General features: G+C 69.7%; 57 protein-coding genes (1 of these 57 cut by a window edge). 20 read left to right on the top strand and 37 right to left on the bottom strand.

Features of this window, described 5'->3' with window-relative positions:
- A protein-coding gene (gene pepN, locus ACGFIO_RS23540; RefSeq protein WP_392828622.1) for an aminopeptidase N crosses the window boundary here: on the top strand, positions 1–91 show its end. 2,306 nt of this gene lie to the left of the window's left edge; only the last 91 of its 2,397 coding nucleotides appear in the window; its start codon lies beyond the left edge, outside the window; its stop codon occupies positions 89–91.
- Positions 92–220: 129 nt separating this feature from the next.
- On the opposite strand, the gene pheA is transcribed toward pepN, so the two are convergent.
- The 5 genes from pheA to ACGFIO_RS23515 all read right to left on the bottom strand — a co-directional run bounded on the left by pheA (position 221) and on the right by ACGFIO_RS23515 (position 3,545).
- Positions 221–1,174, bottom strand: a complete 954-nt coding sequence (pheA, locus tag ACGFIO_RS23535) for a prephenate dehydratase (RefSeq protein ID WP_392828620.1) — start codon at positions 1,172–1,174, stop codon at positions 221–223.
- Positions 1,175–1,183: 9 nt separating this feature from the next.
- On the bottom strand, positions 1,184–1,765 hold the full coding sequence (locus ACGFIO_RS23530) for a hypothetical protein (RefSeq protein WP_392828618.1): 582 nt from the start codon (positions 1,763–1,765) through the stop codon (positions 1,184–1,186).
- Positions 1,766–1,801: 36 nt separating this feature from the next.
- The gene (locus ACGFIO_RS23525) at positions 1,802–2,191 is read right to left on the bottom strand and encodes an ACT domain-containing protein (RefSeq protein ID WP_392828616.1); all 390 of its coding nucleotides are present in this window, start codon (positions 2,189–2,191) and stop codon (positions 1,802–1,804) included.
- Between the two features lie 47 nt (positions 2,192–2,238).
- A complete protein-coding gene (locus ACGFIO_RS23520; protein ID WP_392828614.1) occupies positions 2,239–2,703 on the bottom strand; it encodes a hypothetical protein in 465 nt (154 codons plus the stop codon).
- A 98-nt stretch (positions 2,704–2,801) separates the two neighbouring features.
- Positions 2,802–3,545, bottom strand: coding sequence for a hypothetical protein (locus ACGFIO_RS23515; RefSeq protein WP_392828612.1), 744 nt, complete (start codon positions 3,543–3,545; stop codon positions 2,802–2,804).
- A 266-nt stretch (positions 3,546–3,811) separates the two neighbouring features.
- On the opposite strand from ACGFIO_RS23515, the gene ACGFIO_RS23510 reads away from it, so the two are divergent.
- On the top strand, positions 3,812–5,008 hold the full coding sequence (locus tag ACGFIO_RS23510; RefSeq protein ID WP_392828610.1) for an arginine deiminase: 1,197 nt from the start codon (positions 3,812–3,814) through the stop codon (positions 5,006–5,008).
- Here the strand turns inward: ACGFIO_RS23510 and ACGFIO_RS23505 are convergent.
- The 21 genes from ACGFIO_RS23505 to ACGFIO_RS23405 all read right to left on the bottom strand — a co-directional run bounded on the left by ACGFIO_RS23505 (position 5,001) and on the right by ACGFIO_RS23405 (position 26,470).
- The gene (locus ACGFIO_RS23505; RefSeq protein ID WP_392828609.1) at positions 5,001–5,729 is read right to left on the bottom strand and encodes a glycoside hydrolase family 16 protein; all 729 of its coding nucleotides are present in this window, start codon (positions 5,727–5,729) and stop codon (positions 5,001–5,003) included. The genes ACGFIO_RS23510 and ACGFIO_RS23505 overlap by 8 nt on opposite strands.
- Positions 5,726–6,601 (bottom strand): DUF5926 family protein, encoded by an 876-nt coding sequence (locus ACGFIO_RS23500; protein WP_392828607.1) that lies wholly within the window; start codon positions 6,599–6,601, stop codon positions 5,726–5,728. The genes ACGFIO_RS23505 and ACGFIO_RS23500 overlap by 4 nt, the downstream gene beginning before the upstream one ends.
- A gap of 211 nt (positions 6,602–6,812) precedes the next feature.
- Positions 6,813–7,994, bottom strand: a complete 1,182-nt coding sequence (locus ACGFIO_RS23495; RefSeq protein ID WP_392828605.1) for a sensor histidine kinase — start codon at positions 7,992–7,994, stop codon at positions 6,813–6,815.
- A 121-nt stretch (positions 7,995–8,115) separates the two neighbouring features.
- On the bottom strand, positions 8,116–8,442 hold the full coding sequence (locus tag ACGFIO_RS23490; protein ID WP_392828603.1) for a rhodanese-like domain-containing protein: 327 nt from the start codon (positions 8,440–8,442) through the stop codon (positions 8,116–8,118).
- A 21-nt stretch (positions 8,443–8,463) separates the two neighbouring features.
- Positions 8,464–9,555: an LCP family protein gene (locus ACGFIO_RS23485; RefSeq protein WP_392828601.1), complete on the bottom strand. Its 1,092-nt coding sequence runs from the start codon at positions 9,553–9,555 to the stop codon at positions 8,464–8,466.
- An 83-nt stretch (positions 9,556–9,638) separates the two neighbouring features.
- Positions 9,639–10,889, bottom strand: coding sequence for an LCP family protein (locus ACGFIO_RS23480; protein ID WP_392828599.1), 1,251 nt, complete (start codon positions 10,887–10,889; stop codon positions 9,639–9,641).
- Between the two features lie 92 nt (positions 10,890–10,981).
- Positions 10,982–11,956 carry a UDP-glucuronic acid decarboxylase family protein gene (locus ACGFIO_RS23475; protein WP_392828597.1) on the bottom strand — a complete coding sequence of 325 codons (975 nt, stop codon included), beginning with the start codon at positions 11,954–11,956 and terminating at the stop codon, positions 10,982–10,984.
- A 127-nt stretch (positions 11,957–12,083) separates the two neighbouring features.
- Positions 12,084–13,769 (bottom strand): cation acetate symporter, encoded by a 1,686-nt coding sequence (locus tag ACGFIO_RS23470; RefSeq protein ID WP_392828595.1) that lies wholly within the window; start codon positions 13,767–13,769, stop codon positions 12,084–12,086.
- Positions 13,770–14,132, bottom strand: a complete 363-nt coding sequence (locus ACGFIO_RS23465) for a DUF485 domain-containing protein (protein ID WP_392828594.1) — start codon at positions 14,130–14,132, stop codon at positions 13,770–13,772. It lies immediately after the preceding gene.
- A 123-nt stretch (positions 14,133–14,255) separates the two neighbouring features.
- Positions 14,256–14,777, bottom strand: coding sequence for a flavin reductase family protein (locus ACGFIO_RS23460; RefSeq protein WP_392828592.1), 522 nt, complete (start codon positions 14,775–14,777; stop codon positions 14,256–14,258).
- A 7-nt stretch (positions 14,778–14,784) separates the two neighbouring features.
- Positions 14,785–16,368 (bottom strand): ABC transporter permease, encoded by a 1,584-nt coding sequence (locus tag ACGFIO_RS23455; protein WP_392828590.1) that lies wholly within the window; start codon positions 16,366–16,368, stop codon positions 14,785–14,787.
- Positions 16,359–17,138 (bottom strand): ABC transporter ATP-binding protein, encoded by a 780-nt coding sequence (locus ACGFIO_RS23450; RefSeq protein ID WP_392828589.1) that lies wholly within the window; start codon positions 17,136–17,138, stop codon positions 16,359–16,361. The genes ACGFIO_RS23455 and ACGFIO_RS23450 overlap by 10 nt, the downstream gene beginning before the upstream one ends.
- A gap of 140 nt (positions 17,139–17,278) precedes the next feature.
- Positions 17,279–17,926, bottom strand: a complete 648-nt coding sequence (locus tag ACGFIO_RS23445) for a hypothetical protein (RefSeq protein WP_392828587.1) — start codon at positions 17,924–17,926, stop codon at positions 17,279–17,281.
- An 83-nt stretch (positions 17,927–18,009) separates the two neighbouring features.
- Positions 18,010–19,647, bottom strand: coding sequence for a cation acetate symporter (locus ACGFIO_RS23440; protein WP_392828586.1), 1,638 nt, complete (start codon positions 19,645–19,647; stop codon positions 18,010–18,012).
- Positions 19,644–20,024 (bottom strand): DUF485 domain-containing protein, encoded by a 381-nt coding sequence (locus tag ACGFIO_RS23435; protein WP_392828585.1) that lies wholly within the window; start codon positions 20,022–20,024, stop codon positions 19,644–19,646. The genes ACGFIO_RS23440 and ACGFIO_RS23435 overlap by 4 nt, the downstream gene beginning before the upstream one ends.
- 40 nt (positions 20,025–20,064) lie before the next feature.
- Positions 20,065–21,738 (bottom strand): DUF4153 domain-containing protein, encoded by a 1,674-nt coding sequence (locus ACGFIO_RS23430; RefSeq protein ID WP_392828584.1) that lies wholly within the window; start codon positions 21,736–21,738, stop codon positions 20,065–20,067.
- Between the two features lie 169 nt (positions 21,739–21,907).
- On the bottom strand, positions 21,908–22,927 hold the full coding sequence (locus tag ACGFIO_RS23425; RefSeq protein WP_392828582.1) for an ATP-binding protein: 1,020 nt from the start codon (positions 22,925–22,927) through the stop codon (positions 21,908–21,910).
- Positions 22,924–23,610: a response regulator transcription factor gene (locus tag ACGFIO_RS23420; RefSeq protein ID WP_392828580.1), complete on the bottom strand. Its 687-nt coding sequence runs from the start codon at positions 23,608–23,610 to the stop codon at positions 22,924–22,926. Before ACGFIO_RS23420 ends, ACGFIO_RS23425 begins: the two co-directional genes overlap by 4 nt.
- Before the next feature lie 169 nt (positions 23,611–23,779).
- Positions 23,780–24,526, bottom strand: a complete 747-nt coding sequence (locus ACGFIO_RS23415; RefSeq protein WP_392828578.1) for a LytR/AlgR family response regulator transcription factor — start codon at positions 24,524–24,526, stop codon at positions 23,780–23,782.
- The gene (locus ACGFIO_RS23410; protein WP_392828577.1) at positions 24,523–25,725 is read right to left on the bottom strand and encodes a sensor histidine kinase; all 1,203 of its coding nucleotides are present in this window, start codon (positions 25,723–25,725) and stop codon (positions 24,523–24,525) included. Before ACGFIO_RS23410 ends, ACGFIO_RS23415 begins: the two co-directional genes overlap by 4 nt.
- A 16-nt stretch (positions 25,726–25,741) precedes the next feature.
- On the bottom strand, positions 25,742–26,470 hold the full coding sequence (locus tag ACGFIO_RS23405; RefSeq protein ID WP_392828575.1) for an SDR family oxidoreductase: 729 nt from the start codon (positions 26,468–26,470) through the stop codon (positions 25,742–25,744).
- Positions 26,471–26,570: 100 nt separating this feature from the next.
- Between ACGFIO_RS23405 and ACGFIO_RS23400 the strand changes: the two genes are divergently transcribed.
- A complete protein-coding gene (locus tag ACGFIO_RS23400) occupies positions 26,571–27,395 on the top strand; it encodes a helix-turn-helix transcriptional regulator (protein ID WP_392828573.1) in 825 nt (274 codons plus the stop codon).
- On the opposite strand, the gene ACGFIO_RS23395 is transcribed toward ACGFIO_RS23400, so the two are convergent.
- Together ACGFIO_RS23395 and ACGFIO_RS23390 are read right to left on the bottom strand one after the other, a co-directional pair.
- A complete protein-coding gene (locus ACGFIO_RS23395; protein ID WP_392829009.1) occupies positions 27,392–28,885 on the bottom strand; it encodes a sugar transferase in 1,494 nt (497 codons plus the stop codon). The two genes, ACGFIO_RS23400 and ACGFIO_RS23395, sit on opposite strands and share 4 nt — an antisense overlap.
- A 233-nt stretch (positions 28,886–29,118) precedes the next feature.
- The gene (locus ACGFIO_RS23390; RefSeq protein ID WP_392828571.1) at positions 29,119–29,994 is read right to left on the bottom strand and encodes an Fpg/Nei family DNA glycosylase; all 876 of its coding nucleotides are present in this window, start codon (positions 29,992–29,994) and stop codon (positions 29,119–29,121) included.
- Positions 29,995–30,019: 25 nt separating this feature from the next.
- On the opposite strand from ACGFIO_RS23390, the gene ACGFIO_RS23385 reads away from it, so the two are divergent.
- The 5 genes from ACGFIO_RS23385 to ACGFIO_RS23365 all read left to right on the top strand — a co-directional run bounded on the left by ACGFIO_RS23385 (position 30,020) and on the right by ACGFIO_RS23365 (position 35,324).
- Positions 30,020–31,195, top strand: coding sequence for a glycosyltransferase family 4 protein (locus ACGFIO_RS23385; protein WP_392828569.1), 1,176 nt, complete (start codon positions 30,020–30,022; stop codon positions 31,193–31,195).
- Between the two features lie 31 nt (positions 31,196–31,226).
- Positions 31,227–32,753, top strand: a complete 1,527-nt coding sequence (locus tag ACGFIO_RS23380) for an arylsulfotransferase family protein (RefSeq protein WP_392828567.1) — start codon at positions 31,227–31,229, stop codon at positions 32,751–32,753.
- Between the two features lie 182 nt (positions 32,754–32,935).
- Complete coding sequence (locus tag ACGFIO_RS23375) at positions 32,936–33,487, top strand: hypothetical protein (RefSeq protein WP_392828565.1); 552 nt, start codon at positions 32,936–32,938, stop codon at positions 33,485–33,487.
- A gap of 5 nt (positions 33,488–33,492) precedes the next feature.
- Positions 33,493–34,704 carry a sensor histidine kinase gene (locus ACGFIO_RS23370; protein WP_392828563.1) on the top strand — a complete coding sequence of 404 codons (1,212 nt, stop codon included), beginning with the start codon at positions 33,493–33,495 and terminating at the stop codon, positions 34,702–34,704.
- The gene (locus tag ACGFIO_RS23365) at positions 34,701–35,324 is read left to right on the top strand and encodes a response regulator (protein ID WP_392828561.1); all 624 of its coding nucleotides are present in this window, start codon (positions 34,701–34,703) and stop codon (positions 35,322–35,324) included. Before ACGFIO_RS23370 ends, ACGFIO_RS23365 begins: the two co-directional genes overlap by 4 nt.
- A 46-nt stretch (positions 35,325–35,370) precedes the next feature.
- Here ACGFIO_RS23365 and ACGFIO_RS23360 read toward each other — a convergent pair whose 3' ends face one another.
- Genes ACGFIO_RS23360 through ACGFIO_RS23345 form a run of 4 tightly spaced genes read right to left on the bottom strand, consistent with a single transcriptional unit; the run spans position 35,371 to position 38,327 of the window.
- On the bottom strand, positions 35,371–35,856 hold the full coding sequence (locus tag ACGFIO_RS23360; protein ID WP_392828559.1) for a GyrI-like domain-containing protein: 486 nt from the start codon (positions 35,854–35,856) through the stop codon (positions 35,371–35,373).
- The gene (locus tag ACGFIO_RS23355; protein WP_392828557.1) at positions 35,853–36,572 is read right to left on the bottom strand and encodes a CDP-alcohol phosphatidyltransferase family protein; all 720 of its coding nucleotides are present in this window, start codon (positions 36,570–36,572) and stop codon (positions 35,853–35,855) included. Before ACGFIO_RS23355 ends, ACGFIO_RS23360 begins: the two co-directional genes overlap by 4 nt.
- Positions 36,547–37,608, bottom strand: a complete 1,062-nt coding sequence (locus ACGFIO_RS23350) for an iron-containing alcohol dehydrogenase family protein (RefSeq protein WP_392828555.1) — start codon at positions 37,606–37,608, stop codon at positions 36,547–36,549. Before ACGFIO_RS23350 ends, ACGFIO_RS23355 begins: the two co-directional genes overlap by 26 nt.
- Positions 37,596–38,327: a sugar phosphate nucleotidyltransferase gene (locus ACGFIO_RS23345; RefSeq protein WP_392828553.1), complete on the bottom strand. Its 732-nt coding sequence runs from the start codon at positions 38,325–38,327 to the stop codon at positions 37,596–37,598. Before ACGFIO_RS23345 ends, ACGFIO_RS23350 begins: the two co-directional genes overlap by 13 nt.
- Positions 38,328–38,390: 63 nt before the next feature.
- Between ACGFIO_RS23345 and ACGFIO_RS23340 the strand changes: the two genes are divergently transcribed.
- The 3 genes from ACGFIO_RS23340 to eccB all read left to right on the top strand — a co-directional run bounded on the left by ACGFIO_RS23340 (position 38,391) and on the right by eccB (position 42,229).
- Positions 38,391–39,485: a PLP-dependent aminotransferase family protein gene (locus ACGFIO_RS23340; protein WP_392828551.1), complete on the top strand. Its 1,095-nt coding sequence runs from the start codon at positions 38,391–38,393 to the stop codon at positions 39,483–39,485.
- A 174-nt stretch (positions 39,486–39,659) separates the two neighbouring features.
- Positions 39,660–40,781, top strand: coding sequence for a magnesium and cobalt transport protein CorA (locus tag ACGFIO_RS23335; RefSeq protein WP_392828549.1), 1,122 nt, complete (start codon positions 39,660–39,662; stop codon positions 40,779–40,781).
- Positions 40,782–40,834: 53 nt separating this feature from the next.
- Entirely contained in the window at positions 40,835–42,229 is a 1,395-nt protein-coding gene (gene eccB / locus ACGFIO_RS23330; protein ID WP_392828548.1) for a type VII secretion protein EccB, read from the top strand.
- A gap of 507 nt (positions 42,230–42,736) precedes the next feature.
- Here the strand turns inward: eccB and ACGFIO_RS23325 are convergent.
- On the bottom strand, positions 42,737–43,339 hold the full coding sequence (locus ACGFIO_RS23325; protein WP_392828546.1) for a hypothetical protein: 603 nt from the start codon (positions 43,337–43,339) through the stop codon (positions 42,737–42,739).
- A gap of 129 nt (positions 43,340–43,468) precedes the next feature.
- Here ACGFIO_RS23325 and ACGFIO_RS23320 point away from each other — a divergent pair, with 129 nt between their 5' ends.
- The gene (locus tag ACGFIO_RS23320; protein WP_392828544.1) at positions 43,469–43,993 is read left to right on the top strand and encodes a peptidylprolyl isomerase; all 525 of its coding nucleotides are present in this window, start codon (positions 43,469–43,471) and stop codon (positions 43,991–43,993) included.
- Between the two features lie 33 nt (positions 43,994–44,026).
- Positions 44,027–44,923, top strand: coding sequence for a rhomboid family intramembrane serine protease (locus ACGFIO_RS23315; protein ID WP_392828543.1), 897 nt, complete (start codon positions 44,027–44,029; stop codon positions 44,921–44,923).
- Here ACGFIO_RS23315 and ACGFIO_RS23310 read toward each other — a convergent pair.
- Entirely contained in the window at positions 44,917–45,354 is a 438-nt protein-coding gene (locus ACGFIO_RS23310) for a PH domain-containing protein (protein WP_392828541.1), read from the bottom strand. The genes ACGFIO_RS23315 and ACGFIO_RS23310 overlap by 7 nt on opposite strands.
- Positions 45,355–45,390: 36 nt before the next feature.
- Here ACGFIO_RS23310 and ACGFIO_RS23305 point away from each other — a divergent pair, with 36 nt between their 5' ends.
- Genes ACGFIO_RS23305 through ACGFIO_RS23295 form a run of 3 tightly spaced genes read left to right on the top strand, consistent with a single transcriptional unit; the run spans position 45,391 to position 48,454 of the window.
- Positions 45,391–46,518: a thiolase family protein gene (locus ACGFIO_RS23305; RefSeq protein WP_392828539.1), complete on the top strand. Its 1,128-nt coding sequence runs from the start codon at positions 45,391–45,393 to the stop codon at positions 46,516–46,518.
- Between the two features lie 58 nt (positions 46,519–46,576).
- Positions 46,577–47,020, top strand: a complete 444-nt coding sequence (locus ACGFIO_RS23300; RefSeq protein WP_392828537.1) for a hypothetical protein — start codon at positions 46,577–46,579, stop codon at positions 47,018–47,020.
- 9 nt (positions 47,021–47,029) lie between these two features.
- Positions 47,030–48,454: a hypothetical protein gene (locus ACGFIO_RS23295; RefSeq protein ID WP_392828535.1), complete on the top strand. Its 1,425-nt coding sequence runs from the start codon at positions 47,030–47,032 to the stop codon at positions 48,452–48,454.
- 94 nt (positions 48,455–48,548) lie between these two features.
- Here the strand turns inward: ACGFIO_RS23295 and ACGFIO_RS23290 are convergent, their stop codons facing one another.
- Positions 48,549–48,725, bottom strand: coding sequence for a hypothetical protein (locus tag ACGFIO_RS23290; protein ID WP_392828533.1), 177 nt, complete (start codon positions 48,723–48,725; stop codon positions 48,549–48,551).
- Positions 48,726–48,850: 125 nt separating this feature from the next.
- On the opposite strand from ACGFIO_RS23290, the gene ACGFIO_RS23285 reads away from it, so the two are divergent.
- Complete coding sequence (locus tag ACGFIO_RS23285) at positions 48,851–49,750, top strand: hypothetical protein (protein ID WP_392828531.1); 900 nt, start codon at positions 48,851–48,853, stop codon at positions 49,748–49,750.
- Between the two features lie 73 nt (positions 49,751–49,823).
- Here ACGFIO_RS23285 and ACGFIO_RS23280 read toward each other — a convergent pair whose 3' ends face one another.
- Positions 49,824–50,003: a hypothetical protein gene (locus tag ACGFIO_RS23280; RefSeq protein WP_392827446.1), complete on the bottom strand. Its 180-nt coding sequence runs from the start codon at positions 50,001–50,003 to the stop codon at positions 49,824–49,826.
- Positions 50,004–50,861: 858 nt separating this feature from the next.
- On the opposite strand from ACGFIO_RS23280, the gene ACGFIO_RS23275 reads away from it, so the two are divergent.
- Complete coding sequence (locus ACGFIO_RS23275; RefSeq protein WP_392828529.1) at positions 50,862–51,506, top strand: hypothetical protein; 645 nt, start codon at positions 50,862–50,864, stop codon at positions 51,504–51,506.
- On the top strand, positions 51,427–52,638 hold the full coding sequence (locus ACGFIO_RS23270) for a helix-turn-helix domain-containing protein (RefSeq protein ID WP_392828527.1): 1,212 nt from the start codon (positions 51,427–51,429) through the stop codon (positions 52,636–52,638). The genes ACGFIO_RS23275 and ACGFIO_RS23270 overlap by 80 nt, the downstream gene beginning before the upstream one ends.
- Before the next feature lie 30 nt (positions 52,639–52,668).
- Here the strand turns inward: ACGFIO_RS23270 and ACGFIO_RS23265 are convergent, their stop codons facing one another.
- Complete coding sequence (locus tag ACGFIO_RS23265) at positions 52,669–53,460, bottom strand: hypothetical protein (RefSeq protein ID WP_392828525.1); 792 nt, start codon at positions 53,458–53,460, stop codon at positions 52,669–52,671.
- 1,203 nt (positions 53,461–54,663) lie between these two features.
- Between ACGFIO_RS23265 and ACGFIO_RS23260 the strand changes: the two genes are divergently transcribed.
- Complete coding sequence (locus tag ACGFIO_RS23260; RefSeq protein WP_392828524.1) at positions 54,664–55,539, top strand: hypothetical protein; 876 nt, start codon at positions 54,664–54,666, stop codon at positions 55,537–55,539.
- Positions 55,540–55,984 lie beyond the last annotated feature (445 nt).

Genomic DNA, 55,984 nt, shown 5'->3' with positions numbered 1-55,984 from the left:
ACTGAAGCTGGTCCGGGCGGCCCTCACCGCCGACGTGCCGGCCGTGCTGCGCCGATATTGGGACGACGAGCTGGACGACCGAGAGGTGTGACCCCGAGGAGGGTGGTGGGCGGGGTGGGTTTGCCACGGACTTGCGCCGGATGCGGGCGTTACGGCCTGGACCACCGAGCAGGTCGCCGCGGCATTGGGGACTCTGGTCGGGCGTACCCGGAAAGGGGTTTCAGGATCCTGAAGCGCGGAGTTGGCTGAGCCAGGCGGCGCTGTCGGCGAAGTCGGTGTCGGTGAGGCCGGCCGTGGTCGGTAGGGGCTCCGCGGCCGCCGCCGACGACCAGCGGTGGCGTGGATAGCTGCCCAGGAAACGCACCTCGGCGCAGATGCGGCGCAGGCCCTGCAGGGCCTCGCCCATTCGCGGCTCGGACAGGTGGCCGGTGCAGTCGAGGAAGAAGACGTAGGTGCCGAGTTGCTCGCCGGTCGGGCGGGACTCGATGCGGCTCAGGTTGATGCCGCGGACGGCCAGCTCGGTGAGCACCGCGAGCAGCGCGCCGACCTGGTCGTGGCGGATCGACACAGCCAGCGAGGTGATGTCGTCGCCGGTCGGTGCGGCGGGGGCGGCCGGGCGGGTGAGCAGCGCGAAGCGGGTCACGGCGTCGGCGCGGTCGGAGATCTTGTCGGCCAGGACGGTCAGCTTGTTGCGGGGCACGCCGATCGGCGCGCAGATGGCCGCGTCGTATTCGCCGGCGGCCGTCGCGATGGCCGCCGCCGCATTGGAGAGCACGTCGACGACGGTGGCGTCGGGCAGGTTGGCCAGCAGCCAGTTGCGGCACTGGGTCGAGGCCTGCGGGTGCGCGGCCACCGAGCGGATCGACGCCAGCGGCACGAGACGGGGCGCGGCCAGCTGGAACTCGACGGGGATGACCACCTCACGGGTGATCATCAGTGGCGTGCCGACGCCCAGCTCGTCGAGGGTGACCGTGACCGCGCCGCCCACCGAGTTCTCCAGCGGGACCAGGGCCGCGTCGGCCGCGCCGGACCGGACCGCCTCGAGCGCCTCGGGCACGCTGCGCGCGGGGGTACGCAGCCCGTGCTCGGCCGCGCTGATCGTCCGCAGGGCCTGCTCGGTGAACGTGCCTTCCGGCCCGAGGTAGACGAAGCGAGTCGGAGGTGTGCCGGGCATGCGGACAGCTTACGAGCTGCCGCAGGCGCGGGCCTTGATGCCCGCCGGTGCGTTCGTCTCGCTGCCGTCGCACACGTCCGCGCCGGCCGCGACGACCCGCAGCGACGTGGCCCGGCCCTTGGTCAGCAGCAGCAGCGGGTCGACCTTGTCCTCGTCCTGGCCGGCGAGGCCGAGGATGGCGAACTGCCACCCGTGGTCGCAGTACGGCCCGAACCGGACTTCGAGCGGCTCGGACGGTATGCCGGACCTGCCCTTCACCGCCTTGAGCATCTGCTGTTTGGTCGGCGACCCGCCACACAGCGGCGCCGGCGTCGGGGGCGGGGTGGTGGTCGGCACGACCGGCAGGGTGGGTATGACCGGCTGGGTCGGGAAGGTCGTGCCGGGCAGCGGGTTGGTGGTGGCGGGGAAGGAGCTGCCGGGCAGCGGGGGTAGTCCGGACGGGTCCGTGGAGGCGCCGGCGGGCACGCCGCCGCTACGCAGGGGTGTGGGCGGTCCGGAGGGCAACGGCTCGGGCGGTGCGCCGCAGGCACCCAGCAGCAGCACCGTGCCGGCCATGCCCACCAGGAGCATGGGGGCAGCGGGGCGCAACACGTCGACCATCGTAGGCCGCGATGGCCGTCGATTGAATCATTCGGTGATGCGGTGGCCGGCCCGGGTCAGCGCGTCCCGCGCGTCGGCGAGGCGGACGGTGGGTACGAGCACGTAGTCGGTGTCGTAGGTCGAGAAGGTGACCACACTCACCCGGGCCTCGGCGAGCGGGCCGACCAGTGACGCCAGGACGCCGACGAGCGCGAAGTCGAGCGGTCCGACCACGCGCAGGCAGCGCCAGTTGGTCTCGGCCGAGGCGTCCGGTGGCACCAGCCCGGCCGGGCAGATGATCGAGGTCTCGTCCGGTGCCCAGGTCACCGAGACGACGCTCTTGTCGTCCGGTCCACGGCTCAGCGTGGCGGGCAGGGCGGATCCGGCGGGCAGCCGGCACACCGCGTACTCCCCGGGCAGCAGGTCAAGGTCGAGCATTACCCGAGAGTACGGGCCGGTTGGAACGAACGCGAACGTACTTCGGATCAATACTTGACCGGCGAGAAAAACGTGAGTGAGGCAACCACCTGGTCGCCCTCGGCCAGCGGCGTCGCGATCGCGTCCACGGTCAGGTGGCCGTCGGTGCCGCTGGACTGCACGCGCATCAGGCCGCGGGCCAGCCGGCCGCTCTTGATCGCCAGCAGGGGCGGGATCTTTTCCAGCTCGGGGTCGTCGAGCTGCCCGCCACCGGCCGTGAAGTCGATCAGCCGCAGTGTGTCGCCGAGCAGGGCTCGATCGACGGCGTCGGCCGGGCGGCCCAGGCCGAGCAGCTCGGAGCATTTCGGCGAGATCGCCCGGATGGTCTGTGCCACATCGATGACCATGCACGGTTCGACCGCGCCGGCGACCGTTGCGATCCAACGGTCGACATTGGCCGTGAACTCGGACTCGGCCGGCGTACGCGCCTGCGGCACGAACGCCCCCGACAACGAGAGCTCGACGTGCGCCACCCGCACCTCCCTCACTCACCGCCGTGGCGGCGGCCGGAATGACCCGGCCGCGCCGCGGCTCGCAGCCCTGCGGCTACGAACGGTACTCGGGAGGAACGTTACCGGCGGGTCGCGCGCTTGTCAGCGGCCGTTTGTCCGTCGGGGTACCACCGGTACTCGCCGGCTGGACGGTACGGTGCGTTCGACCACGTGCCCGGGTTCTCGGCGACCGCGCTCAGCTTGGCCGCGGTGGCCGGGGAGATCCGGGATCCGCCGGCGATGAGCAGCCGGTCGAGCTCGCGGTGGGTCGCCACCAGGCAGTCCTTGGGCAGGCCGTGGACGCTGATCACGCCCGAGCCGACGAACGCCAGCACCGGGGTGACCGGGACGGTCAGCCCGACGGCGGCGGACATCGCCCGGCCGGCGCGCTTGGCGTCGCGGCGGGCTTCGGCAAAGTACGCGGGCCGCTTGCCGTTGATCTGCACCACATCACCGGCGATGAGTACGCGGGCCCGCCCATGATCGGCGACGGTCACCGCGTAGACGCCGCCGGGACCGATGGCCAGGAATCCGGCTCGGTCGTCGGCGGGGTCGGGTTCGTGGTAGCTCTGTGCGTAGTCGGTCCGCGGCCAGTCCACGATGTGCCAGGTCGGACCGAGGCGGTCGAGGCGGGTGAGGGCACGCGCACCGGCTGCTTCGATGCGACGGGCCTCCTTTACCGCGCGACGGCGACGGGCCCACTCGGCGGGGCTGGTGCGGTGGGGGTCGAGGGATACGGGGGGTGCTGACGTGGGTCTCTCCACCCGGGCCAACGCCTTGGACGGTGTCTCAGGCAACGCGGGACGTGCGGGGAAGACAGTCATCGGGACCTCCGGCAAAAGGTCTTCGGCTCTGTGTCCACTACCGTAGGTGAACAACCCTGTACGGAAGAAGACGTGGAGTCGTGAGAAAAGCGGAGTGAAGGGGGATGAATGCCGCATTCATGCGCGGCCTCTTTGTGCGTATGGTGCATGCGCCCCTTGATCCCCCAAGGCCGTCGGACAGGCCTTCCCCAAGTTAGCCTGACCTTATCGACAATGCACGACGCGTAGCTGATCTCTGCGCTAAGTCACAGCGCTAGGCTCGGTGCGTGACGCACTTCGTCGACAGTGAGGTCGGTCGGCTCGCCACGGTCATGCTGCACCGACCCGGTCCTGAGCTGGCTCGTCTCACCCCGCGAAACAACGACAGCCTGCTCTTCGACGGCATCCCATGGGTGGGCCGGGCCCAGGAGGAGCACGACGCCTTCGCCGCGGCGTTGACCGTGCGGGGCGTCGAGGTGCTCTATCTCGGACAGCTGCTGGTCGAGACCCTGGCCGTGGCCCAGGCCCGCGACGAGCTGATCACCAGCGTGTTGCGCGACCGCCGGCTCGGCGACTCGCTGCGCGCCCGGGTGGCCGGCTACCTGGCCGATCAGGACGACGTGCGGCTGGCCGGCGTACTCATGTCGGGCCTGGCCCACGAGGAGATGAAGCCCGGACCAGGCGGCCTGGTCTATCGGATGATGGACCCGCACGACTTCGTCATCGACCCACTGCCCAACCTGCTGTTCACCCGCGACTCCTCGGTCTGGGTGCGCGACCAGGTGGCGGTGACCAGCCTGGCCATGCCCGCCCGCAACCGGGAGACCACGCTCACCCAGGCGATCTACCGCTACCACCCGCGCTTCGCCGAGACCCAGCTGCTCTTCACACCCGAGCTGGAGCACCTCGAGGGCGGGGACGTGCTGCTGATGGCCCCGGGCGTGCTGGCCGTCGGGGTGGGCGAACGGACCACCCCGGCCGGCGCCGAGCGGCTGGCCCGGCGGGTCTTCGCGGCCGGCCTGGCGCACACCATCCTGGCCGTGCCGATCGCCCAGGAACGCGCCACCATGCACCTGGACACCGTCTGCACGATGGTCGACGTGGACGCCGTGGTGATGTACCCGGCCGTCGCCGACGCGCTCCAGGCCTGGACCGTGACGGTCAGCCCGGACGGCGAACCCGACGTGACCGCGCCGCGCCCGTTCCTCACCGCGGCGGCCGAGGCGATGGGCATCGACCGGCTGCGGATCATCGACACCGGCCTCGACCCGGTCACGGCCGAACGCGAGCAGTGGGACGACGGCAACAACACCCTGGCGATCGCGCCCCGGGTCTGCGTCGCCTACGAGCGCAACGTCGAGACGAACGCCCAGCTGGAACGGGCCGGCATCGAGGTGATCGCGATCAGCGGTTCCGAGCTGGGCTCCGGTCGCGGCGGCCCGAGGTGCATGAGCTGCCCGATCGAACGCGCTCCGCTCAGGTGATCGGGTGGCCGAGGACGTGGCTGACCACCAACAAAGGGGTGTGGTCGGCCGGGCCGGGTTTGTCAGGAAAGTCGAAAACCCCTAATTCCAGCTGTACGGGGTAATCGGGCGCCTGGTCGATCCGGCGCACCTCGGCGCCGTCGACCGTGAAGACCAGGGAGCCGGGGCGCCAGTCGACCGCGTACGTGTGAAACTCGGCGACGTCGATCCCGAGCTCCAGCGCTGACCACTCCTCGGTCAGGGCCGGGTCACCAAACTTGTGCAGCCCGATGCCGATGGCCGTGGCGTCGCCGAAGGCCTCCATCACGCAGATCTCGCCCGATTTGCGGGGCTCGTCGGCGATGCCGGACATCCAGAACGCCACCATCGAGCGGGGCGACACCTCGCCGCGCATCCGGATCTCGACGTGCCCGTAGTGCGGGGTGTAGCCCCAGAATGTCTCCTGCTCCTCGCGTACCCGCTGATTCTCGAGGAACGGCTGACCGCCGATCGTGCTGCCGACCGGGCCGGAGAAGTTGGCCGACTGGATGCAGGAGACGCGCAGCGGGGTCTCGTGGACGCCCTCGGCCCAGAGACCCTGCGTCGGCGGGATGCTCAGCCGCAGCTCGCCGTCGCGTACCTCGTACGTCGCCGCGGACGCCGCCCGCGAACTCCAGTGCGGCAGGTAGAAGGGGAGCCAGACCGATCTGTCCAGCTCCGCGCGGGCGAACCGCTCGTTCACCGCAGGGTGAGCTGACGCCCGATCAGGCCCTGCTTGGCCCGGCGGGCGGCGCTGTCCAGTGGACCGGTTTCGGCCAGGATGTCGGCGTAGCGCTTGGCGAAGTCGGCCAGCGGCGCCTCCCAGTCGGCCGCCTCGGGCTCGCGCGGCAGGTCCCAGACCGGCACCAGGACGCCGTGGGCCCGGAACATCCCGGCGAACTTGGTGCCGTCGCCGAGCAGCAGGTCGCCGCTCGCGGAGAGCCGGGCCAGGGCGTCCAGCGCGGCGTCCTCGGGCTCGGCCAGCACCCAGCGGACATGCGACTTTTCCGGCACCCGGCACCAGTACGCGGCCCGCGCCGACGTCAGCCGCACGGTCGGGTAGATCGAGGCGTTGGCCCGCTCCAGCGACGCCTTCACGTTTACGTCCTCGGCCTGGTCGGCGTCCAGCCAGTACTCGAAGCCGTCGTGCATTGTCACGTCGAGCGGGCCGTCGACGAGGATGTCCTGCAGCCGCGGGCCGGGGCCGGGCAGCGCCGGGACGGCCACGGTGTCGCCCGGCTCGGTGCGCAGCGCGCTGAGGATGGCCACGGCCAGGTCGCGGGAGACGTCACCGGACTGGACGTGCCGCTGCAGGCCGATGAACACCCGGCCGTCCTGGCGGGTCATGGCCGGCCAGGCCATCGGGAGCACGGTGGAGAGCGTGACCGAGCGGTCGCCGTACTCCTCGATGATCTCGGGTTTGATCGTCAGCGGCGCGGAAGCGGCCGGGACCAGCTCACGCAGGGCGATCCACTCGGGCTCGTCGACGAGTCCCTCGAACGGCCGCGCGACGAAGATGTCGCGGACCTTCTCGCGCTTCGGGGTGGTCTGGGCTGACTTCCGACGCTTGCTCATGGCGAATCAGCGTAACGACCCGGCCGTTGCGGCGGGTCCCGGGGCGGCGCGACCGGTCGGCGGGTCGCGGTGACGTCTCAGCCCGGCGGGCGATGCGATCGAGCGGCGGGTCGCGGTGACGTCTCAGCCCCGCGGGCGATGCGATCGGGCGGCGGTTCGCGGGGACGTTTCAGCCCCGGGGCGCGATCGGGCGGCAGGCGGTGGTCATGGTTCAGCCTCGGGGTAGGCGGACCTCGGCCACCGTGCCGCCGCCGCGGCGCGGGCGCAACGAGACCCAGCCGTGCTGGCGCTCGACGATGCGGCGGACCAGGTAGAGGCCGAGGCCGGCGCCCGGGTGCCGGTTGCCCTGCTCGCTCGCGCCGGCCTGCCAGTAGCGTTCGAACGCCTTCTCGACGTGCTCGGGCCGGATGCCGATGCCGCGGTCGGCCACCCGGAAGGTGACCGTCTCCTCGTCGGCGGAGGCCCGCAACTCGATCGCCGAGTCGGCCGGTGCGTGCTTGTCGGCGTTGGTGGCCAGCTCGGTCAGGATGGTGGCCAGCGAATCGCGGTCGCCGAACGCCTTGGGCAGCTCGGCCGGCAGCTCGCCCAGCGCGACCCGGTCCCGTAGCGAGGCGGGCAGCTCGTCGACCGCCGAGCGCAACGCCTCGACCAGGTCGAACGGGCCGGCCGGGTTGTCACTGCCGGTGCCGTCCTCGCTGGTGGCGGAGAGCAACCGGTCGACCAGCCGGGCGAGCTCGCCGGCCCGGGCGCCGATGATCCGCACCGCTTCCTGGCGTTCGGGCTCGCCCATCGAACCCCAGTGGTTGGTCAGCGTGTCGGCGTAACCCTTGATCACGGTCACCGGGGTACGGAGCTCGTGGCTGGTCACCGCCACCCAGAGGTCGCGGTCTTCCTGGCGGCCGTCACCGCGCGCCGGCAACCCGGCCCGCATGTTGTAGAGCCGCCCGACGTAGGTGGTCAGCAGCTCGAGCACCGCGTGGTGCTCGGAGGTGGGCTCGTGGTCGGCGCCGAAGTAGACGTGCAGTGACCCGATCACGCTGCCGGCCACCTCGCACCGGGCGCCGAGCATGTGGTGCAGGTCGCCGCCCTCGACCTGCCGGGCGAACTCGTCGTTCACGTCGGCCAGGGGAATCAGCAGGGTCCGGTCGCCGGTCGCGCGTTCTTCCCGCTGCACGCGCCGGCCCAGGGCGTGTGCGCAGACCCCGGTGGCGGCGATCACCCGGCCGTGGTCGGCGGCGTACTCGGCGAAGCCGGCGCCACGCCCGCCCAGGGCCTCCTCGGCCAGCCGGACCACCTGGTGCAGCACCGGTAGGCCCGCCTCGCCGGCATCGATCCGGTCGAGAACCGCGATCTGACCCTGGGTCAGTGCGAGGTAATCGGGTCGTTCCGGCATGTCTGCGAGTCTGCCTCGCTTCCGCCATTTTGGGCAGGGCGCTTCGGGTGGATCCCAGCGGGATTGCCCCGTCAGTGGCGGAGGTCACATGTTGATGCCGGTGAGATCGCCCGAAATGCGGTCACAAGACCCGGGCCGGCTGGCCACTGTCACTTACCACCGGCTTACCGACCGCCGCCCACATCTGCATGCCGCCGTCCAGGTTGCGGACGTTGTCCCGGCCGTTCTGGACCAGATAGGCGACCACCTGGGCCGACCGGCCGCCGGCGCGGCAGACAACGACGACGTCGCCGTCCAGGGGAATCTCGTCCAGCCGGGCCGGCACGTCCATCATCGGCAGGTGGTGGGCGCCGGGCGCGTGGCCGGCGGCCCACTCGTCGTCCTCCCGGACGTCGAGCAGGTACGCGTCGTCGGAAACATCTGCGGGGGATACCTCAGGGATCTGCACGCATGAAGCGTAGGCCGGGGATCACATGCCCTTGGCGACCACACCCGGGTGCTCGAGGACGAAGGCGGCCAGCCGGTCCTGGCGTACGGCCGCGAACATCTCCTTGCTCAGCGGCGTGATCGTCTCGCGGCCGGCGGCGTTCCCGGCGAACGTCCCGTTGTTGGTACGCAGCAGCACCAGGTCGTTGGCGGTCACACCCTTGAGCGTGAAGACGAAGTCGGCGATCGGCACCCCGCCGGTGTCCAGTACGAACGCCTTGCCGGCGGCCTTGATCAGTCGGTTGATCTTGAGGGGGTTGGTCAGCACGCCGCTGCTGCCGGCCTTCCTGGCCATGGCCTTGATCAGCTGCTGCTGGTGGCGCTGGCGGTCGTAGTCGCCGTTTCTCAGCCCGTACCGCTGCCGGGCGTAGTCGAGCGCCTGCCAACCGGCCATGGCGCGGCAGCCGACCGGATAGACCACCGGCCGGGTGGCCCTGCCGGTGCGGCGGGCCTCGGCCAGATACATCGGCTTGCTGCCGACCCAGACCATGTGGTGGCTGGTCACCCGCTGGTCGACACACATGCGTACGCCGCCGAGCGCCTCGATCACGCCCTTGAACCCGTTGAAGTCGATGATCGCGGCGCCGTCGAAGCTGACCCCGGTGGCCGCCTTCAACGTCTGGGCCATCAGCTGCGCGCCGCCGGCCCACCCGGCGCCGTTCTGCGCACCGTGGAAGAACGCTTCGGTCGCCTTGGCCCGCCCGCCCGGGTATCGGCTCTTCGCGAACGGCGGCACCTGTACGTCGGTGTCGCGCGGGATCGACACCAGGTAGGCGTGGTCGTGGGTGGCCGGGATGTGCAGGATGATGATCGTGTCGGCGTGCAGGTCGTCGACGGCCCAGCGTTTGCGCGCGTCCACGCCCATCAGCAGCAGGTCGATCGGGCCCTTGAGCTCGTCGCCGCCGCCCTCGGCCACGGTCTTCTTGGTCGTACCGAGCAGGTTGGTCTGGGTCACCGCGCTGGCCGCGTTGCTGATCAGGGCCCGGCTCCCGGCCAGGCCGGCCCCACTGGCCAGGACCAGGAGGACGCCGAGAGCCAGCGTCAGTTTGGGCCAGAGCGGCGCACGGACCTTCATGCGGACTTCTCCTGGTGTACGACAGCGAACGGGCCGGTGAGTGAGTACTCACCGGCCCGCCGCGCTGCTGTCGTCCGTGGAGGTCAGCCGCCCGCCGAGTTCGATGACTTCGCCGGCTGGTTGGCCGACAACCACTCAGTCATCTTGTCGGCAGAAACCGCCTTGTACAAAGCGGCCTGCTTCTCCTTGTCCTGAACCACCACCGATTGTCCGCCGATGGTCTGGCTGCCCTTGTTGGGGCTGGTGATGAAGGTGAGGTTCTCGCTGCGGACGTTGCGGAACTGGACCGCCATGTCGGTGAGCGAGAACGAGTCGTCCACGGTGACCGCGGCGGTGACCGCCTTGAGGAAGTCGTTCAGCCGGCCCGGGTTGCTGAGCGTGCCGGTGCTGGCCGCCTTGTCCATCAGCGCCTTGAGGAACTCCTGCTGGTGGCGCATCCGGTCGAAGTCGCCGCGGGGGAACTGCTTGCGCTGCCGGATCCAGTCCAGGGCCTCGGCACCGTTCATGTGCATGGTGCCCTTCTTGAACTTCCGGTGCGGCTTGTGGATCGAGGTGATCGAGTAGTCGACCTTCAGGTCCACGCCGCCGAGCGCGTCGGTGACCTCCTTGAAGCCGCCGAAGTCGATCGCCATCACGTTGTCGACGTGCACGTCGGTCAGGCATTCGACGGTACGGACGGCGCGGGGCAGGCCGCCGAAGGCGAACGCGGCGTTGATCTTGTTTCGGGTGCCCGACTCGCAGGCCGCGTTGTTGGCCGACGGGATCTGCACGTACAGGTCACGCGGGACGGAGATGAGCTGGGCGGATTTGTGGTCCTCGGGGATGTGCATGAGGATCAGCGTGTCCGCTCGCCACGAGCTGCCCTTGCCGTCGTCGGTGTCCGGGTCGCGCGAGTCGCTGCCCACGAGCAGGATGTTCAGCGCGCCGTCGACCTCCTTGGCCGGGCGGCCGTTGGTGATGTCGTCGAAGGCGTTGGTCCGCTTCAGGTCCTTGTCCAGGCCCGAGGCGTACCCGTAGAGCGAGATACCGGCGATCACCCCGGCGATCACGATGATGACGCCGGCGACCAGCGCGATCCGCCCCCAGCGGGGCTTGCGCTTGCCGCCTCGGTAAGCGGGGCCGCCCGGGCGTTGCGGGGGCGGGCCACCGGGACCACCGGGGCCACCCGGGCCGGCCGGTGCGGTGCGAGGCGGCCAATCGTCATTGCGCGCCTGCCCCCGGCGATAGTCGCTGGGCACTCCGGCGCGTCCGGCGGAACCGGCGGGACCACCCGCGCCGGGCACCGAGGCCCGGCCGGAAGAGGACCGGCCGTAGTTAGAAGTGGGGGCAGACATGACCCCAGATTACGTACCCCACTCCAGACATCGCTCGCTTCGACACCGCCGCGGCACGAAGGAAGGAGACATTACTCTCCGTGCATCGTTCACTACTGCGATGCATTGCTCAGCGTGCGGAAGTAATCGATCGTGCGGCTCAGGCCCTCCTCCGGGCCGACCTGAGGTTCGTAGCCGAGCTTCTGTCGGGCGAGCGTGAGGTCGGGGCGGCGCTTCTCCGGATCGTCCGGCGCCCGCTCGACCAACTCGATCGGCGAGTCGCTGCCGGCCAGCCGCACGATCAACGAGGCCAGGTCGAGCATCGTGATCTCGTGCTCGGTGCCGCAGTTGATCGGGCCCGGCTCCCGGGAGTCGAGCAGCAGCAGGATGCCACGGACCAGATCGTCCACGTACGTGATCGACCGGGTCTGCGCGCCGGTGCCCTGCACGGTCAGCGGGGTCCCGCGCAGGGCCTGGTCGATGAAGGTGGGGATGGCCCGGCCGTCGTCCGGGCGCATCCGTGGACCGTACGTGTTGAAGATCCGCACGATGGCCGTGTCGAGCCCGTGGAAGCGGTGGTAGGCCATGGTGGCCGCCTCGGAGAAGCGCTTGGACTCGTCGTAGACGCTGCGGATGCCGTTCGGGTTGACGTTGCCCCAGTACGACTCCGGCTGCGGGTGGACCAGCGGGTCGCCGTACGCCTCCGAGGTCGACGCCATCAGGAAGCGGGCCGCGTCTTCGACCGCCCGCTCGAGCAGGGCCATCGTGCCGATCGAGCCGACCTTGAGGATCTCCATCGGCAGCTTGGTGAAGTCGGTCGGGCTGGCCGGCGAGGCCATGTGCAGGATCGCGTCGAAGCGGCCGGGCAGCGGCGGCAGGCCCTCGGTCAGGTCGGCCTCGATCAGCGTGAAGCGGGGCTCACCGGCCAGATGGGCGACGTTGTCACGCGAGCCGGTGATGAAGTTATCGATGGCCACGACCTCGCAGCCGCGGGCGAGCAGCGCGTCGACCGTGTGTGACGGTACGAAACCGGCGCCGCCGCTGACCAGAATCCGATGTCCCTCGCCGAAACGCTGCGTGACAGGCATAGAAGTAACTCTAGGCTAGTCCGAGATTCTTTCCCGAGGCGTCCACATGCGGGGCGAATCTCGGACTGGCCTCGAAGAGGGACCGGGCAGCTGCCCGGTCCCTCTCCTTCGTGCGGCCGAGCTGGCGTCAGTGCGCCCCGTGACCGGTCAGTGACCGGACCTCGAGCTCGGCGTACTTCTTGTCGTCGGTCTCCTTCGACACGATCGTGCCGATGAAGCCGCACAGGAAGCCGATCGGGATCGAGATGATGCCCGGGTTCGACAGCGGGAAGAAGTGCCAGTCGCTGTCCGGGAACATCGCCGTCGCCGAACCGGACACCACCGGCGAGAAGAACACCAGGAACACCGAGGCGATCAGGCCGCCGTAGATGGACCAGAGCGCGCCCGAGGTGTTGAACCGGCGCCAGAAGAGGCTGTAGAGAACCGCCGGCAGGTTGGCCGACGCCGCCACCGCGAACGCCAGCGCCACCAGGAACGCCACGTTCAGACTCTGCGCGAAGATCGACAGAGCGATCGAGACGGCCCCGATGACCAGCGCGGCGATCCGGGCGACCCGGACCTCGTCCCGCTCGGAGGCGGCGCCACGACGGATCACGCTGGCATAGAAGTCGTGCGCCACCGAGGACGACGACGCCAGGGTGAGGCCGGCCACCACGGCGAGGATCGTCGCGAAGGCCACCGCCGCGATCACCGCCAGCAGGATCGAGCCGCCGGTATCACCGCCGAGGTAGTCGAAGCCCAGCTTCTGCGCCAGCTGCGGCGCCGCCGTGTTGCCGGCCTTGTCCTGCGCCGCGATCGCCTTACCGCCGACCAGGGCCGCCGCGCCGAAGCCGAGCGCCAGCGTGAACAGGTAGAACACGCCGATGATGCCGATCGCCCAGAGCACGCTCTTGCGCGCGATCCGGCTCGTCGGCACGGTGTAGAACCGGGTCAGGATGTGCGGCAGACCGGCCGTGCCGAGCACCAGCGCGATGCCCAGCGAGAGCAGGTCCATCTTGCTGTAGAACGTCTTGGCCGCGTCGCCCGCGGTCTCCACGCCGTACCGCAGACCGGGGTTGAGGAACGCGTCGCCCTTGCCGGACTGCGCGGCGGCGTCACCGAGCAGCGACGACAGGTTGAACTTGTAGTGCGCCAGAACCAGCACGGTCATCAGCAGGGCGCCGAGCATCAGCAGGAACGCCTTGACGATCTGGACGTACGTGGTGCCCTTCATGCCTCCGACGGTCACGTAGACGATCATCAGCGCGCCGACCAGGATGATCGTGGCGACCTTGGCGGTGGCCGCGTCCATGCCCAGGAACTTCTGGCCCGCCCCGATGCCGAGCAGCAGGCTGACCAGGGCGCCGGCGCCGACCATCTGGGCGATCAGGTAGAAGATCGAGACCACGACGGTGGAGACGCTGGCCGCGGTACGCACCGGGCGCTGACGCATCCGGAAGGCCAGCACGTCGGCCATCGTGTACCGGCCCGAGTTACGCAGGAACTCGGCCACCAGCAGCAGCGCCACCAGCCACGCGACCAGGAATCCGATCGAGTAGAGGAAGCCGTCGTAGCCGTTCAGCGCGATGATGCCGGCGATGCCCAGGAAGGACGCCGCCGACATGTAGTCGCCGCCGATCGCCATGCCGTTCTGGAAGCCGGAGAACTGACGGCCACCGGCGTAGAAGTCGGCCGCGGTCTTGGTCTGCCGGCTGGCCCAGATCGTGATGCCCAGCGTGATCGCCACGAAGATCACGAACAGGGTGATGGTCAGCGTGCGCGAGGTCGAGGTGGTGGCCTCGGCCGCCAGGTACTTCAACGTGTGCGGTTCCATCTACTTCGACCCCCCGTCGCCCTCGAGCTGAGAGCGGATCCGGTCGGCGGTCGGGTCCACCTTGCGGGCCGCGAACCGCGAGTAGTACCAGGCGATCAGGAACGTCGAGACGAACTGCAACAGTCCGAAGAGGAGCGCGACGTTGATGTTGCCGATCAGCTTCACGCTCATGAAGCCACGGGCATATGCGGAGAGCAGGACGTACAGCGCGTACCAGAGGAAGAACGCGACGGTCATCGGGAAGATGAAGCCACGCAGCGTCTTCCGCAGTCCCGCGAACTCCTCGGAGTTCTGCACGGCGAGATATCGCTCAGCGGCAGCCGAATCTTCGGACGCCGCCGAGTCGGGCGCGTCTGTGGTCACTGATTTTCACCACCTTCATGGGGCAGGCAAGTCGAGCCCGCCAGCAGGCAGGCTTCCCGGCAACCTACGAAGGAGTGAACCGAGTCAGCGTTCGCCGGTCGGCGGGTGCGCCGAGCGGCCCGGTCAGTGCGCCAAGCGGTGGTAGCGGCCGCGGTGGTGCAGCAGCGGGGCGGCCGGGTCGCCCAGGTGCACGGTGGCGATGGTGGCCTCGATCAGCAGGGCCCAGCCGTACGGGCGGTGGGCGTCGAGGGTGCACCCGGCCCAGGTCGTCGCGCCCGCCGGGACCGGGCCGTACCCGGTCTCGGCCCACTCGCCCGAGGCGAAGAGGCCACCCGGCGCCGGCATCAGACCGGCGAACCGGTCGGCCAGCTGCTGGTCGGCGTCGGTCAGCGCGGTCACGGCGAACCGGCCCGAGGTGTCCAGGGCGTCCCAGAAGTCACTTTCCTCGTCGACGAGCCCCAGGACACGACCCGGCGAGCCGTCGGCCACCAGCATCGAACTCACGGTCAGGCCGGCCGGCCCGGAGGTGGTCCACAGGCTGACCGCGGCCGAGAACCGCCCCCTCAGGCGCCTGACCTCCGATTTGTCGCGATCCGCGAACGGGTCGTCGGAGTGGATCTCGGCACCCGGCTGGAAGGGGTTCACCTTGCCATTATCGCTGCGTGACCGCCGACAGCAGTTCGGGCATGCGCCGGTCGAGCAGGTTGCCGGCGATGCGCGAGCCGATCAGGTACGCCGCCGCGCCGTAGACCAGGCCGACCGGCAGCCCGATCCAGTGCCAGGTGTCACCGACCAGATAGCCGGTGATCAGCACCGGGAGGGTCCCGACGATCGCGCCGGCCAGCACCGCCATCGCCAGCAGACCTTTGGCCGGGCCGGCGCCGGACGACATCGCGAACGGGTTCGAGGTGCTGGGCAGGGCGTACGCGGCGCGGACCGAGACCGGGAGCACCACGGCCAGGCCGACGCCGTACGCGGCCACCAGTGTGCCCAGCCGGGACGCGATCTCCTCCGGCCGCCCCGCCGCCAGCGACACCACCGTCGCGATCACGATCAGCACCGGCACCACGAACAGCGAGAACGCCGCCGCCCGGGACTGGATCTCCGTCCGCCCGGGCACGCCGGCGACGACGTTGGCGGCGTACGCGTTGCCCTCGAAACCGAACTGGTTGGCTAGGCTGATCGAGGCCAGCGCGCCGATGAACAGCACCGTGAACCCGCTGCCGCCGCCGTTCGCGGACATCGTGACCGGCAGGAAGACACCGACCACGCCCAGCGTGATCAGGCTGGCCCGGCGCCGCGTCTCGCGCCACCAGTAGCGCATCTCCCGGGACATCAGCGCGCCGAACCGGGTCTGCGGCAGCCCGCGAACCATCAGCCGGGCCACCGCCGACCGCGAACCGGAGGCCTTGGCCGCGCGCTGGCCGCTGGACGCCGTACCCAGCATCGCCCGCTCGACCGTCGACGCCCACCAGGCCAGCAGTCCCAGGATCGAGGCCAGGACAATCAAGATCTTGATGGGTACGGCCCAGGCCCGCCCGGCCGCGACATCGATGCCGAGCGAGTACGCGGCCCCGAGCGGCGTCCAGCCGATCACGGTCGCGACCTGCGCCACCCGGTCCCAGTCGGCCCGTTCGGCCCCGGCCAGCACCCCGAGCTGCAGCGGCCCGAGCAGCGCGGCGGTGACCGTGAGCAGCACGGTGGCCAGGTCACGGGCCCGCCGGGAGCGCAGCGCGGTGGCGAAGGCGCTGGTCACCGCCCGGCTGACGGCCACGCACAGGGCCAGCCCGAGAACCACCCCGACCAGCTGGGCCAGTGCGGCGCCGGGGCCGCCGAGCAGACCGGCCGACAGCACCATGCCGCCGGTGGCCAGCAGCGTGGCGACGGCCGGGATGCCGGTCGCGGCGGCCGCGTACAGGCCGGTGATCAGGGTCCGCCGGCGCAGCGGCAGCAGCGCGAAGCGGGCCGGGTCGAGCGACTCGTCGACCCCGAAGAAGATCAGTGGCAGGAACAGCCAGCCGACCAGGAGCAGGGCGCCGGCCAGGGGCAGCATGATCTCGCCGACCCGCCGGTCGTCGACGAAACCGGGCAGGGCCAGCAGCAGGAAGCCGCCGACGGCGCCGCCCGCCCCGAACAGCAGGCCGAAGACGAACAGCACGACCCGGCTGGTGCTGCCGCGCAGGCCGTTGCCCAGGATCCGGAGTTTGAGCCGGATGAACAGACCGGTCACAGCCACGCCAGCTCCGAGCCGGTCGAGGTACGCCCGCCGACCACCCGCACGAACACGTCCTCGAGGGAGGAGCCGCCCCGCACCTCGGCGATCGTTCCGCCGACCCGGATCCGCCCGTCGGCCAGGATCGCGACGTGGCTGCAGAGTTTCTCGACGACCTCCATCACGTGGCTGGAGAAGACCACCGTCCCGCCGCCGGCGACGTAGCGCTGCAGGATGTCGCGGATCAGCGCGGCCGAGACCGGGTCGACCGCCTCGAACGGCTCGTCCAGCACCAGCAGCCGTGGGCCGTGCAGCAGGGCGCAGGCCAGGCCGATCTTCTTTTTCATGCCGGCCGAGTAGTCGACGACCAGGGTGCGGTTGTCGACGCCGAGTTCGAGCACGTCGAGCAACTCGCGGGCGCGCTGGTCGACCACGTCCGGGGCCATGCCGCGGAGCAGGCCGTTGTAGGCGAGCAGCTCGGCCCCGTTGAGCCGGTCGAACAGCCGGGTGCCGTCGGGCAGCACGCCGAGGCGGGCCTTGGCCGCCGCCGGGTCGGCCCACACGTCGTACCCGAGGATCGTGGCCCGGCCCTGGTCGGGCCGCAGCAGGCCGACGGCCATGGACAGCGTCGTGGTCTTGCCGGCGCCGTTGGGGCCGAGCAGGCCGAAGAACGAGCCGGCGGGGACGTCCAGGTCGACGCCGGCCACCGCGACCTTGGTGTCGAAGCGTTTGACCAGCCCGTGCAGCGACATCGCGACGTCGTCATCGGGGTCTCGCTGCAGGGGCACTGTCATGGGCCCGAACCTACCCATAGAGAACGGCCCGGAACCAGGGCAGGCTGGTCCGGGCCGTCCACCGAACAGTGGTAGCCCAGTGCGCTATCCGGCCACCGAATGGCGCGCTGAGCTACCACAGTCCCCCGTACGACGAGCCGTCAGCCGACGCGCTCGATCACGGCGCGCCGGATGAGGAACTTGCCCGGCTCGCGGACCTGCTCGAAGGCGGCGTTGTTGAGCAGCACGCAGCTGCCCGAGGTGGTTTCGACCTTGACCGTGGTGCTCTTGTTGTTGTCGAGGTTGGTGACCTTCAGCGTGGTGCCGATCGGGAAGGTGCCGCTGGACGCGAACGGCGCGCCGGCCTCGCCGGACAGCGTCACGGTCGAGCCCTTGCACACGACCTCGCCGGTTTGCCCGTTCTGCGCTGGGGCTTCCTCGGCCGGCGGGGCTTCCTCGGCCGGCGGGGCTTCCTCGGCCGGCGGGGCCTCCTGCGCCGGCGGCTTGGCGGCGGGCGGCTGGGCCGCCGGGGGCTGGGCCTGGACGTCTCCGGTGCAGCCGGCGACGGCGCGACGCTGGTTGATCAGGTCGACCACGGCCTGCCGGTTGGCGATCCGCGCGTCCGACTGCGCGTCCGGGTTGGCCTTTTGGCCGGCGATGAAGTTCAGGTTGTTCTGCAGAGCCTGGTTCAGACCGCCACAGTCTTCCTTGGGAGCCTCGGCCGCGCTGCTCAAGCCCGTGCCTACGGCAATACCGCCACCGGTCACGGCCAGAGCGACGAGACCGATGATGATCTTGCGCGCCTTCATGTAGTGCTCCTCTTCGTCAGGCTTCCACCGCCGATAGCTACGGGTAGCGCAGGCCGAAGAGTTCACCGCTCAAGAAAGAAAGTTTAGAGACGGAGTGACTCCGGAGCGTGCAGGCGGAGCATCGTCGCGCCGACGTCCCGGGGCACCCGGCGGCTGGTCGCGAGCGAGCCGATCACCATCACGGCGAACGCCAGCGGCACCGTCCAGGCAGCCGGCTGCCCGAAGATCTGCGCAGGCCAGCCCGTCATCGGCGGCCCGAGCACGGTGATCAGCACGGCCGCCATGGCCGCGCCGCCGCCGGCCAGCACGCCCGCCGCCGCGCCGACGTCGGTCAGTCCGCGCCACCAGATGCCCAACACGAGGAGTGGGCAGAAACTCGACGCGGCCACCGCGAAGGCCAGCCCGACGACCTTGGACACGTCCATGGTGGCGACCGAGAGGGCCAGCACGATCGGCAGCACGGCGGCCAGCACCGTGGCGACCCGGAAGTCGCGAACTGATCCGCCCCGCTCGGCCTTGAGCACGTCGGTGAAGACCACGCCGGCCACGCTGGTCAGGATGCCGGACGAGGTGGACAGGAAGGCGGCCAGCGCGCCCGCGGTGACCAGCGCGCCGAGCAGCCGGCCGAGGTGACCGCCACCCAGGGCCGCCTCGGGCAGCACCAGCACGACGGCGTCGGTCCGCCCGGTCATCAGCAGATGCGGGGCCCAGACCCGGCCGAGCACGCCGTACAGGGTCGGGAACAGATAGAAGAGCCCCACCAGGCCGAGCACGACCAGCGTGGTGCGGCGGGCGCTGGCGCCATCCGGGTTGGTGTAGAAGCGGACCAGCACGTGCGGCAGGCCCATGGTGCCCAGGAACGTGGCCAGGATCAGCGAATACGTCGCGAACAGGCTGCCGTCGCCGCCGGGCAGCAGCCAGCCCGGCCCGCGGCGGTCGTCGACCGTGCTCACCCGGGGCACCGGTGACCCGGCCGGATAGGTGCGCTCGGAGCCCGGCTCGACCTGGTCGACCGAGCCGTCGGGCAGGGTGATCCGGGCCGCGTCGTCGAAGGTCACGGTGGTGGTGGCCGGGAAGACCGGGCCGCTGGGCGGGTCGACCGACGGCCGCCCGGCCGCCTGCCATTGCAGGACCAGGAAGATGACGGGTACGGCCAGAGCCGTCAACTTCAGCCAATACTGGAACGCCTGCACGAACGTGATCGCGCGCATCCCGCCCAGCGCCACGTTGGCCGTGACCACCAGGCCCACGAGCAGGGCGCCCCAGGCGTACGAGCCGCCGGTGACCGTGGTGAACGTCAGGCCCGCGCCCTGCAACTGCGGCACCAGGTAGAGGCAGCCGATGAAGATCACGAAGACGGTGGCCAGCCGGCGCAGCAGCGGCGACCGCAGCCGCACCTCGGCGAAGTCGGGCAGCGTGAAGGCGCCCGAGCGGCGCAGCGGAGCGGCCACGAACAGCAGCAGCGCCAGGTAGCCAGCGGCGAACCCGACCGGGTACCAGAGGACGTCCACGCCGTACCGCAGGATCAGGCCGGCCACCCCGAGGAAGCTGGCCGCCGACAGGTACTCCCCGCTGATCGCGGCCGCGTTCCAGGCCGGGCTGACCGACCGCGAGGCGACCAGGAAGTCCGAGGTGGTCCGGGCGAAGCGCAGGCCGTAGGCGCCGATGGCCACGGTGGCCAGGACGACCACGACCAGCCCGGGTACGACGTAAGGGTTCACTCCGGCCGCCGGATGACCGCCGTGAAGTCCTGCTCGTTGCGTTCCGCCCAGCGCACGTAGACCCAACCGACGGCGAACAGGAACGGGAACGACAACACGCCGAGCAGCAGCCACGGCAGGTTGACGCCGAGGACCCGGACGCCGCCGACCGCCGGGGCGACCGCGAACAGCAGGGGCAGCGCCCCCAGCCCGGTCACCACCACCAGGGCCATCCGCAGCGCCAGGGCCAGCTGAGCCCGGACCAGGCCGCGGACCAGCGCCTCGCCGACCGGCGTCTGCTCGGCCAGGTCGGCGTGGGCCGGGTCGGCCGGGGCACGGCGCGCGGCGACCTCGCCGAGCACCACCCGGACCCGCTGACCCCGTACGCCGCTGCTCATGACCGGGAGTCTCGTTGTCTCCCGGGCAATGTCAAGCGTTCTACCCGTACGAACGCGTTCCCGGGCAGTCGGCCGGGTAACCCGCCGGGTTGGTGGCCAACAGCCGTCGCGCCTCGGCCTTGCCGTAACTCCAGCCCGACCACTCGGTCCCGTCGGCCCGCAGCTCCTGCTGGATGTAGAAGAGCGTGCAGTCGCGCACCTGCGGCGGCTGGAGGCTGGTCAGGGCCGGCACGGCGTCGGGGGAGAGGTCGCTGAGGTACCCGCTGTCGATCCGGCCGGTGCGCTCGTACCGCGCCACGCCGCTCTCGGCGATCATCCGGTCCGGGTTGGCCACGGCCAGGCCGAGCAGCGTCAGCACGCCGATGGCCAGGGCCACCCGGGGCAGCCAGGCTGCCCGCAGCCGGACGCCGGCCACCAGCACCAGCAGGAACACCACGCCCAGCCAAGCCTCGCACGCCAAGACCAGGATCCGCAGCCGGGTCAGGCCGTACGTGTCGGCGTAGACGGTCATCCGGTGCAGCGCCGACGCCACGATCACCAGGGTCAGCACGGCCAGCGCGCCCATGATGACGCGGATCAGCAGCCGGTCGGCCGGGGTGTCGCGCGGGGCCCAGCGGGCGGCGACGCCGAGCACGGCCAGGGTCAGCCCGGTGACGATCAGCAGCTGCCAGAACCCGCCCCGGGCGTACTCGGCGTAGGTCAGCCCGTCGGTGTCGAGCACGTGCTTGCTCCCTCCGAAGAGGACGGCCAGCTGCACCCCGACGAAGGCGAGGAACAACAGGGCGAGCAGACCCAGGGGTACGGCCCACTCCCACCGGTTCACCTTGGTGGCCGGCCGACCGTCCACAGCGGACATCGCGGGCGGCGTCGCGCGCAGGAACGCGGCCCCGCCGAGCACCCCGCCGGCCAGCACGAAGACGAAGACGCCCCGGACCGTGGACGGCCCGTCGGCCTCGGGCACCAGCGACTCGAGCAGCCGGGCGAAGGTGGCGTCGGCCGAGGCGAGCAGCGCACCGAACAGCAGCAGCAGGAAGACGCTGGTCACCACCGTGGCGGCGACCCTTATGCCGGGCGTGCCGGGCGCCCGGCGGCGGATCAGGGCCAGGCCCCGGACCACCCAGGGCAGCGCCCGGAACGGTGCCGCGAGGAACATCATCAAGGCCATCGCCATCGTGCGGAAGGAGCGGCCGCCGGCCACGGCCAGCGCGCCGGTCCCCACCGCGGTGAGCACGGCCAGGGCGAACAGCCACGGCGCGGCGCGCAGCGTACCCACGGCGAGCAGGGCGACGGTGGCGGCGGCCCAGCCGTAGCCGGCCCGGTCGGTAGCGCCGCCGCGCCGGTAGGCGGCCAGGTCGGGCCAGGGGACCGTGCCGCGCGGCGCCGGCAGGCGCCGGATGCCGGCCAGGGCGCCCGCGCCGGCCAGCCCGGCGGCCAGCCAGCCGAGCCCGCTGCCGGTGACGCTGACCGCGGCGATCAGCGCGGCCACGATCAGCAACCCGGCCGCGGCCGGGCTGACCGGGCGCCCCGGGCCGGGCCAGGCCGAGCCGAACATCCCCGAGCGCTGCCACGGGCCGGACACCATCGCGATCACCGGCGGCACCGGGGTGGCCGGCTTGGACACGCCGGCCGGGCGATCGGGCTGGGCCTTTCCGGCGGGCGGATTCCAGGGTTGTGGCGGCGTGCTCGTCCCGGCGTTCTTCGGTCCCTCGGACACGGTGCATCCCTTCGTGGATCGATCGGCTGTCGGGCGGGCGACCCGGTGGTTCGTCAGTGGTGGCCAAGATCAGTGGTAGCCAGGGGCGATATTCCTTTGTGGAATACCGCGCTGGGCTACCACTCGAGGACGTGGCTTGGCGTGTTGCGGGTACTTCGGAGTGTGACGGTCAGACTGCGGGCGGTGTCAACGGCAGCGTCACCTGCACGTGGCAACCGGGCGCCCGGGCCGGCGCCGGGTCGGTGATGGCGATCGTGCCGCGGTGCAGCTGGACCACCCAGCGGGCGATGGCCAGACCCAGCCCGGTCCCGCCGCCGGTGGCCCGCTCGCCCCGGGTGAAGCGCTCGAACACCCGCTCGCGGTCGGCCGCCGGGATGCCCTCGCCCTCGTCGGCCACCACCACCAGCAGCCGGTCGCCGTCGGAGGCGGCCGTGACCCGGACGATGCCGCCGCTCGGGCTGTGCCGGGCCGCGTTGTCGAGCAGGTTGGCGAAGACCTGGTGCAGCCGGGCGCGGTCGCCGGGCACGGTCAGGTCGGGCGCGCGGACCGTGAACGTGACGTCGTGGCCGGCGCCCTCGGCGTTGACCCGGGCCTCGTCGATCACGTCGTCGAGGAACGGGCGGACCCGGATCGGCTCTTGCCCGAGGGTCAGCACGCCGGCGTCGACCCGGGACAGGTCGAGCAGCTCGGCGACCAGCCGGCCCAGGCGCTCGGTCTGGGCCAGGGCGGTCTTCATCATCTGCGGTTCGGCCTCGGCCACACCGTCCACAATGTTTTCCAGCACACCCTGCAGGGCGGTGATCGGGGTACGCAGCTCGTGCGACACGTTGGCGATCAGTTCGCGCCGCTGCCGGTCGGCCGCGGCCAGATCCGCCGCCATCATGTTGAACGCCACGGCCAGCTCGCCCACCTCGTCGCGGGAGGTGGCCCGGACCCGGCGGGTGTAGTCGCCCTGGGCCATCGCCTTGGCCGCCGCGGTCATTTCGCGCAGCGGCGAGGTGAGCCCGCGGGCCAGCAGCTGCAGGGCGCCGAGGGCGACGACGAAGGCGGTGACCGTGGTCCAGGGCGGCAGCCAGCCGATCCCGATCCGGAAGTAGGTCATGGCGGCGACCAGGGCGCCGAGCAGAACCAGCCCAATCTTGATCTTGATGGACCGGACCGGGTCGAGGGGACGCGGTAGGGAGATCATCGCGGTGCCTCCAGCGCGTACCCGACGCCGTGGACCGTGCGGATCAGATCTGCGCCGAGCTTGCGTCGCAGGCCCTTGATGTGGCTGTCGACGGTGCGGGTGCCGGAGGCGTCGGCCCAGCCCCACACCTCGGCCAGCAGCCGTTCCCGGGGCAGCACCGCCCGCGGCCGCTCGGCCAGGTGCAGCAGCAGGTCGAACTCGGTCGGGGTGAGCTGCGCCTCGACCCCGGACCGCAGCACTCGCCGCTCGGTCCGGTTGATCTGCAGGTCGCCCACGGTGAGAAGGTCGGGCTCGGCCACCACGGCGGTCTTGGTCGCCCGCCGGACCAGGGCGTGCACCCGGGCGGCGAGCTCGCGCATCGAGAACGGCTTGGTCAGGTAGTCGTCGGCGCCGACGGCCAGCCCGACCAGCATGTCGTTCTCGTCGTCGCGGGCGGTCAGCATCAGGATCGGCGTCGGGCGCTCGGCCTGCAGCCGCCGGCACACCTCGAGGCCGTCGAAGCCGGGCAGCATGACGTCGAGCACCACCGCGTCCGGTGGCGTCCGTCGCGCGGCGTCCACCGCGGCCGGCCCGTCCGCGGCCAGCTCGACGACGAAACCCTCGGCGCGCAGCCGGGCGGCCACCGACTCGGCGATGGTCGGTTCGTCCTCGACCACGAGAACGCGTCGCTCGACATCGCTCACGACTGACTCCCATCTGGCCCGGCGCTCCCCCGTGAAGCGCCTGCATTCGGGACCATAGTGACCGCCCGTGCAAGAAGGGAGCCCGCTTTGTGAAGGACCTGTGGAGATCGTCCGACCCTGTGGATAACTGTGTGGAAAAGCCTGTGGGGCTGTGGACAACGCTGTGGATTCAGCGGGTCCAGTCGTGTTTCGCCGCCCGGATCAGCTTGTCCTTGAGCTCGCGGGTGTGCCGCCGGCTGACCGGAAGCTCGGCGCCGTCCACCGCCACCACGTAGCCCGACTGGGTCAGCCGCAGCTCCGAAACCAGGCGCAACTGCACCAGATAGCTGCGGTGGATCCGGACGAACCCGGCATCGGCCCAGCGCTCGGCCAGCGTGGCCAGCGACACCCGGACCAGATGCGAGGCGTCGGCGGTGTGCAGCCGGGCATAGTCGCCCTGCGCCTCGACCCAGCGCACCGACGAGCGGGGCAGCATCCGGGTGGTGCCGGCCAGCTCGACCGGGATGGCCGGTTCGTCCTCGCGCTTGACCGCCGGGACCGGTGCCGCGCGCAGGCCGGCCACCCGGCGCAGCGACTCGGCCAGCCGCTCGGCCCGCACCGGCTTGCGGACGTAGTCGGTCACGCCCAGGTCGAAGGCGTCCACCGCGCCGTCGTCGTACGCGGTCACGAACACGATGGCCGGCGGGTGCGCGAACCGCCGCAGGATCCGGGCCAGCTCCATGCCGTCCAGGCCGGGCATCCGGATGTCCAGGAAGACCGCGTCGACCTCGGTGTCCCGGAGCACGCGGAGCGCCTCGGTGGCGTCGCCGGCCCGGTGCACGTGAGCCACGCGATCGTCCGCGGTGAGGAGATACGCGAGTTCGTCCAGGGCCGGCGGTTCGTCGTCGACGGCCAGAACGACCAACGGCGTGCTCACGGGCGTACCCCCGGATGGAACTTGGGAACGCGCATGCTGACCTTGGTCCCCTCACCGGGCGCCGTCTCCACCACCAGCCCGAAGTGGTCGCCGAAGACGTTGCGCAGCCGCTCGTCCACGTTCGTCAGGCCGACGTGCTGGCCGTCGTCGGTCTCCGGCCGCCCGGGCGCGAACACCTCGGGATCCATGCCGACGCCGTCGTCCTCCACCGTGATGTGACACTCGGCGCCCGCGTCGCGCGCCTCGATGCTCACCATACCGACGCCGGGCTTACGCGACAGACCGTGTCGTACGGCGTTCTCGACCAGCGGCTGCAGGCACAGGAAGGGCAGGCTGACCGGCAGCACCTCGGGTGCGATCTGCAGCCGGACCTGCAGCCGGTCGCCGAACCGGGCCCGCTCGATGGTGAGGTAGCGGTCGATCGAGCGCAGCTCCTCGGCCAGGGTGGTGAAGTCGCCGTGCGCCCGGAACGAGTAGCGGGTGAACTCGGCGAACTCCAGGATCAGCTCGCGCGCGCGTTCCGGGTCGGTGCGGACGAACGAGGCGATAGCGGTCAGCGCGTTGTAGATGAAGTGCGGACTGATCTGGGCCCGCAGCGCGCGCACCTCGGCCCGGGCCAGCCGCTCCCGCGACGAGTCGAGCTCGGCCAGCGCCAGCTGTGACCCGGCCCAGCGCGCGGCCTCCTGGGTGGCCTGCACCAGCCCCGGCGCCGGCTGATCGTCGGAAATGGCCACCAGGGCCGCCGTGGCCAGCCCGTCGGCCCCGGTCAGCGGCACCACGACGGCCCCGCGCACGACACAGTCGACGCGATCACAGGGCAGATCGGATCCGTCGAGTACGACCGGCCGGCGCCCCTGCACGGCCCGCTGCGCCGCCGCCGTGAACTGGTCGCCGTGGTGACTGCCGCGCCCGTCGAAGGCCAGGCACTCCTCGGCGTCGGCGATGGTCAGCCCGACCGCACCGACCAGGGTGCGCAGGTGGCGGACGGACTTGCCGGCCGAGCTGGGCGTGAGCCCGCCGCGCAGCGGTTCGGCGGCCTGCGCGGCGGTGTGCAGCACGTCGTAGGTGGCCCGCTGCATCGCCGTGGCGATCCGCCGCCGCTTACGCAGCCGCAACACCGCCACGACCGCCCCCGCCAGTGCGGCGAGGGCGGCCAGCACGGCCAGCACGGTCGGAAGGTCGGGCCTCACTCGCGGCATCCTGCCATGCCGGGAATCAGCCCTGGGTGGTCGGCACGATGATCATCTCGGCGACGTTCATCCGGGCCGGTGCGGCGGCGGCCCAGGCGATCCCGGCCGCGATGTCCTCGCTCCGCAGCGTCTCCAGGCCGGCCCGCCACTGGTTGAGCGAATCCCGGACCGAGGTGTCGCGCATCCCGTCGCCGAGCTCGGTGCTGACCATGCCCGGTTCGACGTTCTTCACGCGTACGCCGCGCGGCCCGAGCTCGGCCCGCAGGTTCCGGGTCAGGTGCGCGACGGCGGCCTTGGTGGCGCAGTAGACGCCGTAGTTGACGAAGGTCTGGTGCCCGCCGACCGAGCCGACCAGCACCAGGTCGGCCGGTCGCCCCTCGGCCGCCGCGGCCAGCAGGTCGTCGACGAAGGCGCGGGCGGTGTGCAGCAGGCCGGTCACGTTGGTGCCGATCATGGCGTCCCACTCGGCCGGGTCGGCCTCCTCGAACGGCGCCCCGAGCATGACGCCGGCGTTGGCCACGACCAGGTCGGGGCGGCCGAGCTCGGCGCGGACCCGGTCGGCGGCGGCGTGTACGGCGTCCCGGTCCTGAACGTCAACGGCGATCGGGAGCGCGTCCAGGTCCTTGAGCCGGTCCTCTCGGCGGCCGAACGCGGCCACCCGGGCCCCCTCGGCGGTCAGGGCCCCGGCCGTGGCGGCGCCGATCCCGCTGGTGGCTCCGGTGACGACAGCGATGCGGTTGGTCAATGAGGTCATGCCACCACGCTGGCCCGGCGCCGGGCCCGGGAGAAGGCCGCGCCGACCCTGGTAGTCGCACGGCCACCCAACGGCTCGCCGGGTCTTCTACCGTCGGGGGATGGCGGAGAACAGGCTGGGCGAGTTCCTCCGGGCGCGGCGCGAGCTGACCCGGCCGGAGCAGGTCGGGCTGCCGCCGGGCGCCGGCCGCCGGCGGGTGTCCGGGCTGCGTCGCGAGGAGGTCGCGATGCTGTCCGGGGTCAGCGCCGACTACTACGTGCGGCTCGAGCAGGGCCGCGACAAGCACCCGTCCGATCAGGTGCTGGAGGCGCTGTCCCGGGTCCTCGACCTCGGCCCGGACGGTCTGGAGCACGCGCGGCGCCTGGCCGGTGCGGCGCGGCCGGGGCGGCGGCGCTCCGGGCGTACCCCTCGGGTCGATCCTGCCCTGCGCCGCCTGCTCGACGCGCTGACCGGCACCCCGGCCCTGCTGACCAGCCGCTATCTGGACGTGCTGGCCACCAATCGGCTCGGTGCCGCCCTGCATCCGATCTTCGGCCCGGGCAGCAACCTGATCCGCGCGGTGTTCCTCGACCCGGCGTCGCGCGACTGCTATCCGGACTGGGACAAGGTCGCCCAGGAGACCGTGGCCAGCCTGCGGTCGTCGGCCGGCGCCGACCCGGACCACCCGCGGCTGGCCGAGCTGGTCGGTGAGCTGTCGGTGAAGAGCCCGGACTTCCGCGCATGGTGGGCGAAACACGAGGTCAAGGCCAAGACGAGGGGTACGAAGCAGATAGTCAACGCCGAGGTCGGCCTCCTGCACCTGGAGTACGAGACGCTGATCCCGCCCAGCGCCGACGGCCAGATGCTGGTGATCTACCACGCCGAGCCGCACAGCCCGGCCGCCCAGGCCCTGGCCCTGCTCGGCAGCGTCGCCGTGACGGCTTAGTAGGCGCCCTTGCGCTTGAGCACGACCCAGATCGTGCGCCAGAGGATGCCCAGGTCGTAGGTGAGCGACCAGTTGTCCACGTAGTACAGGTCGAGCCGGACCGCCTCGTCCCAGGACAGATCCGAGCGGCCGCTGACCTGCCACAGCCCGGTGATGCCGGGCCGGACCAGCAGCCGGCGCCGGACGTCGCCCAGGTAGTCGCCGTCGTCGGCGGGCAGCGGGCGTGGCCCGACCAGCGACATCTCGCCCTTCAGCACGTTGATCAGCTGCGGTAGCTCGTCCAGTGAACTGGCCCGCAGTGTCTTGCCGAAGCGGAAGATCCGCGGGTCGTCCTTCATCTTGAAGAGCATGCCGTCGGAGTCGTTCAGCTCCTCCAGGGTGGCCTTGCGCTCCTCGGCGTCCACGTACATGGTCCGGAACTTCCACACCCGGAAGGTGCGGCCCTCGTGACCGACCCGGGGCTGCCGGAAGAACACCGGGCCGGGGTCGGAGAGCCGGATGCCGATGGCGATGGCCAGCAGCACCGGGCTGAGCGCGAGCAGGCCCAGGAACGCGGCGATCCGGTCGAGCAGGTTCTTCACCAGCCAGGCCGGCCCCGAGAGGGTGGGCTCCTCGACGTGCAGCAGCGGCAGGCCCTCGATCGGGCGGATGTGCACGCGCGGGCCGGCGATGTCGGTCAGCTGGGGCGCCACCACCAGGTCGACGCCGGTGCCCTCGAGCTGCCAGGCCAGCCGGCGCAGCTCGCCCGGTTCGGCGCTGGCCGAGCCGCAGACCGCGATGGTGTCGGCCCCGACCTCGCGGACCAGGGACAGCACGTCGCGGCCGGCGTACACCGGGACCGGCGTCTCTATGCCCCGCACCGAGGCCAGGCCGTCGGTGATGTGGATGGCCACCGGGATCAGGCCGGCGGCCGGGCTGCGGGTGACCGCGGTGTAGACCTCGAGCGCCTCGGGCAGCGTGCCGACCAGGACCATCCGGTGCGCGCCGTGCCCGGTGCGGCGGCGGGCGAAGTGCAGGACCTGCCGGGCGAAATAGCGGCAGATCAGGATGAAGAACAGGGCGCCGCCGGAGACCAGGGCGACAGTGCCGCGCGACAGGGACGTCTTGGTGGCGAACGCGGCCAGCGACACGGTGGCCACCACGACCACGAACGAGCGGGCGACCCGCTTGAACTCCTCGCTGCCCAGGCCCAGGTAGCGGCGGTCGTAGCTGCCCACGCTCCAGAGCACGATCACCCAGGTCACGGGCAGGACGACGTACGCCATCGCGGCGAAGATCTCGGGCTGGTTCTGGAAACCGGCGTTGGCCTGCTCCAGCGTGGCGGTGGCGATCCAGCTGGCCAGCACGGCGGAGACGAAGTCGAGGACGATCAGGACCGCGGTGTACGGCCGGTGCCAGCGCGACAGCCGACGGTGGCTACGGGTCCAGGCGCTTCGGGGTACACCGTTGCTCGGCGGCGGTTCCTGCCACTCGAAGCTGTCGTACGGCATGTTGCTCCGGCTGTTCCTGGTCGCCGGCCGCGGGAGGCTCGTGGTCACCTCGCCTACGTCCTCCCGCATCACGACCGCCCGACGTCATTACGCACTGCCACGGCCCAAGGTCACCGAACATCACCGCCGGTCTGCTTCGCGCCGTGGGCGAAGCGTGGGACCGGGCCACTATACCGATGGATCCGGGCCGGAGAAGCGGACGTTACGCCCGCAATCCCGGTATGGACCGTCAGTTACCTAATCAATTTGGAAAGACGCCGGTCAGCCAGGGGTTTGCCGCCGGTCTGACAGGTCGGGCAGTACTGCAGGCTCTTGTCCGCGAACGACACCTCACGCACCGTGTCGCCACAGACCGGACAGGGTAGTCCGGTCCTTGCGTGCACCCGCATGCCGGCCCGCTTCTCGCCCTTGAGCTCGGCCGCCTTCATCCCCACCGATCGGGCCACCGCATCGGTCTCCACCTGGCGTGTCGCCTCGTACAACGTGGTGATCTGCTCGTCGGTCAGCTTGCCGGTCAGCGCGAAGGGGGAGATCTTGGCGGTGTGCAGGATCTCGTCGGAGTACGCGTTGCCGATGCCGGCCAGCACCTCCTGGTCGGTGATCACGCCCTTGATCTGCCCGTTGCGACCCTTGATGCGCTCGGCGAACTCGTCACGCGACACGGCCAGCGCGTCGGGACCCAGCCGCGCCACCCCCGGCACCTCGGCCGGGTCGCGAACCAGGTAGACGGCCAGGGATTTCTGCGTGCCGGCCTCGGTCAGGTCAAAACCAGACCCGTCATCCAGCCGTACGCGCACAGCGATCGGCCCGCTGCCCGGTTTGAGTGGCGTGGCCGACTTGAACGCGTCCCGGTAGTGCAGCCAGCCCGCCCGGGCCAGATGCACCACCATGTGTACTGAGCCTTCTTTTTGGCGAGGACCGAGCCCGACGTCGAGGAACTTGCCGTGCCGCCCGGCGCTGGTGAGCTCCAGCCCGGCGATGGCGGTGGGTGGCGGGTCGAAGGTCTTCAGCGCGCTGAACGACGACACCTCGAACCGCTGGACGGTGTGGCCGACCGCGCGCTCGCGCAGGTACGCGCTGAGCGCCTCGACCTCGGGAAGTTCGGGCACAGCCTCCACGGTAGCGTTCCTGGGCGTGAAGGTCGTGGTTGCGCACAACCGGTACCGCGAGGCGATCCCCTCCGGTGAGAACGTCATCGTGGACACCGAGATCACCCAGCTGCGGGCGGCCGGTGTCGAGGTCGTGCCGTTCCAGCGCAGCTCGGACGACATCGGCGGGCTGCCGCCGGCCCAGAAGGCGCTGCTGCCGATCTCACCGATCTACGGTGTTCCGGCCCAGCGGGAGCTGTCCGAGCTGCTGAAACGGGAGCGGCCGGAGGTCGTGCACCTGCACAACCCGTACCCGCTGATCTCGCCCTGGATCGTCCGGACCGCGCACAAGCACGGTGTGCCGGTGGTGCAGACCGTGCACAACTATCGGCAGGTCTGCTCGTCCGGGCTGTACTTCCGGGACGGGCACAACTGTTACGAATGCCGCGACAAGCTGATCGGCTATCCGGCCGTCGTGCACAAGTGCTACCGCGGGTCGAGCGCGCAGAGTGCGCTGATGGCGACCACGCTCGCGGTGCACCGGCCGACGTGGCGCTCGGTCGACCGGTTCATCGCCCTGACCGACAAGATCGCTTCGCACCTGCACGATTACGGCATTCCCGACTCGCGCATCGTGATCAAGCCGAACGGCCTGCCGGACCCGGGTGCGCCGGCGCCGCTGGGCGACGGATTCCTCTACGCCGGGCGGCTGTCCCCCGAGAAGGGCCTGGCGCTGCTGCTGGACGCGTGGCAAAGGCATCCCGACGGCTCGCTCGGCGTATTGCGGATCGCCGGCGACGGGGAACTGCGTCAGCTCGCCGTCGACGCGGCGGCCGCGCGCCAGGACGTCGAATACCTCGGCGTGCTCGACCGGGCCCAGATAATGGCGGCATGGGCGGCGGCGTCGGTGGCCGTGGTCGTGCCGACGTGGGAGGACGTGCTGCCGACGGTGGTGCTGGAGGCGCTGTCGACCGGGCGGCCGGTGCTGGGCACGGCGGTGGGCGGGATTCCGTACATGGTGGGTGCGGATGGCGGGTGGCTCTCGAAGCCCGATCCGGCGTCGCTGGCCGCCGTGCTACCGGTGGCCCGGGCCTCGGCCGCGGCTCTGTCCGAATCGGCCAGAAAGCGATGGGTGGACCACTTTCACCCGGATGTTCTTACAGCTCGTTTGATCGATGTGTACAACGACTTCACAGGAAAATCACACTCCCTGCCTAGGTAACTATCGATCCAGTTGGGGAATGCTGGATCGAGTGACGGACACCCCCAAAACCTCACGCCGCAACCTGCTCCTCGGCGTCGGCGGCGGAGTCGCGCTGGCCGCGGTCGCCGGCGGCGCCGGTTATGCCATCGGACACTCCGGCGACTCGACGACCGCCACCCCGCCGGTCGAGCCGGTCGCCGGGCCGCCCAAGTATCGGTCGCGACCCGACCTGCGGACGCTGCCGGACGTGACGATCACCGTGCCGGCCAACGCGACCGCGCCCGGCTACATCTTCCTCACCCCCGCATCCGGTGCCGGTCTGTGGGGACCGCTGATCATCGACGACAAGGGTTCGCCCGTCTGGTTCCGCAAGGTGCCCGACCCGGCCACCGTCGCCATCGACTTCAAGGTCCAGCAGTACCGCAACAAGCCGGTCCTGACCTGGTGGGAAGGCACCATCGGGGGCACCGGCGGGCAGGGTGTCGGCCAGGGCGAGTTCGTCATCGCCGACGAGAACTACCGCGAGATCACCCGGGTCCGGGCGGCCGGCACCGAACAGGCCGACCAGCACGACTTCGTGATCACGCCGCGCGACACGGCGCTGTTCTGGATCTACGACCCGGTGCCGATGGACCTCAGCGCCAAGGGCGGGCCCGCCGACGGGGTGCTGCACGACGGCGTGATCCAGGAGATCGACATCGCCACCGGCAAGCGGGTCTTCGAGTGGCGGGCCCGCGACCACGTGACGCTGGACGAGTCCAACGCGCCTCTGCCCCAGGGCGACTCGGCCCACCTGCCGTACGACTACTTCCACCCCAACTCGGTCGGCCTCGACGCCGACGGTCACCTGATCATCTCGTCCCGCCACACCTGGACCTGCTACAAGATCAATAAGAAGACGGGCGAGGTGATCTGGCGCCTGGGCGGCCGCAAGAGCGACTTCGCCCTGGCCGACCAGGCGAAGTTCTCCTGGCAACACGACTTCCGCCGCCGCCGCGACGGCTCCTACAGCATGTTCGACAACGGCGCCGGCGTGACCAAGGAACGCGACTACTCCCGCGGCCTGGTCCTCAAGCTCGACGAGCAAAAGAAGACGGCGACTTTTGTACGGGAGTTCGTCCACCCCGACCGCTTGTCCGCACCCACCCAGGGCAGCTTCCGCGAGCTGGCCGACGGCGGCAGCTTCATCGGCTGGGGCCAGATGCCCCACTTCACCGAGTTCGCGGCCGACGGCAAGGTCCGGCTCAGCGGCCACCTGCCCAAGGACAACCAGTCCTACCGCGCGTACAAGGCCGAATGGTCCGGCGCCCCCCTCGACCAGCCGGCCCTGGGCCTGTCCGTCGAGAACGGCGGCGTCACGGTCAGCGTGAGCTGGAACGGCAACACCCGGGTGGCCAAGTGGCGGGCCCGCTCGGGCAGCCAGCCGCGCACCTTGACGGCCGCGGTCGAGGGGCCCCGAACCGGCTTCGAAACCCGCCTGACCATCCCCGGCACCCCGGAATACGTGGTGGCCGACGCCCTCGACGCCGCCGGCAAGGTCCTCGGCACCAGCTCCGCCATCCCGGTCCGCGTCTGACCCCAGGTGGGTCGAGATCATGTCGACGTCGCCGTCGTAGTGCAGAACCGTGGCTCCATGCCGTTCCGCTGTTGCGGCGAGTAAGGGTCAGGCCGCTCAACCTACGGGTTGAGCGGGTATCCACCCGCGGATCATCCCGTGCGGCGAGGTGCGTTCCGGCTGATCAGCCGATCGTTACGGCCATGACGACAAGCACCGTACTGATCCAGCTGCTGGTACTGGCCGTAGTCCTCGAATCGGATCTGGGCCGGCGCAAGGTGGGATGGTTCCGGGTGTGGCGGCCGGTGCTGACCGTGGTCGCGGTCGTGCCGTTCTTTCTCACCGGCCTGCCGACCATTGGGGGAGACCCCGTGCTGCAGGGCGCCGCCGCGTTGGCCGGCGTGGCCCTCGGGGCGGCCTCGGTCACGCCGGCGCTGGTCCGGCTGAATTACGACCCGGTCTGGAAGCCGCGCTGGCTGCGTACGGCGCGGACCCGGCCGGGCGCGGTCGTGAGCTACTCGGGGTGGGGGTACGCGGTGGTCTGGGTGGCGGTCACGGCGGCACGGCTGGCGTTTTCCTACGGCAGCGAGCACACCTTCCCGGTGGCACTCGGCCGGTTCATGGCCGAGCACCAACTCAGCCCGGTCGGCCTCGCCAACGCGTTCATCTTCTCGGCGCTGGGCATGAGTCTGGCCCGCAGCCTGACGCTGGCCGTTCGAGGCCGCGCCGCCCGCCGCCTCGCCCCCGCATACTGAAATCGATGAGCCGCACTGACAAGACGCCGGGCCTGGGGCTCAGCGGCCTGATACCCGATCCGCGGCTCCGGTTCGGGGCGGCTGCCGCCGGCCTGGCGGTGTCCGAATGGATGGTCCTCACCACCGCCGCACCCGGTGTCGTCGTGCCGGTCGGCGCAGGCCTGGCCGGCCTGTGCTGGCTGTGCTGGCTACTCGGGGCGGGCGGCCCACCCACGACCTCCGCCCGGCCGGGCGGGCCGGGACGGGCTGTGCTCCTGGCCGTGATGGGTGCGGCCGGCGGCGCGGTCGCCGGCGTCGAGGGCTTCGGCCTGATCTTCGTCGGCGTCATGGCGGCCGCCGCCGCGACCGAGTTCGACCTGCTGCCGGCGGCCGGTCTGGCCGTGGCGGCACCGGTCGGCGCGGCGGGGACGCTGACGGTCCGGGGTGACCTGCCGGGCAATCTGTCGCAGGTGGTCCTAGTGGCCGTCGCCGGCCTGGTGGTCGCGGCCGGGCGCCGGCAGGCAGCGCACCGCGCCACCCAGAGGGCGTTGCTGGCCACCGCCGACCGGCAGGCCGAGGTCGCCCTGCGGGAGGCCGAGCTGGCGGCCGAGCGTAACCGGCTCGCCCGCGAACTCCACGATGTGCTGGCCCACACGCTCGGCGCGCTCTCCATCCAGCTCACCGCGGTGCAGACGGTGGCCCGTGGCGGCGCCGGCCGCGACGAACTGCTGCGGCAGATCGACCGCAGCCGCGAACTCGTGGGGGAGGGGCTCGACGAGGCCCACCAGGCCGTGCGGGCGCTGCGGGCCGACTCACTGCCGCTGTCCCGTCAGATCGAGCGGCTGTGTGACCGCCACGCCTGCGCCTTCGACTCGCACGGATCCGAACTGCCGCTGCCGGCCGAGGCGACGCTGGCCCTCTACCGGGTGGCCCAGGAAGCCCTCACCAACGCGGAAAAACACGCCCCGGGCGCGGCGGTCCGCGTTTCCCTCACGTTCACGGCTCAGGAGGTGATCGTCTCGGTGGGCAACGATGCCCCTGGGCTGCGGCCGGAGGCCAGTTCCGGCGGCGGCTTCGGTCTGCCCGGCATGCGGCAGCGGATGCGGCTGGTCGGCGGCCGATGCGACTTCGGCCCGGACGACGTCGGCGGCTGGCGTGTGACAGCGTCGCTGCCGACCGCACCGAACCAAGCCGCTGCCCTACCCACGGAGCCGGCCAGAGAGGAAGAGCGGGCATGATCAGCGTGATCGTCGCCGACGACCAGCGCGTCGTACGGGACGGCCTGACCGTGATCCTTTCCGCGATGGACGACATCCGGGTCGCCGGTGTCGCATGGGACGGCGCGGAGGCGGTCGTCCAGGCCGAACGGCACGACGCCGACGTCGTCCTGATGGACCTGCGCATGCCCGGGGTGGACGGCATCGAGGCGACCCGCCGCCTGCGAGCCTCCCGGCCCGGCACCGCCGTGGTCGCGCTCACCACCTATTCGGACGACGAGTCGGTCCTGGCCGCCCTGCGGGCGGGCGCAACCGGATACCTGACCAAGAACGCGTCGGCCGAGGATATTCATCGCGCGCTGCACGCCGCCGTCGCGGGCCAGACCCTGCTCGACGCCGAGGCCGCCGCCCGCCTTGTCGCCGCCCGTTCCGGCGGCCCGGGTGAGGTGACCGGCGGGCTCAGCCCGCGGGAACGCGACGTGCTGCGTCTGATCGCCCGCGGACTCTCCAATGCCGAGATCGCCGCGCACCTCTTCATCAGCGGCGCGACGGTCAAAACCCATATCAACCAGATCTTCGCCAAGACTCAGAGCCGTGACCGCGCCCAGGCCATCCTCTACGCACACCGCCACGGCCTCTGAACCCCGACCGGCGAGTTCGTGCCGCGCGACTGGCCGGTAGCTCCCATCAGGTGAGGAGGATGCTCAGCTCGACGTGCCAGCGGGTTTTCATGCGCTCGGTGCGCGGGTCGGTGAGGTAGAGCTCGTAGCGAGCCGCGAACTCGTCGCCGGACGGGTCCTCGCGCACCGCCGCCCGGCGGCCGGAGGCGCGGATCCAGTCGATCAGGGTGCCGTTGGCGCTGCGGGCCTTGCTCATGTAGGTGAGAGTCGCGTAGTCGCCGGCCGGCAGCGTGCCCGGACGCACCTGGTCGTCACCGGCGACCGGCTCCGGCACGATCACGCCGAGCTCGACGTCCATCGGGCCGTTCATGTCGACCACGTGCAGCCGGAAGAACGTCTCGGCGTGCGGCTGCTCGTGCGCGTCGAGCCAGGCGTACAAGGAGATCATCAGTTTGTCGCGGACGGCGAACATGCCGCGGAACGGCGTCGTCACCCGGAGGCCGGCCGTGTGGCGCAGGGGCTTCCGGGCGATCCCGGGGGCCGCGACGATCATCGGCGGAGGGCCTCGCGGCCGGAGAAGGCTATCGACGCCGCCAGAAAGGCACCGTTGATCAGGGTGAACAGGCCGACCAGCCAGATCGCCCACTGCGGGGCCACGGTCAGGACCGCGCCGGCCACGGCGACCACGAAGCCGTAGTCGCGGATCAGCTTGACCAGCCGGACCGGCGTCGAGGTGCTGGGCACCATGCTGGCGGCGGACGGGCCCGCCTGCATGACCGAGGTGACCAGGTTGACCATCCAGGTGCCGGCGAAGGCGGCCAGCAGCCACGCCGGCGTGTCCGGGACCTGGGCCTCGGCGACCGAGCCGAGCGCCGCGACCAGGGCGATCTGTGCGGCCACGTCGCACAGCACGTCGATGCGGGCGCCGGCCGGACTGGTCTGGCCGGTGACCCGGGCCAGCTGGCCGTCCGAGCAGTCCAGGGCGTACGCGATCTGCCAGCCGACCAGCGCGAGCAGACCGATCGGCCAGGCCCACATCCGGCCGTCGGCGATCGGGCCGGCGGTGGCCACCACCGCGACCGACACCAGGCAGCCGACCCCGAGGTTGAGCACGGTGAGCACGGTCGGCGCGATCCGGTGTTTGTGCGCGAACACCGCGATGCGCGCACCGATGCGCTGCCCGACCAGCTCGCTGAAGAGGCCTCCGCCGCGGTTGACCCGATAGAAATCGGCCGCGGTCGGCTCAGCCGGCGGCGACGGCGGTGTCATATTCGGCCAGTTTCTCGGCGATCACTGTGGGCGTCATCTCGAGGTGTTCGAGGATGGTGTAGCGGTCCGGGCGGGTTCGCGGCGCGAACTCGACGACGCGTACGAACTGCTCCTCGTCAAGATTCACATCGGCCGGCGTACGCGGTAACTGATGCCTGCGCAGGCACGCGGACATCTCGGCGAAGCGGCGCCGGTCGTCCCGCAGGAACGTGCAGAACAGGGCGCCCAGCCCGGCCAGTTCGCCGTGCGAGGCCGTGCCGGGGTAGAGAGCGTCGGTGGCGTGCATGATCTCGTGGCAGCCGCCGCTGGACGGCCGGCTGCTGCCGCACACCGCCATGGCCAGCCCGCTGGAGATCAGCGCCTCAGCCAGGACGGTCAGGAAGCCGTCGTCGTTCATGTCCCCGGGGTGGTTGAGGACCGCTTCGGCGCCCATCCGGGCCAGTGAGGCGGCGAGCCCGTCGACCGGTTCGTTGCGGACCTGCCGGGCCAGTTCCCAGTCGGCCAGTGCGCTGATGTTGCTGATCACGTCGCCGATGCCGCCGCGGTTGACCCGGTCCGGTCCGCTCTCGACGAAGTCCAGGTCGACCACGACGGCGATCGGGATGTGTACGCCGTACGACCCCTTGATGCCGTCGTTGACCAGGCTGGCCACCGGCGAAGCGATGCCGTCGTTGGCCAGGCTGGTGGCCACCGACACCATCGGGATGGCCCAGCGGGTGGCCGCGTACTTGGCCGTGTCGACGGTGGCGCCGCCGCCGATGCCGACCACCGCGTCGTAGTGCCGGGACCGCAGCTTGTCGGCCAGTTCGATCGCGGCGTCCAGGGTGCCACCGGCCGCGGTGTAGACGTCGGCCGAGCCGAGCGACGGCCGGATCAGGTCGGCGATCTGCTCGCCCAGCCCGGGACCGACGACCACCGCCACGTCGCCGCCGGCCGAGATCCGTCCGTCGGCCAGGATGGTGCCGAGGTTGGCCACGGCGCCGCGCCGCACCTCGATGTGCAGCGGCGCCTGAACGGTGCGGGCTAGTAACGGCATGCGATCTCCCGCGCCCGGGTCAGGTCGTCGTGGTTGTCGACCTCGACCCAGGGCACGTCACCGATCGCCGCCATCCGGATCTCACCGCCTCGGTTGACGTATTCCTGGTAGCCGTCCTCGTAGTAGAGATTCGGGTCGCGTTCCCAGGTGGCCTTGAGGCAGTCGGCCAGGTCAGCGGCCACTTCGGCCTCGATCAGGGTGGCGCCGATGTACTCGCCGTGGGCATCGGAGGGATCCATCAGCTTCGTGATTCTTGCCAGTCGGCCATCCGGCGTGAATGTCGTCTTCATCTCCTCGTCACCTAGCTTCTTGAGGCTGTCGACGGCGAGCAGAATGTCGGGTCCACTGCTGGCCAGCAGGGTCTTCTCGACACTGACCGGGTGCACGGTGTCGCCGTTGACCAGCAGCGCGCCCTGGGCGAAATGCTCACGGGCGAGCCAGAGGGAGTACGCGTTGTTCCATTCCTCGGCCTTGTCGTTGTGCACAAGGGTGAGGGTGACGCCGTACTTCTCCTCGAACGAGGGCTTTCGCTGCTCGACGGCTTCGGAGCAGTAACCGACCACCACTGTCACGTCGTTGAGCCCAGCAGCCGCGAGGTTGCGTAACGAGATGTCCATGATCGTCGTCTCGCCGTCGACCGGCACGAGTGCCTTGGGCAACGTGTCGGTGTAGGGGCGTAGCCGGCGGCCGGCTCCGGCCGCCAGAATGAGACCGATCATGTGGGGTCCTTCCGGGCATAGGGGTGCGGTCCGAGGATAGCGGCGGCTCGTAAGCTTGTCCGCATGACCGCTGAGCAGCTGATCTCGTTCGCCCGTGGCGCCCCCTCCCTGGACATCATCGATGTGCAGGGCCTCAAGGACGCGGCTGCGCGCGCTTTCGACGCCGACCCGGCCGGCATGACCGCGTACGGCACCTCCGTCGGCTATGTCCCGCTGCGCAAGTGGATCGCCGGCAAGCACGGCGTCTCGCCGGACCAGGTGATCGTCACCAACGGCTCGTTGCAGGCCGACGCGTTCCTCTTCAACCACCTGGTCAAGCCCGGTGACGACGTGATCGTGGAGAGCCCGACCTACGACCGCACGCTGCTGAGCCTGCAAAACCTCGGCGCCAAGGTGCACCAGGTGACGTTGCAGTCCGACGGCATCGACGTCGCCGAGCTGCGTGCGCTGCTGGAGTCGGGGGTACGCCCCAAGCTCGCGCACATCATCCCGAACTACCAGAACCCGGCCGGTGTCACACTGTCCGCCGAGAAGCGTCGTGACCTGCTGGCCCTGGCCGCCCAGTACGAGTTCCTGATCTTCGAGGACGACCCGTACGTCGACATCCGTTTCCGCGGCGAGGCGCTGCCGTCGATGCTGTCGCAGGACACCGGCAACGTCGTCGTGCACGCCTCCAGCTTCACCAAGACGGTGTGTCCGGGCGTACGCGTGGGCTACCTGGTCGGCCCGGCCGCCCTGATCGACGCGATCGCCAAGAAGGCCACCAACCTCTACATCTCGCCCGGCATGGTGTCCGAGGCGATCGTGCACCAGTTCTGCGTCTCCGGTGACATCGACCGCTCGATCGCCACGGTCAGCGAGGCGCTGGGTGAGCGGGCCCGGGTTCTCGGCGAGGCGCTGCGCAAGCACATCCCCGGTGCCACCTTCACCGAGCCCGACGGCGGCTACTTCCTCTGGGTCGACCTGCCCGACTCGGTGGACGTCGAGCGGCTGTTCCCGGCGGCCATGAAAAAGGGGGTGGCCATCGTCAAGGGCACCGACTTCTTCGTCGACGGCGGCCGGCACGCGATGCGGCTGGCGTTCTCGGCCGTGACGGTGGATCAGATCGAGGAGGGCGTACGCCGGATCGCGGCCGCGATGGACGAACTGGCCTCCTGATACGCAACTGTCGGGTTTCCGACACAGAGACGGTTTCCGCTGCGAGGCCAAAAAGACAGACAATGCGCAGCGGACCTAACCCCCCGCCCCGGCGGCGGGCGGGCCGGCCGTGGCACTCCACCCCCTCCAGCCGCGGCCGGCCCGCCCGGCGCCATCCCATCTGGGGAGGTCTTGATGAGCGAGAACAACCTGAACCGCTCGCTGTCGCGCGCCTGGACGGCGCCCGTCCGCGCTATGAACCGCTTCCTCGGGACCTCCGACACCAGACCGAAACCCCCACGCTCCGGCGATTACGGCACCTCGGTCGTCGACTGCGGGCTCTACGTCGACGGCAAGCGTGAGCCCGGCGAGTTCAGCCCCGACGAGGCGCTGCGGGCGGCCTGCGAGCGCGAGAACGCGTTCGTCTGGCTGGGCCTGCACGAGCCGTCCGAGGCCGAGATGACCGACATCGCGCACACCTACGGGCTGCACGAGCTGACGGTCGAGGACGCGGTCAAAGCCGAGCAGCGGCCCAAGCTGGAGCAGTTCGGCGCGGTCCAGTTCCTGGTCCTGCGGACCGCCCGCTACGTGCCGCACAGCGAGCTGACCGAAACGTCGCAGGTGGTCGAGACCGGCCACATGATGATCTTCATCGGTGAGCGCTTCGTGATCACCGTCCGGCACGGTGACGCCTCCGAGCTCGCGCCGGTCCGGGCCAACCTGGAGGCCGAGCGCCCCCAGCTCCTCGAGCAAGGGCCATGGGCGGTGGCGTACGCGGTGACCGACCGCGTCGTCGACCTCTACGTCGAGGTGGCCGACCAGGTCGAGGTCGATCTCGACACCATCGAGGAGAGCGTGTTCTCCCGCGACGGCGGCTCCCGGATCCAGCACATCTACCAGATGAAGCGGGAGCTGGTGGAGTTCCGCCGGGCGGTGGTGCCGCTGCAGCGCCCGCTGGCCACCATCACCGCCCCGCAGAACCGCATGGTGCCCAAGGAGATCCGGCGCTACTTCCGAGATGTTCAAGACCATCTGACGCGTACGGTCGAGCAGGTCTCCTCGTACGACGACCTGCTCAACTCGATCCTGCAGGCCCGCCTGGCCCAGGTCACGGTCGACCAGAACAACGACATGCGCAAGATCGCCGCCTGGGCCGGCATCTCAGCCGTGTGGACCGCCATCGCCGGCGTCTACGGCATGAACTTCGCGCACATGCCCGAGACCCAGTGGCTCTACGGCTACCCGGTGATGCTGACGCTGATGGTCTCGATATCGGTGCTGCTCTACCGCGCTTTCCGCAAGAACGGCTGGCTCTGAACGGCGGGCCGGCCCGCCCCCCATTGATCCATCGAAACTTCTAGAGTGTCGGGGTGCCGTCGCGTCAGGACCAGCTCCACTCCTACCAGTACTCGCTCCAGCGGGTGGTGGCGGCGCTGGTCACCCACGACCCCGACCCGCACCGGTCGCCGCTGCGCCGCGCCGGCACCACCGCCCTGGTCAGCCTGGTGATCGCCGCGCTCGCGGTCGGCGGCGCGACCATCTACGGCCTGCTCACCGGCAGCAACACCGGCAACATGCGGGACGAGTCGGTGGTCTACATGGAAAAGGGCTCCGGCGCGCGCTACGTCTACACCGGCGCCAAGCTCCACCCGGTCCTCAACTACACGTCCGGCCTGCTCATCGCCAACGGCCAGGCGCCCCGGCTGGTGACCGCCTCCCGCGAACGACTGGCCTCGGTCCCGCTCGGCGATCCGCTCGGCATCCCCGGCGCCCCCGACTCGTTGCCGGTCAAGGACGACCTGCTGACCGGCGACTGGACGGTCTGCTCGGCCCCGCCGGCGGCGGGTTCCACGACCACCACGCCCCAGAGCACCCTGATCATCGGAGCGCGGGCCACCGGCGGCACCGTCCTGGCCGCCCCCGCGACCCAGGCCGGCCTGCTGGTCCGTGACCCGGCCGAGCGTACCTATCTGCTCTTCGGCAACCGCCGCTTTCCCATCCCCGCCAACCGCACCACCGCCAGCCTGCGGGCCCTCGGCTGGAACGCGCAGCAGCCGTGGCCGGTCGCGGCCGGCTTCATCAACGCCGTGCCGGTCGGCCCCGATCTGCAGGCGCCGCGCATCGACGGCCTGGGCGATCGGTCCGGCCTGGCCGCCTACCGCGTCGGCCAGCTGCTGACCGACGGCCAGCAGTGGTCGGTGGCGGTGCGCGACGGCGCCGCGGCGCTGACCGACGTGCAGGCCCGGCTGCTGCAGACCGACCAGCGCATCGGGGCACCGCTCAACCTCGATACGGCGACGTTCAGCAACCTGCAGCCGTCCCGCCTGCGGTTCGTCGAGAGCGAGGGGCTGCCGGCCACGATTCCCGACCTGGCCCAGCCGAACGTGCGGGCCTGCATGACGCTGCCCGTGAGCAAAGACACTCAGGCCGGCCTGCGGATCGACGCGACGGTTCCGGCGGGCGCGCCGATGCGCGGTGCGGCGGCGGCGCCGGGCGGCGTGCAGGCCGACTTCGTGTACGTCCCACGTGGCAAGGGCGCGCTGGTCGCGGCGGCCGCATCGCCGAACGCGCCGGCGGCCAGCGGCACGGTCAGCATCCTGACCGACACCGCCACCCGCTACCCGATCGCGGGCCGTGAGCTGCTCGCCCGCCTCGGCTACGGCGGCGTGACACCCCAGCAGGTCAGCTCGCAGATGATCGCGATGTTGCCGCAGGGCCCGGCCCTGGACGCGGCGAAAGCCCGCCAGGCCGTCACCACCGGGTGACGGTCGCGGCTCGTCGCTCAGCCTCGGTGCCCGCCAGGCTGCTACCACCGGTGGGCGCCCGGGCCGCTCGGCCGCTTCCGCTCGCCGCTGCTGGGTGACGTCGCGGCCCGTTGCTCGGACGCGGCGGCGCTCGCTGCTACCAGGGGGTGACGGCTGAGGCTCGTTGCTTGGACGCGGCGGCGCTCGCTGCTACCAGCGGGTGACGGCTGAGGCTCGTTGCTTGGACGCGGCGGCGCTCGCTGCTACCAGCGGGTGACGGCTGAGGCTCGTTGCTTGGACGCGGCGGTGCCTGTCAGGCCGCTACCACTGGGTGACGGTCGCGGCTCGTCGCTTGGACGCGCTCGTGTCCGTGCCCGTTCAGGCCGTCACCGCGGGGGTGACGGCTGCTGCGGCCCGTCGTTCAGACGTGCCTGTGCCCTCCGCGGCCGCCACAACGAGGCGATGCGTATTTGTGCTCAGAACGCTCTGAGCACAAATACGCATCAGCCGCTGCTGGAACCCCGGGGGTCAGGGCTTCTGCCGTGCCACCTCGGGATTGTCAGCGAGGATGGTCGGTGCCGTGTCGGACACCGGCGGCAGCGGCTCGAACGCCGCGTCGTCGGCACCCACCGGCTCGGCTGACACCGGGGCCGGGTCGTACTCGTCCCACTGCGCCTGCTGACGCCTGCGCAGCACGAACGCGGCACCCACGCCGACCGCCGCGCCGATCAGCGCGAGGCCGACGAGCTTGCTCTTCCGCCCCGAGCTCGGCTGACGGTTGAGCACCTTGTTGGCCCGCTTCTCCAGCTTGCGGGCCTGCTTCTTGCCCACCTTGGCGTGCTTGCGACCGGCCTTCGCGGTCTCCCGCTTGGCCTGGATCACGTTGCCGGCGACGGCCGTCGCCAGCGGCGTGATCGTCGCGACCGCGCTCTCCCAGCCGCTGTTCGCGGCGTCACGGGCCTGGCTGACGGCCGGCTGCACGCGGTCGCGCGCGGCGTTGAGCTTTGGACCGACCGTCGAGCTGGTCTCCTGCGCGGCCAGGGTCGCGGCGCGCTTGAAGTGATCCATGCTCTGGCCGAGCTCGTTCTTCATCCTCGCGCTACGCCGCTTCCGGCGCATGGTTGTGAACACCAGTGCCCACCTCCCTGTGGTCTCTCCCACCTCATCGTGCCCTGTCGGGTACCCCCGCGCTGCCGGAATCAGGCACATGGGGGAGGATCCGAACTGCTATTGAACTTGTCTCCGATGACGGGAGTACCCGTGGCAGAGAAGCTTTACGCCACCCTGCACACCAACCACGGCCCGATCCGGCTGCAACTCTTCCCGGATCACGCGCCCGCCACGGTGCGCAACTTCGTCGAGCTGGCCGAGGGCACCAAGGAGTGGACCGACCCGCGGACCGGTCAGAAGGGCAGCGGGCCGTACTACGACAACACGATCTCGCACCGGGTGATCGCCGGCTTCATGGTCCAGATGGGCGACCCGACCGGCACCGGCCGCGGCGGCCCGGGCTTCCAGTTCGGCGACGAGTTCCACCCCGAGCTGCAGTTCGACCGCCCGTACCTGCTGGCCATGGCCAACGCCGGGCCGGGCACGAACGGTTCGCAGTTCTTCATCACGGTGGGCCCGACCCCGCACCTGAACCGCCGGCACACGATCTTCGGGACGGTCGCCGACGACGAGAGCGCCAAGGTCGTCGACTCGATCGCCAACACGCCGACCGGCCCGGGCGACCGCCCGCGGGAGGACGTCGTGATCCAGCGGGTCGAGATCGAGCGGGCCTGAGGGGCGCATACCGCCTCCGGGTACCGTTGATTCATGAGTGAGTCTCCCGTGACGGTTCCGGTCTGTTACCGCCACCCGTCCAAAGAGACTTACATCCGATGCACCCGGTGTGACCGGCCGATCTGCCCCGACTGCATGAACGAGGCGTCGGTCGGTCACCAGTGTCCGGAGTGCGTCGCCGAGGGCCGCAAGACGCAGCGGCCGGCCCGCACCGCGTTCGGCGGCAGCGCGGCCGGTCGCTCCTTCACGGTCACAAAGTGGCTGATCGGCCTCAACGTCGCCGCGATGATCGCGTCGGTGATCAGCGGCGGGCTGGGCGCGGTGGCCGGCGGCGGCTGGGGCGGGCTGCTCGGCGACCAGACGCCGCTCACGGTGCGCGGTGCGGTGATCGCTCTGTACGGTTTGCCCGGTGCCGAGCACGGTGTCGCCGCCGGCGAGTGGTGGCGTCTGATCACCGCGATGTTCCTGCACTACGGCGTCCTGCACTTGCTGATGAACATGTACGCCCTGTGGATCCTCGGCCGCGAGCTCGAAGCGTCCCTGGGCCGGCTCCGCTACCTCGGGCTTTATCTGCTGGCCGGCCTGGGCGGCAACGTGGCGTCGTACCTGTTCGACCCGCGCAGCATCTCGGTCGGCGCGTCCACCGCGGTGTTCGGTCTGATGGCCGCGATCTTCGTGATTCTCAGACGGCTCAACCGCAGCGTGGCGCCGATCGCCCCGGTCATCGTGATCAACCTGATCTTCACGTTCGTCGTCTCTAACATCTCGATCGCCGGTCACCTCGGCGGCCTGATCGCCGGCGGGCTGGCGGCCGGCGTGCTCGCCTACGCCCCCAAGCAGCGCCGCACGATGTTCCAGTCGATCGGCCTCGGCATCATCGCCGCCGTCCTGATCGGTGCCGTCGTCGTCAAGACGCTCAGCTACTACTGATCGCCGGCGTTCTTCGAGCTTTCCGCGCGCAACCGTTCGAGCTCGGCCAGAACATCGTGCGGGTCGGTGCCCAGGTCGTGCATGGAAAACAGGTAGAGCGCCTCGTCGGCGTCGATCTCCAGCAGCTGGGTCGCGATGCCGAGGCGTTCGCGCCGGTCCAGGCGTACCCGATCGATCTGCGCCCAGGGCAACCAGACGCGGCGCGCGAACCCGGCGATCACCGTGACCCCCGCGGCGTCCGCCGCCAGGCGGATCGGCGCGACCAGATCGCGCAGCGCCCACAACGCACAGCCGATCGTCACCGCGCCGGCCAGCACCCACTGCACCGCTTCATCCCGCCCGAACGCGGTGACCAGCACCATCACGGCGACCGCGCCCAGGCCCTTGGTCACCGGCAGGACCGGCTTGATCCGCCATGGCTGTCCAGACATGTGCCCACTATGGCAGGCACGCGTAACGTCGACAGCATGCGCGATGCGGTGATCGTCGGAGCGGTCCGAACCCCGGTCGGCAAGCGGAACGGCGGCCTGTCCGGCATCCATCCGGTCGACCTGTCCGCCTACGTGCTGCGGGCCCTGGCCGAGCGGTCCGGGTTCGCGCCGGAGCAGGTCGACGACGTGGTCTGGGGCACGGTGTCGCAGACCGGCGAGCAGTCGTGGAACGTCGGCCGCAACGCGGTGCTGGCGGCCGGCTGGCCCGAGTCGGTGCCCGGCACCACGCTCGACCGGCAGTGCGGGTCCAGCCAGCAGGCGTTGCACTTCGCGGCGGCCACCGTGCTGTCCGGCCAGGCCGACCTGGTGGTGGCCGGCGGGGTCGAGTCGATGAGCCGGGTGCCGATGGGGTCGTCGGCTCAGGGGGCCGACCCGTACGGCTCGGCGATCCTCACGCGATACGGGACGAACACCTTCAATCAGGGCGTCGGCGCAGAGATGATGGCGGCGCGGTGGGGCTTTTCGCGTACGCAGCTTGATGAGTACGCGCTGGCCAGTCATCAGAAGGCGGCCGCCGCGCAGGACGCCGGCGACTTCGAGCTGGAGATCGCCGACCTGCCCGACTGCGCCGAGGACGAGGGCATCCGCCGATCTTCTCTGGAGCAGCTCGCCGCGTTGAAGACCCCATTCCAGGCCGACGGCGTGGTCACGGCCGGGTCGTCGTCGCAGATCTCGGACGGCGCCGCGGCGCTCGCGGTCACCACCTCGCGGTGGGCGTCGGCGCACGGCCTGACCCCGCTGGCCCGGATCCACGCGGCGGTGGTCGCCGCCGACGATCCGGTGATCATGCTGACCGCGCCGATGCCGGCCACTGCGAAGGCTCTCGCCAAGGCGGGGCTCAAGCTCGACGACATCGGGGTGTACGAGGTGAACGAGGCGTTCGCCCCGGTACCGCTGGCCTGGCTGGCCGAGACCGGCGCCGACCCCGACCGGCTGAACCCGCGCGGCGGGGCGATCGCCCTGGGTCACCCGCTCGGGGCATCCGGCGCGCGCATCATGACCACGATGCTGCACCACATGCGCGCCCATGACCTGCGGTTCGGCCTGCAGACCATGTGCGAGGGCGGCGGCATGGCCAACGCCACAATCGTCGAACTCCGGTAATTCGACATTCACGGCGTGGTGGCCGATGCCTCACCGGGCGGTCGCCGTTAGACGCCGTATGGACGTGTTCTCCCGTACGTTCCTCCCCACCGCCACTGAGGCGGGCATCCCCCTGGCCACGGTGACCAGGCACCTGCCGGTCATCGGCCGCTGCGTCGACCCCGACGACCCCGCGGTGCTGGTGGCTCGCGTACGCCCCGCCTCCCAGCTCGGTGGCGAGTTCCTGATGCTGCTCACGTACCGCCGCCTGGTGGTGACCCGGGAAACCCGGGTCCTGCACCGCCTGCAGCTGCACCTGAACGCGCATCTCCGCCACCTCAGCCACGTCACCTGGGCCATCGACCCACGCGACTCGACCATCGAGATGTGCGCCACCGCCGTCGACGGCGTCCGCGAGCGTTTCCAGATGCGCGTGACCGACCCCGCGCACGGCTCCCGCCTGGACGCCGTACTGAAGCAGGTCTTCACCGAGCGCCGCCGCAACGTGTCCCTCGCTGCGTAAGATCCCGGCGTGGGAAACGCCGCGCAGACCCTGCACCGCCTGACGTCCTACGCTCCCGGTCGGGAGTGGACGGATCCGCAGCCCGACCCCCGCATCGTGCAGGACCTCCAGGTCAACGACCTCGACCGGCTGCCGTGGTTCTACAAGCGATACCCGGCGTCGCTGCCACGCATCCCGCTGCCCGCGCTCCCGCCGACCTCCGCGCCGGCGCTGTCCGTGCTGGCCGGCGTGCCCTCGGCCCCGGTCGAGCTCGACCTGGCCCAGCTCGGCCGGCTGCTCTACCTGGCCTCCGGCGTCGTCCGCACCCAGGAACGTCCGTTCGGCACCTGGCTGTTCCGGGCGGCCGGGTCGGCCGGCGCCCGCTTCCCGCTGGAGCTGTACGCCGCGGTGCCGCCTGGGCCGGGTTCGCTGCCGCCCGGCGTGCACTGGTACGACCCCGAGGCCCACGCGCTGGTACAGATAGGCCCGCCACCGTCCGGGCCGGCGCCCGCGATCGTCACCACCGGCGTGCCGTGGCGGACCGGATGGCGCTACCGGGAACGCGGCTACCGTCACATCCACTGGGACGCCGGGACCATGCTGTCGCAGCTGCTGGCGGCGGCGGCCGGGGCCGGGATCCCCGCCGACCTGTACACGACGTTCCCCGACCGTGCGGTGACCGAGCTGGTCGGAGCCGACGGCGTGCACGAGTGGCCGGTGGCGGTCGTCGGCCTGGCCGGCGTACCCGCCCTGAATCCCGCCGCACCCGCCGCAGCCGCCCCCGTGGACGCCGCGCCGCTGGAATTTCCCCTGATCACCATCACCCAGCACGCCGGTGACCAGTCGGCCCTGGGCGCCCCGTGGCCCGCTGGCGACGTCCTGCCGACCGAGCCGACCGACCCCCGAACCATCGACGAGATCATCCTCGCTCGCGGCTCAACCCGCCGCATGGACCCGTCCGCCGCGCTACCCCTGACCACTGTGACAACGTCGATGTCCCTGGCCCTGCGCGGCATCGACATCCCTCACTTCGTCTCCGCGCATGCGGTCGACGGCCTGCCTCCCGGCCTCTACCGCTGGCCGTCCCTGACCACCCCGATCCGCACCGGCAGTCAGCGCGACGAGCTCTACCGCATCGCGCTCGACCAGGGCCTGGCCCGCGACGCGTCGTTCGTGGCCATCGCCGCCGCCGACGTCGCGCGGCTGGACCCGCATTCCTACCGCGAGGCCCAGCTGGGGTCGGGCTTGGTGGAGGGCCGCCTGCACCTTCTCGCGTACGCCCACCACGCCGGCGCCACCGGCATGACGTTCCTGGACAGCGAGATCCCCGCCTACCTGTCGGAGCCCCTGGAGGCCATGCTTTTCACCTGCGTGGGTGTCCCCGACTACAAGCCGTCCTCGGGCGGTCGCCCCGGCGCTCCCACCCAGGTCCGCCGGGTCGAGCCCCGCGACTGACGACCGCCCTTCCCATCCTGGCCTTTCGGCGTCTCGCCGCTCCCGCCCTTTGGCCTTTCGGCGTCGCGCCGGTTTCCCGGACGAGACCACCGAATTACGCGTGCCGCCGGTGCCGCCGATACTGCATCACCAGCCCCACCGCGACGGCCAGCGTGAGCACACCGAGCGCGGCGCTGACGACAGCGAGTCCAGCAACCGAGGTGGCGCCGTTGGCGATGGCCAGGACCACCAGAGCGATCCAGAGAACGGGTCGAAGATCTTTGTTCGTCATGCCTTGAAATCTACGAACTGAGCCCTTTCCCGACGATCCCCTGAGCTGCCCAACCCACGTACAGCCAGGGGTACTTGCCTCTCACCCCGGCCGCGGGTGAACGAGCGGCGGCCAGGTACGTCGTGATGGAGGTGACTGACTTCCCTTCCACCGAGGCTGACCTCTCTTCCACCGGGGCTGGCTCCTCTTCGGCCGGGGCTGGCCTCTCTTTCACCGAGGCCGGGTTCTCTTTCACCGAGGCCGAACGGACCGACGCGGCGGTCTGGTCTGCGATGGCCGCGGCGTCCATGTCGATGGAAGCCGGGATCGAGGCAAATCTGCTGGCCGGGGGTGTGGTCGTGACCCGACCGGCCGTCGATTCGCTGTTCTGGAACCAGGCCCAGAGCTTCGACCGGGAGCTGACCAGGGAAGACGTCGAGGCCATACTCCACCGCTTCCAGTCCCGCGGCGTCAGCAAGGCGATGCTGAAGGTAACGCCGGTGTCGGCCGGCGACGACTGGGAAAACATCGCGGCGGCCACCGGCCTGTCCAGAAGCGACGGCGGCGAGCTCAAATGGGCGGCCCCCGTCGACAACGTGCTCGAGGCGGTCGCCGACAGCAGGACCGAGCTACGGGTGGCCCGGGTCGAGCCGCCCGACGCGCGGCGCTGGTCCGAGAAGATGTGGGAGATCTTCGGCATGGTCGACGAGGCCGCCATCGGTGCTGCGACCGCCGTCCTGGACCAGCCTGGCTGGCAGGGCTACAGCGCCTGGGACGGCGACGAGATCGCCGCGGTCGGCCTGCTGCACATCCGCGGCCAGTTCGCCCAGCTGCTCTCCGGCGCGACGGCCGAGAAATACCGGTCCCGAGGCGCCCAATCGGCCCTGATCGCCGCCCGCGCCCAAGCAGCGCAACAAGCCGGCGCAAAATGGATCACGGCCGAAACCAGCGTGGAGCCCGGTGGCCTAAACACATCCGCCCGCAACTTAAAGCGAGCCGCCCTGACCAACGTCTACAAAAAGACGTTCTGGACCTGGTCGGCATGACTGGCAATGAAGACGGTTCAGGCCGGGACCCTTTGTAGTCCCGGCCGCTGGATAAATTGGCGTTGAAATCGTCTCAGGCGGTGGTGCGGCGGTGGCGGCGGTATTGCATGACCAGCCCGGCGGCGACGCCGAGGGTCAGCACGCCGAGCGCGACGCTGACCAGGGTGAGCCCGGCAACCGAGGTGGCGGCGTTGGCGATGGCCAGGACCACGAGGGCGGTCCAGAGGACGGGGCGGAAGTCGTTGTTCGTCATGCCCTGAAATCTATGGAGCAGGACGTTTCCCGACGATCCCCTGGGCTGCCCAACCCCGGTACAGCTGGCACTACCGATCCTTCGCCACCCCGAGCGCCAACCCCAAGTCCGTCGTCGCCTCCGCCCGACGAGCACCCTGAGGGGCGCTCGGGACAAGGTCTTGGGGTCAACGAAGCCGATCACCAAACATCAAGGTCGACACAGCCCGCACAACGCGAACAGCAAGAGCGACCGTGACAAGGACGGCTTCGCGGCCCCTCCCGAGGCGTCGCTCACACCGCGTCTTCCTGACGTGTCCAGGGGCCGCAGGGCTGAGTCTGGTTCCCGGCGCGGTCGATGAAAGGATGCGACTGTCGATCTAGCAGACCGGTCCCGCCGAGCTGCGTCTTCGCTGTTCAGCGGGCACTTCTGCTGTTCATCTGGCGGAGGGCGTGGGATTCGAACCCACGGAGACGCGGAACGCCTCACCGGCTTTCAAGACCGGGCACCGCAGAGCCGTGACCAGCGGAGACACTCGCGCTCAGGAATACGTCGGGCCATATACGGGCGGCAAGACGCGCGACCTAGGTAGGTACACGCTTCTCAAACTCCCTTGTCCCCTCCGGCGATGACCAGCGCCGTCCAGGACGTGCGCTCCCCACCTGGCGTGAACGCCAGCGAGCGGCTTCGTTTGGCAGCGATTCGAGACTACAACTGGAACCGCGGCGGGAGTCTCGCCAGGGACACCGGTGCACGTGCGCAGGCGCAGGGGCCGGCGCGCGGCGCGCTCTGACATCGCAAGCCTTGCGGGACCGATCGCTGGCGCGTCGCGAACCCAAACTCAGCAACGTTAACTTTCCGCCTGATAATATCTGCTGCATGGCTAACGAAGACGTCGAACGCATCCGGGAGGCACTGCTCCCCCTCTGCGAGCCCCTGCACGACGTCTTCACTTGGGCTGACCAGCGGCGCCGCAAGGCGTTCCCTGAGCTGGTCGATGACGGCGAATACCGTTGGTTTGCAACGCATTCGGTGCGAGCCCTTGCGCATCTACGTCTGCGCGTGACTAGGACGGCGCCCTGGAGTCTGGCGGGAAATCATGCCCGCAACGGAGAGCTCTGGCTCACAGACGGCGGCTACAGCGTTCGCATCCTTCACGCTGTGCGCGACTCTGACGTGCCCCCGCCCGGGAGTAACCGCGCTAGGCAGGCGTACTACCGCAACCAGCCACTCTTCGAGATGGATCCCCAGGCCAGGCTCTTCGGCCCAGCCGATGACAGGCTGCTTTTCATCTGGCGCATTGACCCGAAGACCAGCGTGCCGGCCTTCAGGGTTGTTCGCCCTGTCGGAAACTGGAAGTGGGGCGACCACGCGCAGACCGACATCGACTTCGTCCTTCCGGAGACCGGTGAGGATCTTGCTGCCCTAAGCTTCGAGCCATCGGATGAAGAGATGGAACTCGACATCCCGAACGAAGAAGAGACGGAAGGCGGAACAGGCAATGCTGGCGGCAGCGCCGGGTGAGCGACTGAAGACTCTACGTGACATTCTTGGCTTGACGCAGATACAGTTGGCCGAGGTGTCCGGTGTGAGTCAGCCCTGGATCTCTGACGTTGAGACATCCACAAGGGACGCCACCACCGACAAGCTTGCGCAGATCGCCGAGGCTACTGGGACGCCGCTCACCTTCTTCAGCGTCCGACCATCATCCGTTCCGCTTGATAGCCTCCGCTTTAGGAAGAATTCTGCGGCAAGGAAGAGTACGACTCGGCGGGTTCATGCCATTTACGGCGAAAGTTATCGGGTAACCGAAGATCTTATAGAGCTTGAGAACTATCCTACGCCATCGTTGCCGTTCGCTATCGGTGATGATCCTCTAGAGAATGATGCCGTCGAGCAATTTGCTTCAGAAGCGCGTGAGGCGCTAAGGCTTGCTCCCGATAAGCCTATTCCGCACCTTACGCGGGCCCTCGAAAGAGCGGGTATTGCCGTCGCGCCAATGGTCCTACCAGGTATAGATGGCGAAGAGCACACAGCGGTTGGACACTTTGGCGTATCCTACTGGGCAGGCAAGGGTGCTACAGCCCTGATCGGATACTTCCCCGGATATCAAGGCGACCGTGATCGGTTCACGTTGGCCCACGAGTTGGGTCATCTCGTGCTACATACATTCCGTCCGCGGCTTCCGCTACCTCAAGCTGAAGCCGAAGCTAACCGCTTCGCGACGGCGCTTCTAATTCCATTGAGCCGTGCCGAGGCAGAACTCTCCGACTCTTTGTCACTGACAGACTATGCTCGCCTTAAGTCGACATGGGGCGTGTCCATGCAGGCCATCATCATGAGGGGAAGCTCTCTGGGGGTGATAGGGGACACAAGGAAGAAGTCACTTTTTGTTCAGCTATCAGCAAAGGGCTGGCGAAAGATAGAACCAGTTACAGTCGGGCACGAGGAACCCAAGCTAGTGTGGACGCTCTTAAGCCGGAGATTCGGCGATCGGCCATACATGAGGGGTGCGGAGCAGCTCGCTATTCATCCGACCGTGCTGAGATCGATCGCTCCAACGCCTCTCAGTAAAGAATCGTCACACCAGTTGTTTTCGCGTGGCCAATCAACGTCGGGTAAAGTTGTGGAATTTCGGAAGCGCTACTCCGGTTGAGGGAATATGCGGTTATTGGCCCTCTGAGGCTTAGGGAAATGGAATTAGATCCGCCAACTTGTTCCCCAAAACGCCTAGAAATAGACTTCCCGCAACTCCTGCGGCGACCTTTACATATGTACGTGAGTAGAGCGAGACGGCGTGGCTCTTCAATTCTTGCGATCGACTGTCGGGAATTCTTTCCAAGAGAACAAGTGGCCTGCCGACGAGCAACCTCGGACCACTAAAGCGAAACATAGAGAATCCGCTAATGACGGCAACGCCGAAGAGTAGTAGACGCGTTGTTGTACCAATGTCGCTTCGGCCCACTGCCCACGACACGAGGATCATCGGCGTCAGGCCGAACAACATCCATGTCAGCGCCCGCAGGCCGCCCATGCGATCAACGTATCCGGCCATCATGCGGCGAAACGCAAGTTCGGCGGCGCCTAATGCGAACGCAGGGTCATTACCCTCAACCTGTAGTACAAGACCAGGAATCCTCTGCCGTGCAACCAGACTGACCAAGCCGGCGTCGTCCATCGCTGAGTCGAAGCGGATCGCCAATACATCTTGGAGCCGCTGCGGTTTCAAGAGCTCTTCTACTTGCTTGAGGCCTACTAGATCGGAATTGGTTCCATCAATCCATAGAATCCGAGCATGCACGGTATCCGGTCTGAGCTTCGGGGGCCTAGAGAGCAGCGATTCCACTATGGAGCAGAGTTCTTCGACCGTTCCTCTCCAGCAGTCGACAGTGGCGACCACCTTCGATGAGCCGTCCTTGCTCTTTCTAAAGGCTGGCGCTGCCGCGTAAGCGGCACGCGTCCACTTCGGCTCTCTCACGAGTGCGAGGATGCCACGGAGGGTGGCTCGCCGCCATACCGTCTCACGTGGCAATCGGATCGGCTGCCTAAGAGTCCACACGCGATGGATTGACACATCGTGGGCTTGGGTCGACATCCGGGCCGTTCGGCTGCCGGTTTCCTTGTAGGATCCTCCAGATCGTGTAGTGCGTCGACTCTACGGCTCGGCCCAAGCGCAAACGATTGCGAGGAGTCCAAATTGGGCGACACAGCATCAGTGATCAGTGCGGCTCTGGCGGTCGTTGCCTTGGTCGTTTCCTACTTGGCATACCGAAGCCAAAGGGATCGAAAGAGGCTTGAATACGTAGTCGTCAGCAACGCACGAGTTGTTCCTCGTGCGACGCCAGCAGATCTGCAGGTAACCTACAAGGGTGCAGCAGTACCCGACGCCTGTGTAGTTGTCATCAGATTGGTCAATACCGGAGATAGGGCTTTAGTCTCAGACGACTTCGAGTCCGATCTGACTGTCCACATGCACGGTGCCAACAATGTTTTTTCTGCTCTAGCCACTAAGACGCGACCTGATGCTCTCAAGCCAACAATCAGTATCCAAGACAATCGCGTATTGATAAGTCCTCTGCTGATTAACCCCACGGACATGGTCGAGCTTCAGCTTCTTACCTCAGGCCGAGCTAGCGCTATTACCATCGACGGACGAATAGCGGATGTGCTCCCAAAGTCTCGGACGGATTTACCTTATCCGCCCGGGATGGGCCCTGAGGGCGAATTGGTACACCCGTTCGAGAAGGTCATCTGGTATGTCGTACCTGGCGTCTTGAGTGCCTTGGTGGCCGCGCTAGTCCTCGCGTCTTCGGCGACTATCATAGGCAAGGTCTCCGTGGTCCTCGGTGCGGCACTATTCGCTTTCCTGCTGAATCCGTACTACGTTCGACACCTTATTAGGAGGAGGAGAATGTGGGCGCCGTAGACCATGGATCCGGTTGGCCTCCGCCAGGCACCTCGGCGGTGGATCGTGGCGCGGTTTAAGAGAGTTCAGGGCGGAGTGCCAGGCAGGAGCCACCCTGCCGGGCTCATGCTGGAGCTTCCTCTTCTCCTGAGCCGTAAGTAGTTCGTTGATGATCGAGCGCTCCTCGAACGAGCCTATGTTGTTGGCGGCGACGATCTTCTCCCTCTGGGCAGCAGGGAGGTTCCATTCAATGAGGACGTCAAGCAGGTCAGACGAGTGACATTGAAGGTCTACAAAGCCTGCATCGCCCCAGGGCCTAAGACGGAAGATATCGAGACCGGCAAGCCGCGCAGCACCTATCGAGTGCGGTGGGTCGTCGCCAAGAAGCGGCGCGGCGAGAGCTTCCAGACCAAGGCGCTCGCGGAGAGCTTCCAGGCCAAGCTGATCACTGCCCAACGGGAAGGAGTGGCTTTTGACGAGGTAAGCGGCCTACCCGAACCGATGGCCAGAGAGAAGAACAGCCGCTCGTGGTACGAGCACGCAGTCGCGTTCGTGGATATGAAGTGGGCTCGATCAGCAGGCAAGCACCGGAAGAGCATCGCCGAAGCGCTCGCCAACGTCACCGTTGCCCTTCTTTCGGCCAGCCGAGGCGCGCCTTCTGACGAGGAGATCCGTCGCGCACTGCATTCCTGGTCCTTCAACAAGTCGCGGCGGGACGCCGGTCCGCCGCCGGACGACATCGCCGCCACGGTGCGATGGTTGGCCGGTAACACCGTCAAGCTGACGGAGCTGAGCGATGCGGCATTGGTCCGGAAGGCGCTCGATGTGCTGGCGCTACGTCTCGACGGAAAGGCGGCTGCCGCGACGACGGTCGCGCGCAAGCGCGGCGTCCTCTACGGCGCTCTCCGATACGCCGTTGAGCTTCGCCTACTGACCGCGCACCCGATGGACCACGTCCAGTGGATCGCGCCGAAGTCGACCGACGAGGTAGACCGTCGATCGGTCGTCAATCCCGAGCAGGCCATCGCCTTGCTCGCCGCCGTGCATGACCGGGCACCGAAGCTCGTGGCGTTCTTCGCCTGCATGTACTACGCCGCGTTGCGGCCGGCCGAGGCTCTGCACCTCCGCGTCGACGAATGCGAGCTGCCCTAGTCGGGATGGGGCACGCTTCGGCTAACGGGATCGACGCAGTACGTCGGACAGGATTGGGGCGACGACAGCGGTTCATTCATCGAGGACCGGGAGCTAAAGCACCGAGCGAAGACAGCGACCAGGCCGGTGCCAGCACCTCCAATCCTAGTCCGCGCCCTCCGCTGGCACATCGCGGTACACGGCTACGCTCCGGATGGCCGGCTGTTCGTCGCCCAAGGTGTGGGGCGCGGTTCGATCTCGAAGGAGACCTACGCACGGGTCTGGCGGGCGGCTCGAAAGGACGCCTTGAGCCCCCCACAACAGCGCACCCCGCTCGGCAAGGTGCCGTACCAACTGCGGCACGCTGCAGTGAGCACTTTTCATCTGGGTTCGTTCAGGTGGGGGCAGGGCGAGGGAGTCGATAGCTGGGCGGGGTGAGGCTCCCGGTAAGACAAGCAATCGACCA

This window comes from Actinoplanes sp. NPDC049265 (assembly GCF_043197135.1).
Classification (GTDB): domain Bacteria; phylum Actinomycetota; class Actinomycetes; order Mycobacteriales; family Micromonosporaceae; genus Actinoplanes.
The sequence above is the reverse complement of the archived record's forward strand: the minus strand, read 5'-3'. Positions and strand labels throughout refer to the sequence as shown.

Bases quoted from the DNA above. Each gene is read 5' to 3' on its own strand.
- pheA (WP_392828620.1), bottom strand. From the start codon at position 1,174: ATGCCCGGCACACCTCCGACTCGCTTCGTCTACCTCGGGCCGGAAGGC.
- ACGFIO_RS23525 (WP_392828616.1), bottom strand. From the start codon at position 2,191: ATGCTCGACCTTGACCTGCTGCCCGGGGAGTACGCGGTGTGCCGGCTG.
- ACGFIO_RS23515 (WP_392828612.1), bottom strand. From the start codon at position 3,545: ATGACTGTCTTCCCCGCACGTCCCGCGTTGCCTGAGACACCGTCCAAG.
- ACGFIO_RS23500 (WP_392828607.1), bottom strand. From the start codon at position 6,601: ATGAGCAAGCGTCGGAAGTCAGCCCAGACCACCCCGAAGCGCGAGAAG.
- ACGFIO_RS23495 (WP_392828605.1), bottom strand. From the start codon at position 7,994: ATGCCGGAACGACCCGATTACCTCGCACTGACCCAGGGTCAGATCGCG.
- ACGFIO_RS23485 (WP_392828601.1), bottom strand. From the start codon at position 9,555: ATGAAGGTCCGTGCGCCGCTCTGGCCCAAACTGACGCTGGCTCTCGGC.
- ACGFIO_RS23480 (WP_392828599.1), bottom strand. From the start codon at position 10,889: ATGTCTGCCCCCACTTCTAACTACGGCCGGTCCTCTTCCGGCCGGGCC.
- ACGFIO_RS23475 (WP_392828597.1), bottom strand. From the start codon at position 11,956: ATGCCTGTCACGCAGCGTTTCGGCGAGGGACATCGGATTCTGGTCAGC.
- ACGFIO_RS23470 (WP_392828595.1), bottom strand. From the start codon at position 13,769: ATGGAACCGCACACGTTGAAGTACCTGGCGGCCGAGGCCACCACCTCG.
- ACGFIO_RS23450 (WP_392828589.1), bottom strand. From the start codon at position 17,138: ATGACAGTGCCCCTGCAGCGAGACCCCGATGACGACGTCGCGATGTCG.
- ACGFIO_RS23445 (WP_392828587.1), bottom strand. From the start codon at position 17,926: ATGAAGGCGCGCAAGATCATCATCGGTCTCGTCGCTCTGGCCGTGACC.
- ACGFIO_RS23435 (WP_392828585.1), bottom strand. From the start codon at position 20,024: ATGAGCAGCGGCGTACGGGGTCAGCGGGTCCGGGTGGTGCTCGGCGAG.
- ACGFIO_RS23425 (WP_392828582.1), bottom strand. From the start codon at position 22,927: ATGATCTCCCTACCGCGTCCCCTCGACCCGGTCCGGTCCATCAAGATC.
- ACGFIO_RS23410 (WP_392828577.1), bottom strand. From the start codon at position 25,725: ATGCCGCGAGTGAGGCCCGACCTTCCGACCGTGCTGGCCGTGCTGGCC.
- ACGFIO_RS23405 (WP_392828575.1), bottom strand. From the start codon at position 26,470: ATGACCTCATTGACCAACCGCATCGCTGTCGTCACCGGAGCCACCAGC.
- ACGFIO_RS23400 (WP_392828573.1), top strand. From the start codon at position 26,571: ATGGCGGAGAACAGGCTGGGCGAGTTCCTCCGGGCGCGGCGCGAGCTG.
- ACGFIO_RS23395 (WP_392829009.1), bottom strand. From the start codon at position 28,885: ATGCCGTACGACAGCTTCGAGTGGCAGGAACCGCCGCCGAGCAACGGT.
- ACGFIO_RS23375 (WP_392828565.1), top strand. From the start codon at position 32,936: ATGACGACAAGCACCGTACTGATCCAGCTGCTGGTACTGGCCGTAGTC.
- ACGFIO_RS23370 (WP_392828563.1), top strand. From the start codon at position 33,493: ATGAGCCGCACTGACAAGACGCCGGGCCTGGGGCTCAGCGGCCTGATA.
- ACGFIO_RS23365 (WP_392828561.1), top strand. From the start codon at position 34,701: ATGATCAGCGTGATCGTCGCCGACGACCAGCGCGTCGTACGGGACGGC.
- ACGFIO_RS23360 (WP_392828559.1), bottom strand. From the start codon at position 35,856: ATGATCGTCGCGGCCCCCGGGATCGCCCGGAAGCCCCTGCGCCACACG.
- ACGFIO_RS23355 (WP_392828557.1), bottom strand. From the start codon at position 36,572: ATGACACCGCCGTCGCCGCCGGCTGAGCCGACCGCGGCCGATTTCTAT.
- ACGFIO_RS23350 (WP_392828555.1), bottom strand. From the start codon at position 37,608: ATGCCGTTACTAGCCCGCACCGTTCAGGCGCCGCTGCACATCGAGGTG.
- ACGFIO_RS23345 (WP_392828553.1), bottom strand. From the start codon at position 38,327: ATGATCGGTCTCATTCTGGCGGCCGGAGCCGGCCGCCGGCTACGCCCC.
- ACGFIO_RS23340 (WP_392828551.1), top strand. From the start codon at position 38,391: ATGACCGCTGAGCAGCTGATCTCGTTCGCCCGTGGCGCCCCCTCCCTG.
- ACGFIO_RS23335 (WP_392828549.1), top strand. From the start codon at position 39,660: ATGAGCGAGAACAACCTGAACCGCTCGCTGTCGCGCGCCTGGACGGCG.
- ACGFIO_RS23315 (WP_392828543.1), top strand. From the start codon at position 44,027: ATGAGTGAGTCTCCCGTGACGGTTCCGGTCTGTTACCGCCACCCGTCC.
- ACGFIO_RS23310 (WP_392828541.1), bottom strand. From the start codon at position 45,354: ATGTCTGGACAGCCATGGCGGATCAAGCCGGTCCTGCCGGTGACCAAG.
- ACGFIO_RS23305 (WP_392828539.1), top strand. From the start codon at position 45,391: ATGCGCGATGCGGTGATCGTCGGAGCGGTCCGAACCCCGGTCGGCAAG.
- ACGFIO_RS23300 (WP_392828537.1), top strand. From the start codon at position 46,577: ATGGACGTGTTCTCCCGTACGTTCCTCCCCACCGCCACTGAGGCGGGC.
- ACGFIO_RS23290 (WP_392828533.1), bottom strand. From the start codon at position 48,725: ATGACGAACAAAGATCTTCGACCCGTTCTCTGGATCGCTCTGGTGGTC.
- ACGFIO_RS23285 (WP_392828531.1), top strand. From the start codon at position 48,851: ATGGAGGTGACTGACTTCCCTTCCACCGAGGCTGACCTCTCTTCCACC.
- ACGFIO_RS23280 (WP_392827446.1), bottom strand. From the start codon at position 50,003: ATGACGAACAACGACTTCCGCCCCGTCCTCTGGACCGCCCTCGTGGTC.
- ACGFIO_RS23275 (WP_392828529.1), top strand. From the start codon at position 50,862: ATGGCTAACGAAGACGTCGAACGCATCCGGGAGGCACTGCTCCCCCTC.
- ACGFIO_RS23270 (WP_392828527.1), top strand. From the start codon at position 51,427: ATGAAGAGATGGAACTCGACATCCCGAACGAAGAAGAGACGGAAGGCG.